The following is a 54,223-nucleotide window of genomic DNA, read 5'->3' as shown; positions in this document are numbered from 1 at the left end:
ACGACGACAGTCCGTTCCGGCAGGGGATCATGGGGCAGCCGGAGAAGATCACCGTTCCCACCTTCGTCTACGGCGGCTGGCACGATATCTTCGCCAACAGCGCGACCACCCTCTACAACGACATTCCGCTGCCGCCGGGCCGTAAGCAGCTCCTCATCGGCGATACCTATCACGCCAACCCCGGCGCGGGCACCGGAACCCCGGGTTCGCCCCCGCGGCTGGACGTCCTGCAGCGGGCGTGGTTCGACCACTGGCTCAAGGACATCGACAACGGCATCACCGGATACGGGCCGGTGATCGTCTGGGAACAGGGCGGCGGCTGGGTCGTGCTGAAGGAATTCCCGCAGCCCGGTATGACCCACCGGCGGGTGTATCTGTCCGCCGACCCCAGCGGTTCGACCGACGCCAGCCTGCACGACGGGTCGCTGGTCCCCGAACCGGGGGCGAAGGACCAACTGACAGTGGCCCCGGGTCTGTCGACGGTGTGCTCGCGCGATACCGCGCAGGGGTCGGCCGGTCTGGCGGCCGTGATCGACGCGTGCGCCAAGGATTCCCGGATCGCCGAACTCGGGGCGCTCACCTTCACCACTGCCCCGGTGGCCGAACGGACGGTGCTGTCCGGTCCGATCAATGTGCATCTGAACACCGTGCACGACGCCTCCGACGGCTACTGGAGTGTCACGGTCAACGATGTGGCGCCCGACGGCGCCTCCAAGGTGCTGAGCACCGGCCAGCTCACCGCGTCGCTGCGGGCCGTCGACGAATCGCGCAGCACTCGCTCGCCGAACGGCGACCTCACCGCCCCGCACAATCCGATCACTCTGGACAGTGTGCTGCCGGTGAGCCCGGGGGAGCCGGTGGCGCTCGATATCGCGGTCATTCCCACCCAGGCGGCCCTCGAACCGGGGCACCGGCTGCGGTTGGACGTCTTCGCCGCCAACGCGCCCAAAGCGCTGGCCTTCCGGCCGATGCTCAACGACACCGAGCTCAAACCGCAGCATCTGGCGCTGGACCCCGCCGCGCCGAGCTTCATCAACCTCCCGACCGACCGCCCGCTGTTCCCCGAGCCGGTCCCCGCGCCCGAGCAGGCGCGGGAACCGCAGCCGACTCCGGGATCGCGGCCCGGCCGGGTGCCGGAGGCGCAGCCCGCACCCGGATCGCAGCCCGCCTCGACCACGCAGCCCGCCTCGACCACGCGACCCGCCCCCGGAGTCGCGGAGCCGTCGGCCACCACAACCGAGCCGACGACCACACCGTCCGCTCCGGTCCCGGATCCTCGGGAGGCGCAGGCCCCCGCGCCCGCGTCGCCGTTCGCCGAAACGCCCGCCCCGGCCTCGCCACCCGCGCACACCACCTCGTCCCCGCGTCCGGAGACACCGAGCCCGCAACCGGCCCAGGCGCCCGCGCCGCGTCCCACCACGCCCCCGGTCGCGCCGCGCGTCACCGTGCGGCCCGTCGAACCGCCCGCCGAGATCCCGGTACCCGATGCGGGCCCGGTCGCGGCGGCACGGTAGCGCGCCCCGGTTGCCGCGCCGGGCATGACGAGGATCACTGCCCGATACGCCGGGGTCGCCCTCCGGGGACCGGACGCGTCGTAAGGTTTCGGCCATGGTGTCGCAGGACAGGTCCGAGCTGGTGCGCGCGGCGGCGGAGGAGCATCTGCTCTCCGGCAGCCGCCGCTACAACCGTCTGGAGGTGGCCGAACTGGCCGGGGTCACCCCGGCGGTGGCGCGGCGGCTGTGGGTCTCGCTGGGCTTCCCGTCCAGCGACAGCGACGACGCCCGCGACTACACCGATGCCGATATCACCGCCATCCACCGGTTCAAGGAGGTCGGGGCCCTGGCGAACGCCGATATCCGGCAGCAGGCCGCGACGGCGCGCACCATCGGCCAGACCCTGGCGCGTCTCGCCGAATGGCAGGTCGATCTGGTCGTGAAGGAGATCGACCGGCGGATCGCCGCCGCGGATCCCGCCGACGATCCCGACGAAGTCGTCCGCGTCGCCACCTCCGAGACGGTGGAACTGATCGAAACGCTGCTCTCCTATGCGTGGCGGCGGCACCTCGACGCGGCGCTCACCCGGCAACTGGGCGAAACCGGCCCCACCCACGATTCGACCAGAACCCTGGCCGTCGGCTTCGCCGATATGGTCGGCTACACCCGCCTCACCCGCCATCTGCACCCCGACGAGCTGTCCACGCTGCTGGAGGCGTTCGAATCCACCACCACCGCCGCGATCGCCGAGAACGGCGGCTGGGTGATCAAGAACGTCGGTGACGAAGTGATGTTCGCCGCCGAATCGCCGGCCGTGGCGGCGCGGATCGCCCTGGAGATCCAGGAGTCCACGATGACCGTGGGCACCACACCGGAACTGCGGGTCGCGCTCGCCTACGGTCCCGTTCTGCAGCGGTTCGGCGATCTGTACGGGTCCACGGTCAACATGGCCTCGCGGCTGACCGGTGTCGCCCGGCCGGGCACGATCCTGGTCGACGACGGCGCCGCGGCCGAGCTCGAGGGTGATGCGGAGTTCAGCATCAAGAACCTGCGCAGCGTGCGCGTCCGGGGATTCAACCGCCTGCGCCCCCACCTGCTGCGCCGCAACGGGAGATTTTGACCGCGGGGCCCACTGCGGGGCGTGGCTACGCTGTGGACGTGACGTCGGTGGGGGCGCTCGCCGTGCCGGCTGTCGCGCACAGGTCCGGAGAGATCGCGGTTCCAAGTTTCAGCATATGAGATTTCCACAACCGTAAACGGCGCTATGGGTATGGTCGTCGGGGAGCCGGCAGCGGCTCATCTGTGTGTGTGAAGGAGACCAGGATGGCCAAGGGCTATGTCATCGTGACCGAGTCGATCAAAGACCCGGCGGGGATGGCCGAGTACGGCAAGGCGGCGGCGAAGGCGATGGCCAAGGGCGTCACCGTGCTGGCGGTCGATACCAAGCCCCAGGTCCTCGAAGGGGAATGGCCGGCCACCCAGACGGTGGTGCTGGAATTCGAATCGCCCGAGGCGGCCCGGGCCTGGTACGAGTCCGAGGAGTACCAGGCGGCGATCCCGCTGCGCCAGGCGGCCGCGGACTGCAACGCAGTGATCGTCAACGGCCTGTAGCCGTCCGCGGTCAGCTCAGCAGCTGCGCCTTGGCGGCGGCGAACTCCTCGTCCGAGAGCGCGCCGGACTGGTGCAGCTGCCCGAGTTTCTCCAGTTTGGCGACCATATCGTCCTCGCCCGGCGCGGGTGCGGCCTGCGGTGGCGGCGCGTACTGCTGCGGTGGCGGCGCCGCGTAGGCCTCCTGCTGCTGGGCGTAGGCCTGTTGTTCGGCATTGCGCCGCTGGGCGCGCCGGTCGAATGCGTTGGTGGTGGCGCGTGCCGTCCCGGCCACGACCGCCGTACGGGCCATCGTGCCGAGCAGACCCGGCCGTCCTACCCGCCCTCCTCGAAAGACCATGAGGCTTCCTCTCTCAGGATGCGGCGAGCGCCGCGTCCACGGCGTCGCGCGGAATCTGCACGTGCAGGGCCAGTTCGCCGCCCGCCTCGGCGATGGTCGCGCCCAGGCGACGGGCCCAGGTCTGCTCGTAGACCACCACGACCGCCGAGGTTCCCGGCTCGATGGTTTCCCGGACGATCTCGAGATCGGCGTCGCTCACCAGGCCGCGGGGGTCGACCGACAGACCTTCGAGCCCGACGTCCTGCAGCGGTTCGTCCACCTCGAGCTGCACGACATCTCCGGCGTCGGTCTTCGAGAGGTAGATCAGGTCGATGATGGTCGCGTCACCGTTGTCCACCACCTCGCGCAGCGCGCCGACCACCGAAGGCGCGACCCGGTTACCGGGAAAGGCCAGCACGGCCAGTTCGACGGGGCCCAAGCGCTCATTCGTCATACCCGCCACCCTCCGCCCGCGACCGCCGCGTCGCATCATCCGATTCGGGTGAAACCGCGGCGGCCCGGTCCGCTCACCCGATCCGGGTGAAGTGCCCGTGACGCGAGCGCACAAGAGTCGTCACCGCGGCCGGTCGGGCGCCGAAGCCGCGTTTGCCCGGGCGCGGCCTGACGAGGAGCCGGTATGAGCGACCTGGCGGTGCGGCTTCTGCCGGAGATAGTGGGTCTGGTCGTGACCCCCGGTGCCATCGCCGGCTGCATTCTGCTGCTGCGGTCGAGCCGCCCGGTCCGCAACCCGCTGGTGTTCGGCAGCGCCTTCGTCTTCGTCTACCTCCTGATCGCGCTGTCGGCGCTGCTCGGCGGTGCCACCGGAGAGGGTTCGACTTCGCACCGGGCCTCGGCGGTGGCAGGTCTGCTGATCGGCCTGCTGTTCCTGGGGGGCGGGATCCTGATCGCTGCCCGGCCCCTCCGCAAGGGCAACGGGCGGCCGGGACTGCTGGACGAACTCCGTGATGCCGGGCCGCGCCGGGTACTGGTGGCCGGGCTCGGTCTCGCGGTCATCAACCCGAATCTGTTCATCATGATGTCGGGTATGAGCGTGATCGCCAGTTCGCATGTCGGGCCGGGCCGGGCGGTGCTGGCCACCGTCGCACTGCTGCTGGCCGCGGCCCTCGACTTCCTGATTCCGATCGGGGTGTACCTGGCACTGGGAGCCCGCGCCCGCAGAGGTCTGGAGCGGGCGGAGAAGTGGATGCTGGCGCGCAGTCGCGCTATCGGTATGGGGGTGCTGTTCGGTTTCGGTGCGCTGTTCACCATCCGGGGGATCATGAATCTGATCTGATCCGTCCGCGTTTCGCGCCGGGAGACAAGTGCCGCGCGGCTAGGGTGGGGTGCCGCTCGTGACGCCGCCCCAGGGATTTCCGATGCCACTGTCTCGCCGTCGTTTCCTCGCCAGCACCGCGCTGACCGCCGCCCTGGCCACCCCGGGTATCGGGTCCGCTCGCGCCGAACCGACCGTCGTCGCCGGTGGCGCCGATTACCGTGTCCTGGCCCTACGGGGATACAACAGGCGTTTCGTGGCCCGGCCGCGGCGTTTTCACGTGCCGGACTCCGCCGAGGCGGTGCGCCGCGCGGTCGCCCGGAGTGTGGACGAGGGTCTGCGGCTCGCGGTCCGTTCCGGCGGACACTGCTTCGAAGGTTTCGTGGACGATCCCGGTAATCAGGTGATCGTCGATCTGACACGCCTACGCGATATCGGCTGGGACGCAGAGCATCGCGCGTTCTCGGTGGGTCCGGGCGCCACCATGGAAGACGTGTACACCGGGCTCGCGCGCTGGAATGTGACCGTGCCGGGCGGTATCTGCAAGGCCGTGGGTGCGGGCGGCCACATCATCGGCGGCGGATACGGGCCGCTGTCACGGCAGCTGGGGCTCATGGCCGACCACCTCTACGGCGTGGAGGTCGCTACTGTGGCGGCCGACGGCGAGGTGCGCTTGACCACGGCCACCGCCGACGGGCCGAATCAGGACCTGTGGTGGGCGCATACCGGTGGGGGCGGCGGGAATTTCGGTGTGGTGACCCGCTTCCTGATGCGTTCGCGGGATTCCGACGGTGCGGCACCGGAATCGGCGTTGCCCCGGCCTCCGGCGACCGTGCTCACCGGCCGGCTGGATCTCCCGCTCACCACCGAGGAGTCGTTCGTTCGCTTCATGCGGAACTATCTCGACTTCTACCACGCCCACCGGGAACCGGGTAACCGCTTCGCCGGGCTGTACGCGCCCGTGCAGTTCCGGCCGCGGCTCACCGGGGCCGGTGAGATGCTCATCCTGGAGAGTTCCGGTGATCCGGACGCGCACAACCGGATCCGTGAGTTCATCGATACCGTCACCGCGGGGGTGCTGCCCGGAGCGGTGGTGCGTCCGGTGGTCGAGGCGAGCTACGCCGATACCGTCGCGAATACCTATTACCCGGGTACAGATCTGCCGCCGCGAGTGAAGACGAAGGCGGCCTACCTCCGGCAGCCGTACACCGAGGAACAGTTGCGGGCCTGCTATCGCAATCTCGCCGCCCCGGAGTTCATCGGCGAATCGGCACTGGAATTCCTGCCGTTCGGCGGTGCGATCAACGCGCAGGCCCCGGACGCCACCGCGATGCCGGCCCGGGATTCGTTCATGAAGATGCTCATCCACGCGGCGTGGCGGCTCCCCGTCGACGACGAGCGGCATATCCGGGTGGCCCGCCGCCTCTACCGCGAGCTCTACGACGGCACCGGCGGTGTCCCGGTACCGGGCGAACGCGACGGCGGCAGCTATATCAACTATCCCGACCCCGATCTGGCCGATCCCGTCCACAACACCTCCGGAACCGCCTGGTCCACTCTGTACTACGGTGCGAACTACCCCCGATTGCAGCAGGTCAAGGCGCAGTGGGACGCCGGTGATGTCTTCCGGCACGCGTTGTCGATCCGTCCGGACTGACCGGCACCGCGGCATCCGGCGCGGGGCGCGACGCCCGGCTCGCCGCCGGACCGGATCCCCGCGGTCCGGGGCGGACGGCCTCTAGGGTTGTGGTGTGATCGCATCCGAACCCACCGCGACCGGTCGTTCGATCGTCCTGGAGTCGGCGGGGGTGCGCGCCGAGTTCGGTACCGTCGCGGCCGTGCTGCGCGGGCTCGTCGTCGGCGGTGTCGCGGTGACCGAACCGCTGGCCGCCGGGGCAGCGCCGCCGATGGCGTCCGGGATCGTGCTGGTGCCGTGGCCCAACCGGGTTCGCGATGCCGTCTGGACGCTCGACGGTAAACCGCAGCTGCTCGATATCACCGAGGTGTCCCGGTCGAACGCGATCCACGGGTTGTTGCGCAACACCGACTACGAGGTGCGGGAGCACTCCGCGACCGCGGTCACTCTCGGCGCGCTCGTGCCGCCACAGCACGGCTGGCCCTTCCTGCTCGACACCTGGGTGCGCTACGAACTGCGCCCGGACGGCCTGGCCGTGACGCACGGGGTGGTGAACCACAGCGGCCGTCGCGCGCCGTACGCGGTGGGGGCGCATCCGTACCTGCGTGTCGGCGACTTCCCGGTGGAGCAACTGGAACTGACCGTGGCCGCGGATACCTACTACGCCCTCGACTCACGGATGAATCCGGTGGCGGCGCATCCGGTCGAGGGCACACCCTACGACCTGCGCGCCGGCGCGGTGGTGCAGGACCTGAACCTCGATACCCCGTTCGGCGGCGTCCGGGCCGGGGTGGCCGCCCGGCTGACCGCACCCGACGGATCCTCGGTGGCGCTCGTCCACGACGAGGGCTGGCACTACCTGCAGGTGTTCACCGCGCCGGATTTCCCCCGTCCGCAGGGGCGCGGGCTCGCCGTCGCACTGGAACCGATGACCGCGCCTCCCGACGCGCTGAACTCGGGGGCGGGCCTGCGTCTGCTCGAGCCCGGCGCGCGCTGGGAGGGCGGCTGGTCGATCCGCTATACGCACGCGGGCAGCACTCGCTGATCGGCCTGCCCGGTGTCGCGGTCCGGCTCGATGAGCTCCGCACCGGTCCGGCTAGGGCTGTCCGGTCTTGAAGGCCAGGACCTGCACGGTGCTGCTGGGGCCGTGGTGGTACTTCCCCTCGGTGATATCGCGGTCGGTCTCCCGGCAGTGTTCGATCCGCAGACCGGACAGGTCGTGGCGGAGTTCGGCGGCGGTCGGCAGCGCATCCGCGGACGGTGGCCCGCCGATACCGGGCCGGGTCAGTTGCCGCGGCGTATACGCCTCGAGGACGAACGCCCCACCCGGGCGTAGCGCCCGTGCGCAGGCCGCGTGCAGGTCCGGACGGAGCGCGGACGGTACATGCGCCCAGATGGAGACGATGCCCGCCCATCGTGATTCGCCGAACTCGTAGGCGGCGAGATCGGCGACCACGGTCTCGAGGATTACCCCGCGGTCGGCGGCCAGGCTCCTGGCGTGGGCCAGACCGACCTCGGAAAGGTCCACCGCGGTGACCGGATGTCCGCGCCCGGCCAGGAAGACCGCGTTGCGGCCCTCGCCCTCGGCCAGGCACAGGACCGGGCCGTCCGGGATCCGGTCCGCGACTTCGCGCAGGTAATCGTTGGGGTCGGTGCCGTACGACTCGAACGCCCGGGTGTAGCGCTCGTTCCACAGGTCGGCTTGTGTGCGTGGTTCCATCTGTCACCTCTCGGGGCTCGGCGCGGGGTTGACGCCGCACCCCACTGTGCAAGTTAATGTGAACATGAAGTCAAGCCCGGACCCGTCGGCCGTTCCGGACGGCGCCACCTTCTCGATCGGTGAGGTAGCCCAGCGATTCGGCCTCGCGCCCCATGTGCTCCGGCACTGGGAGTCCGTCGGCCTGCTCACACCCGCGACCCGCGTCAACGGCCGCCGCCGCTACCACCGGGCGCATCTGGCCCGGGTGGCGATGATCCTGCGGAGCAAGCAGATCGGCCTGAGCCTGGCCCGGACCGGAGAGCTACTCGACGCCTGCGACGGGGGTGGCCGCCGCCGCATCCTGGAGTCGCAGCTGGATGCCCTCGATGCGCAGATCGCCCGGATCCAGACCTCGAAGAACCTGATCTCGCATGTGCTCACCTGCCGCTACGAGGACTTCACGGAGTGCCCCCGTTTCCAGGCCGAAATCATCGTGGCCGTCACCGGAGCGGACGGCTGAGAGCCGTAGTTGCTCCGAACCCCGGCGCCGGCGGCGAGGTCCCGGATGCTCACCCCGGAGTGATGCCGATCCGCATGTCTGCTCTGCTCGGCACTGGCCGCCCGTCGATGTGTAATGGCTACTTACCGGTTATACAACCGGTGCTGGCGGAACTGAGCCAGGAGCCCGGCGCCGCGGGGACCGCGATACCCGCCGCCTACCTCCGCACCGGCCGGACCGGGCATACTGGAGGGAAGTACACCGGGTGTGGCGAAATATTCTGCCCACCCATCCATTCCGGCAACTGCACCGTCGCAGGGCCGGTACAGTCCACCGATTCCGGCGTGATGCCGGGACCTGCGAATGTGTCCGGTCCGAGACGGCGACGATGCGCCCCCGGGCGCGTAGACGTAATCTTGTACCCAGAACTACTCGTGGCTAAACCAGTGTTCCGGGTGGACCGGGGCCCACGGGCAAGTAGGGAGTGTCATTGGACCTCGAGGAAGCGCGCCGGTTCGCGGCAGGGGTATGGAAAAGAGCGGATCTGTCACAGATGGAACGCTTGGCAGCCGTGAAGGCCGACGCGCACGCACGCGGCAAGGAACCGTTCGATCTCGATCGGCTGGAAACCCTCTGCGACACCAGCGATAACGGGCGAAGGGACCCGATATCGTGGCGGCAGCGCCGATTCGAGCTGATCTACTACAGCCACCCGGAAATGATGACGATCGAAGATCTGGCCGAGCACATCGCTATGACCCACGGCTGGAGTCGGTGACGCCCACTCGGCCGCGGGGATGATCGCCGGGTGATGCACGGTGGGGGAGGGGAGGCTCCGCGCCAGCGTGGTACTCGAAAGCCGTTGTGCTGGATACAGTGACAGGGTGGCACTGGAGTGGGTTGCGGTAGTCGGAACACTGGGCGGCGCGTTCCTCGGGGCGGGTTCCACGATGCTGGTCGAGTCGCTGCGGGCGCGACGGGAACGTGCGATACGGGTCGGGGAGACCCGGCGCGAGGTCTACGTGAGATTCCTGGCGGCACTGACCCAGACCGACAACGCGATACAGGCCCTTGCGATCGAGGGTCCCACACCCCTGGCCCGGTCCGAGGCCACCGCCGCATTTCGCTCCCACCAACTGGTGGCGGCGATGTACGAACTCGAACTGATCGCACCGAAGGTCGTCTGCGATCACGCCCGGCCCGCCTACGAGCGGCTCCGGGATATCCGGGAGACGCTGATCGCGCAGGCCGTGGTGGTGGGCCCCGCCGGGGCGGGGTCACCGGAATGGCGGGCGGTTCACGAGCCCTTCCTGAAAGCGCTGGCCCAGTTGAGCGCCGCGATGCGCGCGGAGTCGGGCGAACTCACCCGACTCCGCGACTAGTATCCGCCGGCGCGGATCAGCGGTCCGTATCCGTCCAGGTGACCGGCAATTCGTGGACACCGTAGATGTTCATATCGGTCCGCAGCGGCACCTCATCCGCGGGGACGGCGAGCGCCAGGGTGGGGAAGCGGCGCAGCAGTCCGGCGAAACCCGCCCGCATCTCGATGCGGGCCAGCTGCTGGCCGAGGCACTGGTGCACGCCGTGGCCGAACGACAGGTGGCCGCGGGCCCGGCGATGCACATCGAGGGCGTCGGGGTTGTCGAAGCGCTGGGGGTCGCGGTTGGCGGCCAGTAGCGAGACGACGACCGTGGACCCCTGCGGGATCGTCGCACCGCCGAGTTCGATGTCCTCGGTGGCGTAGCGGTAGAAGATATCGGCGACCGTCAGGTAACGCATGAGCTCCTCGACCGCGTCGGGCATCAGGTCCGGGTCGGCGCGCAGTTCGGCGAGCTGCCCGGGGTTCTCCAGCAGCGCGAAGGTGCCCAGTGACAACATGTTCGCGGTGGTTTCGTGGCCGGCGAGCAGCAGCAGGAAGGCGACGCCGGTGAGTTCCTCGACACTCAGGTCTGCGTCGCGGGCCAGATCGGACAGGATGTCCTCGCCGGGCTCGGCGCGCTTGCGGGTGACCAGTCCGGCCAGGTACATGTTCATGGCGCCGAACGCGGCCATCTTCTCGTCGAGTTCCTGGTCTTTGACCAGGAACTTCTCGGAGTTGGCCTGGAAGGTCTCCCGGTCCTCGTAGGGGACGCCGAGCAGTTCGCAGATCACCAGTGACGGCACCGGGAGCGCGAACTCTTTCACCAGATCCACCGGCGGCGTGAGGCGCGCCATCGCGTCCAGTTGCCGCTCGGTGATTTCGACGATGCGTTCTTCCAGCATTTTCATGCGCCGGACGGTGAAGGCTCCGGTGAGCTTGCGCCGCAATCGAGTGTGGTCCGGCGGGTCCATGGCGATGAACAGGCCCGGGATCTGCGGGGACGGTTCGGTGGCGGCCGGTATGCCGGGAGTCTCGTACGGAACGTGCAGGACACCGATGTCCTGACGGGAGCTGAACCGGGTATCGGCCAGGAGCGCGCGGACCTCGTCGTAGCCGGTGACGAGCCAGCCGTTGTGCCCGTCGGGGAAGAGCAGGGGGGAGACCGGGCGCTCTTCGCGCAGCCGGGTGATCTCGCGGGGCGGGTCGAAGGGGCCCGCATCGCGGTCCATGGGCAGGCCCTGCGGGACGGGAATCGTCCGGGTCATCGGATTTCCTTTCGTGGCGCCGGTGGCGTTGGCGGTGGCGGGGTGGGCCGGGGACCGGCGCGGAGGATGATCGCGCCGGCCGGGCACATCTGGGCGGCCTCGCGGACGGCCGGCTCCTGTTCGGGTGCGGGGGTGGTGGTCGACATCAGCACCAGGCCGTCCGCGTCGTCCTGGTCGAATACATCGGGGGCGGTCAGGACGCACATTCCGGCGCCGATACAGCGCCCCCGATCGGCGCCGATCTCCATCGGCTATCCCCGCGTCCGGGCAAGGGGGGCGACGGCGTGCCGGACGACGACGTTGCCGTAGGCGCTGCGGGCGTGGACCCGGACGGTGTCCGCGGTCGCGGCGTCGACCGGCTGCATCAGGTTCTGCACGGTCCCCAGGGTGGCGTCGACCTCCAGCCACGCCGCGCTGCCGGGACGGATGCCGACCTGCAGTTCGCCGTAGGAGGTTTCCAGCCGCAGCTCGCCACGCACCGCGTCCTCGATACGGATATCGCCCTTGGCGGTTTTCGCGGTCACCGCGCCGCCCGGGCGTTCGACGACGATATCGCCGGCGGCGATATTCAGGTCGGCACGCCGGAGTTCACCGATACTCACCAACCGGCCCACCCCGGCGGTGGCCTTCAGCCGGGAGCCGGTGGGCACCTCGACGCTCACCTCGATCGACGGGTTGCCGCCGAACGGGGTGTAGGTCCGCCAATCCTTCGGGGTGTGCACGGTCAGGACACCGGCGGTGAAATCGGCGCGGGTCTGCTCGGCGGCCCGGATATCGGCCTTGCCGGCCGCGTTCGCCGGCCGGATCCGGACCACGGTGTCGGTGCGGTCCGAGGCGATCACGGTGACATCGCCGGACATCACGTCGACGGTGACGGCAATCGGTTCCGGGGTGGTGAAGGTGGTCATCGGAGTTCTCCTTCGAGTAGGTGGATCGTTGTCTTCGACTCGGCGGCGTTCGCTGTGCCGGTGATGAGAGAAACTTTCGCCCGGTGGGCTGATACCGCCCTGACAGCGATCTGACATCCCCGCTGATATGGCGTTTGCGCTGTTCAACGGGTCTATTCCGGATATTTCCGGCCGTCGTTGCCGGGCTGGACACCGCCCCGCGGCCGGGCACGGCAGAATGGTCCGGTGCAGATCGGATTGCTCGGACCGTTCGATGTCCGGGTGGATGAAGGCGGATCGGTCGAAATACCGGGTGTCCGGCTCCGGGCGTTGTTGATCGCGCTGGCGCTGGAACCCGGACGAGTGGTCCAGAGGGCGACACTGGTCGACTGGATCTGGGGCGAGCAGCCCCCCGCCGACGCGGCGAACGCCCTGCAGGCATTGGTCTCCCGGCTCCGCAGGGTGCTGCCGGACGGGGTGCTCGAGGGGCAGGCGGGTGGTTACCGGCTGATGGTGCGGCCCGGCGATGTCGACGCCGTGCGGTTCGAACAGCTTCTCGACCGGGCCCGCGGCGGCGATGACGCGCGCCGGGCCCCGCTGCTGGGCGAAGCCCTGGAGCTGTGGCGCGGTACGCCGATGCAGGATGTCGAGGTGCGCGACAGCGAGGCCGTCGACGCGGTCATCGCCCGCCTCGAGGGGCTGCACCTGGCCGCGCTCGAGGACCGGTACGAGGCGGAGATCCGGCTCGGCCGGGGCCCGGAGCTGGTGGCCGAGCTGACCGAGCTGGTGGCCCGGTTCCCGGTGCGGGAACGGCTCGTCGCCGCGTTGATGCGGGCGCTCGGCGCCGCGGGCCGGGGCACGGAGGCGCTGACCGTGTACCAGCGTGCGCGGGAGGAACTCGCCGACACTCTCGGCGTGGATCCCTCGCCGGAACTCTCCGGGTTGCATGTCGCGCTGTTACGTGGCGAAGTGGGGGCGCGCGAGACCGAACGCCGAACCAACCTGCGGGCCGAACTGACCGAATTCATCGGCAAATACGCCGATGTCGCGGCTGTCCGCGATCTCATCGCCGGCCATCGTCTCACCACGCTGACCGGGCCGGGTGGCTCGGGCAAGACCAGGCTGGCACTGGAAACCGCGCGCACTCTGCTCGACGATCTGCCGGACGGCGCCTGGGTGGTGGAACTGGCGTCCCTCGGTGCGAGCGGCGATATCGCCCGCTCGGCGCTGGCCGCGTTCGGCCTGCGGGACGCCCTGCTGGGCGGAGCGCCGGACGCGGAACCGATCGACCGGCTCGTCGCGGCCATCCGCGATCGCGAAACCCTGCTGATCCTGGACAACTGCGAGCATGTGATCGAATCCGCGGCGGCGTTCGCGCACCGGGTGCTCGGGGAGTGCCCGCGGCTGCGGATCCTCGCGACGAGCCGGGAACAGCTCGGCATCACCGGTGAGGCGCTGTGGCGGGTTCAGCCCCTGGCACTACCCGGCGCGGACGCCGACTCCGCGGAGATCGAATCCTCCCCGGCCGTCCAGTTGTTCCGCGACCGCGCGCGTGCGGTACACACCGACCCGGCCGTCGACGACCGCGGCTGGGCGACCATGGCGCGGGTGTGCCGGGCCCTCGACGGCATACCGCTGGCGATCGAACTGGCCGCGGCCCGGCTGCGCACCATGTCGCTCGAACAGCTCGCCGACCGCCTCGATGATCGATTCCGCCTGCTCACCGGCGGCAGTCGTACCGCGATACCGCAGCACCGGACGTTGCGCGCGGTGGTCGACTGGAGCTGGGAACTGCTCACCGACGCCGAACGGATGGTCCTGCGCAGACTCGCGGTGTTCTCCGGCGGCGCGAGTCTGGCGGCGGCCGAACGGGTCTGCGCGGACGCGGCCGAGAACCCGGCCATCGAGCCGTGGGAGGTCCTCGACCTGCTGACCTCCCTGACGGAGAAATCGCTGCTGGTCACCTTTACTGCACCGGCACCGGATCCCGGCGCCGGATCCGGCCCCGGCGACAGCGAGCCGCGCTACCGGATGCTCGACACCATCAAGCAGTACGCCCGGGACCGGCTGGTGGAATCGGGGGAGGAGGACGCGGCGCGGCGCGCGCACCTGGCGTATTTCATCGAATTCGCCACCACCGCGGAACCACATCTGCGCCGCGCCGAACAGCTGGAATGGCTTGCCCGGCTCGAGGCCGAGCACGACAATATCGCGGTCGCGATGCGGGGGGCGCTCGCGACCGGTGACGGGACCGGAGCACTGCTGCTCGCCGCGAACGCCGGTTGGTACTGGTGGCTGGGCGGGCACAAGGCCGAAGGCGCGGAGCTGGTCACCGCGGCTGCCGATATGCCCGGCGAGGTCGACGATGAGACCCGGGCCCTGGTGTACGGGCTGGTTGTGCATTTCGGGAGTTCCGGCCGCAATGACGCGGTCCAGGTGGAGGAATGGATCCACAAGGCGTACCGGTTCGGTCGCGGTAGCCGGACCGGCCATCCGGCGCTGGCGTTCACCGGCGCGCTGGAACGTATGCTCGCCGGGCCCGACCAGTTGCTGCCCGCGTTCGAGCCACTCGTCACCCATCACGACCCGTGGGTCCGGGCGCTGGCCCGGCTGCAACTGGGCAAGTTGCGTACCGTGCTCGGCCACGGCGGCCGGGAGGCCGATGAATACCTCGCGGCGGCCCTGGCCGAATTCCGGAACCTCGGTGAGCGCTGGGGAATGTCGTTCGCGTTGAGCGAGCTCGGGGACCGGATCGGCACCCGCGGCGATTTCGCCCGTGCGTGCGAGCTTTACGAGGAGGCGATCGCGGTGGTCAGCGAGGTCGGCGCGGTCGAGGACGCGGTGCGGATGCGGGTGCGGCAGGCCCAGCTGTATCGGATGCTGGGTGACGAGGACGCGGGCGCGGCCGCCATGGACGAGGCGCAGAAATGCGCGGATCGAGCCCGGTGGCCGTCCGCGCTGGCCGAACTCGCCCTGGGGAAGGCGGAATCGGCGCGGCGCACCGGCGATACCGCGGCGGCATACCGGCAGATCGAACTCGCAACCGCCGCGCTGGGCGACGAGGCGGAGCAACCGCATAACGCCGCGGTGATCCACGACCTGCTCGGCTACCTCGCCGAGGGACTCGACGAGGCCCGCGAACATCACACCACCGCGTTCCGCCGCGCCGCCGAATCCGGGCACGCGCCCCTGATCGCCGGGGTCCTCGTCGGAATCGCCGACCTGGCGCTGCGGTCCGGGCAGGACGAACAGGCGGTGCGGCTGCTCGCGGCGAGCACCGCGGTACGCGGGCTGCCCGATCTCTCCCATCCCGATATCGCCCGCATCGAGCGGACAGCACGAGATCGCCTCGGCGAAGCGGGCTTCACCGAGGCGATGGGGGCCGGTGCGCAGGCGAGCTGGCCGGAACTGGCCGAGGCTACGCTCGCTTGTTGAATGTGGACCGCGACCACAGGTATCCGGCGATCGCGAATCCGGCACACCAGCCGAGCGCGGCGGCAGTGTAGCCGCCGGACGGGTTGCCGGCCAGGAATCCGCGCAGGGCTTCGATGATCGGCGTGAACGGCTGATACTGCGCGAACTGCCGCACCCCCTGCCCCATCTTCTCGGCCGGCACGATCGCCGTGCTGAGAAACGGCAGCATGATCAGCGGCACCACGCCCATTCCCGCGGCTTCCGGGGTTTTGGCCGCCATACCCAGCGCGACCGTCAGCCAGGCCGCCGCGAACGAGGTGGCGGCCAGGATGCCGAGCGCGCCGAGCCAGTCGAGCGCGGTCGCCGGCGGCCGGAACCCGAGCGCGAACGCCACGGCGAGAATCGCCACGATCGCCACGGCGTTGGTCAGGATGGTGGCCGCGACATGACCGGTCAGGACGGCACCGCGGGAGACGTCCATGACCTTGAACCGGTTGATGATGCCCTTCGACATATCCGAGCTCACCGCCACGGCGGTGCCCGACAATCCGTAGCTGATGGCCAGGAGCAGCATGCCCGGTGCCGCGTAGTCGATGTAGTTGCCGCCGACGTCGAACGCGCTGCCGAACACGTAGACGAAGATCAGCATCATCACGACCGGCATGAAGGCCGCGTTGAACACCGTCACCGGGGTGCGGGCGATGTGCTTGAAGTTGCGTCGCAGCATGATCGACGAATCGGCCAGCGGTGCGATGAGGGTGCTCATGATGTGGTGACCTCCGTGGTCGCGTGGCCGGTGAGGGAGAGGAAGACGTCGTCGAGGTCGGGGGTGTGCACCGAGATCTCCGCGGCTTCGAGGGACTGTTCGTCGAGCCGGTCCAGGATGCGGCGCAGCGATTTCGACCCGCCGTCGCCCGGTATCCGCAGGGTGAGGGACTCGTCGTCGCGGGTGCCGTCCGGCAGGATCCGCGCCGCGGCATCCAGTTCCGAGATGTGGGTGAACCGGAGTCCGATATAGCTACCGGGCACCTGCCGTTTGAGTTCCTCGGCCGTACCTTCGGCGACTATCCGGCCCTGGTCGAGTACCGCGATCCGGTCCGCCAGCTGATCGGCTTCCTCCAGGTACTGGGTGGTGAGGAAGATCGTCACACCGTCGGAGGTCAGATCCCGCACGATCTCCCACATGGTGCGGCGGCTACGCGGATCCAGGCCGGTGGTGGGTTCGTCCAGGAAAACGATCTGCGGCCGGGTGACCAGCGTCATCGCCAGATCCAGTTTCCGGCGCATACCACCGGAATAGGTCGCCGCCCGTTTACGCGCCGAATCCGCCAGTTCGAATCGATCCAGCAGATCGGTCACCACCCGTTTCCGGTCGCCGCCCTTCAGCCGGTGGATATCTGCCATCAATTCCAGGTTCTCTTGCCCGGTCAGCAGATCGTCCACGGCCGCGAACTGACCGGTTACCCCGATCGCCGCCCGCACTGCTTTGGTCGCGGAGGCGATATCGTGGCCCGCGACCCGCGCCGTGCCGCCGTCGGCTTTCAACAGGGTGGTCAGGACGTTCACCGTGGTCGTCTTCCCCGCCCCGTTGGGGCCGAGCAGGGCGAAGATGGTGCCGGCCCCGATAGTCAGATCGATCCCGTCGAGGACTGTTTTGTCCCCGTAGGCCTTCCGCAGCCCGGAAGCCGCGATTGCTGTGCTGTTCATGGAAACACTGTCGGCGGTGATGCTGACACGGACCTGACGTCTGCCTGATACGCCGCCGACGGCGTGCTACCGCGGGCGCACCGGCGCGGGTGTGCCGGACCCACGCCCTGCCCGGCCTCGGCATTTCCTGCTCAGCGCGCGGCGTCCAGCAGCGGAGCCAGACCGTTCTGGGTCATGAGGGCGCCGCGGTCGGTGACCTCCGCGCCGTCGATGTAGACGGTGGGAGTGCCGCTCACCCCGCCGGCGAGGACCTCCCGGGTCTTCGCTTTCAGGTAGGTGTCATAGGACCGGCCGGTGATGCATTCGGCCACAGCGGAATCGGTGTAGCCGGTCGATTCGGCGATACCGATCAAATCACTGTCGGGCAGGCCGTCGCTGTACTCGGGGGGTTGCCGGACGAACATCTCGGCCAGCCAGGCCTGGTACTCCTGCACTCCGGTGTTCGCGACACAGAACGACGCATTACCTGCCCGCGAGGAGTATTCGGTGGTGCTGGCCCGGTCCAGGAAGGAGATAACGCTGTATTCGACCGCCGCGGTGCCGTCGCGGACCGCGTCCGCCAGCACCGCGCCGTTGAACTCCTCGAACGCCTGGCAGACCGGGCACTGCAGATCCATGACGACCCGCACCGTCACCTTCGCGTCCGGGTCGCCGACCCGGACCGCGCCATCAGCGGTGACATTCGCGGGGGACGCGCCGTCTACCGCGGGAATCGCGAGGCCGGGGATCTCCTCGGCCGTCGCGGTGCGCACCACCAACCCGATACCTATGGCCGCGACGGCGAGCACCAGGACCAGGATGGGAGTCAGGATGACGAGAAGCCTGCGGTTGGTTCCGGTGTGCTGCGGCGGCGGCCACCCGCCCGGATTGGTGCTCAATTCATCTGCTCCCGCTCGCCGGATATTCCGCCGCAAGCCTAGCGGCGCACACCGGGGCATGGTTCAGGCTGTGGGCGTCGATGTTCGGCGCGGCGCTCTCGCCGCGGCAGTTCGTGCTGCGAGGCTGTTCCCATCCATCACGCAGGAGGCCGATGATGTCGAAGCGGGTACTGGTCACCGGCGGTACCGGCCGGCTCGGGCGGGCACTCGTGCCCCGGCTGCTCGCCGCGGGCCACGAGGTGCGGGTCCTGACCCGGTCCGAACGTGCTCCGGAGACCCACGACTGGACAGTGGGAGATCTGCGGACCGGCAGCGGATTGGGTGAGGCGGTCGCCGATATCGAGGTGATCGTCCACCTGGCCACGACCAACGGTCGCGGTGATATCACCGCGACCGGTGCCCTCATCGAGGCCGCGCAGGCCGCCGGCGGGCCGCATCTGGTGTATCCGTCGATCGTCGGCATCGACCACCATGCGCTCGGCTACTACCGCGCCAAAGCGGAATGCGAAGCGCTGATCCAGCATTCGGAGCTGCCGTGGACGATTCTGCGGGCGACGCAGTTCCACGATCTGATCGCCGAGATATTCGATATCCAGCGGTGGGCGCCGGTGCTCGCCGTGCCGGCGAAGGTGTCCTTCCAGCCGGTCGATGTCCTCGAGGTGGCCGACCGCCTGGCCGTCCTCGCGGAGGGTCCCCCGGACCGGCGGGTTCCGGATATGGGCGGCCCGCAGGTCCGTCCCGCCACCGATCTGGCCCACGCGTATCTCCGGGTCGTCGGCCGCCGGCGGCCGGTGCTGCCGGTTCCGCTGCCCGGTAGGGCGATCCGCGATTTCCGCGCCGGTGTGCATCTCACACCGGAGCACGCGGACGGGCGGATCACCTTCGAGGAGTTCCTCGCCGCCCGTGCCGAGGGCCCCGGTTCAGCCCGGGATCAGGGTCTGTGAACGCTGCACCGTCCCGGTGATACCGGCGGCGTCCTGGCCCGCGAGCAGGACCGCGGCCCGGGCGATCGTCTCGGCCGGTTCGACCATTTCCGGCGGAATCTCCCGGCTGCCGCCGGCCGCCTGCCAACCCTCGGTGAGCACCACTCGGCTCGGGCTCAGGCAGTTGACCGCGATATTGTCCCCGCGCAGGTCGGCGGCCAAACCGAGGTACAGCCGTTCGACGGCGGCCTTGGAGACCCAGTAGGCGTTCGCGCCGCGGTCCACCATATCGACGCCGGTCGTGGTGATCGCGATCAATGACCCGCCGCCGCGTGCCCGCAGCTGCGGGATCACCGCCTTGGTCACCGAGAACACCCCGGTGAGGTTCACATCCAGGCACAACTGCCACCGCTTCAGCGGGGTCGTCTCGACCGGTCCGAGCCACAGCACCCCGGCGTTGGCCACCAGGATGTCGATACCGCCCAATTCGGCCACCGTCCGTGCGACCGCATCCTCGACCGATCCCGGGTCGGTGACATCGCAGGGCACCGCCAGCCCGCGGCCACCGGCGGCCGTGATGCGTTCGGCCACCGCGTGGATCGTTCCCGGCACGGTCCCCTCGGACTCCGAGCGGGCCGCTACCGCGACCGCCGCTCCCGCCGCGGCCAGTTGCTCGGCGATGGCCGCCCCGATCCCGCGACTGGCTCCCGCCACGAACGCGACCTTCCCGGTCAACGTGGTCCCGGCGGACTCCGGGGTCGGTTTCGTCTGCATCTGTCGCCTCACGTCGTCCGATGTGGTTGTGCGAAGGCTCACCGGCAGGATCCCGATCTCGGCCGACCGGAGGCCGGTCAACCTTGGCGTTGCAACCCTTCTCCTGCAGTGAGAATATTCTTCTTATGCTCAAGAATGCAATTCTGGAACGCGCCCCGAGGTCCGGCGGACCGGTGGGCGGGAGGCATCGGACATGAGGGCCCGCGACCAGTTCCATGTGGGCATCGTGACCACGGACGTCGAAGCCACCACGGCAGCGCTCTCGGCGACCCTCGGCTACGAATGGGGCCGCCTGATCGACAGCACCGTCGAGGTCTCCGGCCCGCGCGGGCCGGGCGAGTTCGCACTCCGCTGTGTTTTCTCGATCGGGGAACCGCGTCTGGAAGTCGTCCGCGCCATCCCCGGGACGCTGTGGGAACCGGCCCCCGGCGTCGGAATCCACCACATCGGCTACTTCTCCGACGATCTCGCCGGCGACATGGACGGCCTCGTCGAGCACGGATGGCAGGTGGAAGCCACTCGCGAGATGTCCGACGGCAGCCTGTTCTTCGCCTTCCTCGCCAATCCGGCCGGTTTCCGCGTCGAACTCGTCGACCGCCGCGCCGAGCCGGGACTCCGGACCTGCTGGGCGCCTATGACGTAAACCTTCACCGCCGCGGACCTGCGGCCCGCGCGGCCGGGCGGGACATCTCGGTGCGCGGATCGAGCCGCCCTCCGGCATGATTTGTAGTGGGACGTCGACTGCGGCGCGATCGCCGCGCCCGAGTCCGACCGGATCCGGATCCTGTGAGATCGGAGAATCGTGGAGCAGCGGAGGACGGCCGCCGGTATTCCCGGACACGCCGAGTTCACCCTCGAATATCAACCCGATCCCGTGTACGGCCCGGGTGTCGAGTGGCTCGTATCCGGGCTGGAGGAGTCCATCCGGGAAGGTAGCCGCTTCCCGGTCGGCGAGACCGTCGGTATCGGCTGGCTGGACTGCTATGTGACCGACCGCGGCGACGGCACCCTCGGGCTCTGCGAACCCGATTTCGCGCAGATGCCCCCGGCCTTCGTCTCGGGTACCGCACAAGCCCTGGAGCAGCTGTGGTTTCAGCGCGAAGTCGCCGGCAGCCTCGGACTGGAACCCGAGCTGGATTTCCCGAACCACCTGCAATACGCCATGACCTGCGCGGCGTTCGGCGCCACCGATTCCGTTCTGATGCACCGATACCCGCACGGCGATACCGAATCGGGCTGGTTCATCGGCTGCTCCGGCTCGGCCCACCGGCACACCGACGCCACCCTGCGCGCGGCGACCCTGTACGAACTCGCGGTGGCGAAACCCGCGATCATCGGTTACCTCGCGCTGCCGACCGGCTGCTCTGTCGTCCTCACCGAGGGCCACCCCGGCATCGCGCGCGGCGGCAAGCGTCTGTCTCCCCGGCCCGGCTCACTACTCGCAGCCATGTTCCCTTGATCCAGTGAGAACCGCGGGGCCCGCTCGAAGTCGTACGACTGATTGTACGACATCGCGGCTATCGGGAGGTCCGCGCGGCCGTCCCGCCGGCCGGGAAATGCCGTGTCGGTTTCGTCCAAGACATCGGCGCGCGCTGTTCCTAGGCTGACTGCAGGCAGAATCCGATGCCCCACACCCAGGAGGAACTGATGGCACGCGAACTCGTCTACACAGGCTTCATGTCGCTGGACGGCGTCGTGGATTCGCCGGGCGGCGCGGTCGAGGGGCATCGCAGCGGTGGGTGGGTGATGGACACCGAGTTCGTGCCCGAGGCGTTCGCGCTCAAGGGCGAAGAACTCGCCGACACCACCGCGCTCCTGTTCGGCCGCCGCAGCTACGAGGCGTTCGCCCCGGTCTGGCGGGACTCCGAGGACCACGCCGCCTACAAGGACCTGCCGAAGTACGTGGTGTCCTCCGAATTGACCGAGGACGCGTTGATCGAGGGGTGGGGTCCGATCACGATCCTGCGATCGGACGACGATGTCGCGAAGCTGAAGCAGACCGACGGCGGCCCGATCTACATCCACGGCAGCGCCGAGCTGGCCCGGCGCCTCGCGGCCGCCGACTTGATCGACCGCTACAACCTGCTGGTTTTCCCGGTATTGCTGGGTGCGGGCAAGGGCCTGTTCGACCGATCGGACCGCGACAAGCAGACGCTGCGGCTGCGGGAATCGGAGTCCTACTCCAACGGCGTGACCAAGCTCGTCTACGAGGTGGTGCGCTGACCCGGATCGAGGGCGAGCGCGCCCCCGGTCCCGGCACGTAGCTGCTGGGCCGTCCGCCCGACGAATCGCCGCAGCGCCCGCGCGAGGTGGGGTTCGTCGTAATACCCGAGCTTGCCGACCACATCGCCGGGTGTTTCGCCCGAGGCCAGCAGCAGCGCGGCCGTGCGGGCCCGCCCGATCTGCCGGACCCCGCCCTGGGTGAGCCCGGTCGCGGCCCGGAAGCGACGTTCGAGTGTCCGCTCGCCCGCCGCAGGCGGCGAACCCCGCAGTGTCTGCGCCACCACCGGGTCTGCGATCACGACTCCCTCGTGGACGAGCCGGTCGACGAGCGCTTCGACATCGTCCGGGCGCGGTGTCTCCCGGTGGGCGCCGTCGAGGAAGAAGGTCCGGCCCGTCACATCGGGCAGCACGATCCCGCCGTCTACCAGGGCCGACGTCGCAGTCGTACGCAGCGACGTCCCGACCGCGAACTGGATACCGACGAATCCCGCGCCTTCGGGCACGGGTGCCTTCCCGGTGCGGCTCTCCGGGCCGGTGATCGCGGCATGGGCGCGCCCCGCCTGTTCCCAGAACACCAGCCCCCAGGTCTCGGACGCGACCGAGGTCATCTCCTCGACCTCGTCGCTGCGGCATGTCCACACGGACTCGACCCACGGCGAATCCGACGCCCGCGTCCCGAACACCAGTCCCACCCGCGAAATCCTAAGCCGAGCCGCCCCGGGGGCACACTCCCGACTTCGCGAGCTCTCCGGGGTCAGACCGGGAATCCGACCCCGACCAGCTCCTCGGAGACCTCCCAGAGCCTGCGGGCGTCGTCCATGCGGCGCAGCGGCGGCCACGGATCCTGCCGGGCGGGCCGTCCACCGAGGTTGCCGAGCCCCTTCGGGCCGTAGAACTCGCCGCCCTTCGCGTCGGGATCGGCCGCCGCCAGCAGCGCAGGCAGGGCCGCGGACTCGACGGTGCCGGCCAGGATGCCCATCCGGGAGAGCACGCGGATCGCGCGCACCGAGACGGTGTCCCGCTGCCGCCCCATATCGGGCTGTGCGGCGAGCAGGTTCGTCGGCGAGACCCCCGGGTGCGACATATTGCTGGTGATTCCCCAGCCCGCCGCGGTGCTGCGCTCGTCGAGTTCGCGGGCGAACAGGCCGACGGCGATCTTCGACTGGCTGTAGGCCTTGCGGCCGTCGTAGCCGCGCTCCCAATTCGGGTCGTCCCAGTTGATCGTGCCGCTGCGCGCGGCGATGCTCGTCTGATGCGTGACCCGGGCCCGGCCCTGCCGCAGCAGTGGCAACAGTCCCTGGGTGAGGGCGAAGTGCCCGAGGTGGTTGGTACCGAACTGCAGCTCGAAACCGTCCGCGGTGACCTGCCGGTCCGGCGGTGTCATCACGCCGGCGTTGTTGACCAGAATGTCGATCGGGCGGCCCTCGCCGACGAGCCGGTCGGCGAGGGCGGCCACCGAATCGAGCGACGAAAGGTCGAGGGCCCGGGTGGCGACGTTCGCGCCCGGGACGAGCTCGCGGAGGCGATCGGCGGCCTTCTCGCCCTTGGCCGCGTTGCGGACCGGCATGATCACCTCCGCGCCCGCCTCCGCCAGGCGGCGGGCGATGACGGACCCGATCCCGTCGCTGGCGCCGGTGACGACGGCGAGTTTCCCGGACAGGCCGGGGATGGCGATATCCATATCGCGAACCATGATCGGTCTCCTTCGTTCTGTGACGAATGGCGTGTACCCCGAGGTTTGCGCATCGCCGGGAGCGTATCCACGGCCTGCCGATCCCAGGCTCCGCCGGCCACGGTCCGGCACGGTATGGGGGGATCGGCAGTCCGCGGCTACCCGTTCTCGCAGGTGGTAGAAACGCATTCAGCACCGCGAGAGAGGGACGTGCCGATGATCGATCGCGTCGGGCTGGCCGATTTCCTCCGGACCCGCCGGAAGGCGCTGCAGCCGGAAGATGTCGGTCTTGCGCGCGGTTCGCGCCGGCGGACCGACGGGCTCCGCCGCGAAGAGGTCGCGTCACTGTGCAATATGTCGGCCGACTACTACTCCCGGCTCGAACGGGAGCGCGGGCCGCAGCCGTCGAGCCAGATGCTCGCTGCGATCGCGCTGGGGCTGCATCTCTCCCTCGACGAACGCGACCACCTGTTCCGGCTCGCGGGGCAGAACCCGCCCGCCCGCGGCGGGGCCGGCGACCATATCGGCCCCGGCCTGCTCCGTGTTTTCGATCGCCTGAACGACACACCCGCGGAGATCGTCACCGAACTCGGCGAGACCCTGCGGCAGACCCCGATGGGCGTCGCGCTCACCGGCGATCTGACCCGGTACACCGGTCCCGCCCGCAGTATCGGGTACCGGTGGTTCACCGACCCGGCCACGCGGCAGCGATACGCACCCGAGCAGCACCAGTTCCTCACCCGCATGTACGTATCGGGTCTGCGCGAGATCGTCACCCTCCGCGGCCCGGACTCCCGGGCCGCGGAACTCGCCGACCTGCTCCTCGCGCGCAACGAGGAGTTCCGGCAGGTGTGGGAGAAGCACGAGATCGGGATACGCCCGCACGACGTCAAACATTTCATCCACCCGGAAGTCGGCCCCCTGGAACTCACCTGCCAGCGGCTGGTCGATCCGGGCCAGTCCCATTCGCTGCTCGTCTACACGGCGGTCCCGGGTACCGAGAGCTACGAGAAACTACAGCTGCTGTCCGTACTGGGCCCGCAACTCCGGCCTGCAGAAGGGTGATCGCGACCTCCGGCATCGCCTGCCGCGCGCTCTCGGCCGGAAAGGTGACCAGGGTTGCGCAGGGCGGCGACCGCGAGATACGCCGCATAGGAAGCCGGTTCAGCCCGCAGAGGTGGAGAGCGACGTGTCCCGGAGCCCGGACGCGGTGCGGACGAGGGCGGCGATCGCCGGTGCGGTGCTGTTCGGTGGCCACGCGATCACCGTGGTGATACGCGGCGCGTCGACCACCGGCACCGCGACGTGTTCGGGCCACTGCCAGGCACGGCTGGAGGCGGGAATGACCAGCAACGTCCGGCCGAGTGCCACGAGCTGGGCGAGTTGCGACTGGGTGTGTACCTCCGGTCCGGGCCCGTCCGGGTAGGACCCGTCGAGCCGGGGCCAGCGCGCGATCGGCAGGTCCGGCACATTGCCGGCCTCCGCCATCGTGAGCCGATCCCGCGAAGCGAGCGGATGCGCCGCCGGCACGATCGCGACCTGGTCTTCGGTGTGGAGGTCCTCGGTGTCGAATCCGGTGAGGTCGTCGACGGGACGGTGCATGATCGCCACATCGGCGCTCCCGTCGCGCAGTCGCCGCGCCTGTTCGCCGACCTCGCACAGCAGTACTTCGACCGGCGCCGCACCGGGCTCCCGCGCCAGTGCGTCGAGGAGCCGTTGCAGCAGTTCGTGCGACGCCCCGGCTTTCGTCACGAGCACCAGCGGCCGCTGCGGATCCCCGGCCCGCCGGGTCCGCCGCGCCGCGGCCGCAACCGCGTCCAGAGCCGTTCTGGCCTCGCGAAGCAACACCGCGCCGGCGTCGGTGAGCGCCACACCCCGGCGGTCCCGGTCGAGAAGCCGGACGCCGAGTCGCTTTTCGAGTTGGCGGATGGCGCGGGAGAGCGGCGGTTGCGCGATCCCGAGCCGGACCGCCGCGCGCCCGAAATGCAGTTCCTCCGCGACTGCGACGAAGTACCGGAGTTCGCGGGTTTCGAGGTCGCGCACTCGGGCAGCCTACCAAGCTGATACCCGTCGAGTATCACAGCGGATCCAACCGGTCTTGGACAGTCCCGCCTGTCGCGCCGAGCATGGATCGGGTGAACGATACGAAGATCGCGCTGGTCACGGGCGCGAACAAGGGAATCGGTTTCGCCATCGCGCAGGGGCTCGGAGCGCTCGGTTTCACCGTCGCGGTGGGCGCGCGCGACGAGGCGAGGCGTACGGAAGCGGTCGACCGTCTCCGCGCCGCGGGCAGCGACGCGTTCGGCGTCGCCCTCGACGTCACCTCGGACGAGAGCGTGGCCGCCGCGGCGTCGACCGTCGAGCAGACGGTGGGCCGGTTGGACGTGCTCGTCAACAACGCCGGCATCGGCGGCCGGATCGACGGCGGCGCGCAAGACCCGGTAACCCTCGACCTCGACGTCGTCCGCACCGTCCTCGACACCAATGTGTTCGGGGTGGTCCGGGTGACGAACGCGATGCTCCCGCTGCTGCGCCGCGCGGCCGCGCCGCGCATCGTCAACATATCGAGCAATATGGGCTCGCTGACGCTGCGGACCGGCCCGATCCTCGCCGCCTACGCACCGTCGAAGTCGATGCTCAACAGCGTCACGGTCCAGTATGCCCGGGCCCTCGCGGAGACGAACATCCTCGTGAACGCCGCCTGCCCCGGCTATGTGGCAACAGATTTCACCGGTTTCAACGCACCACGAACGCCCGAACAGGGTGCCGCGATCGCGCTCCGGCTCGCCACCCTGCCCGACGACGGACCGCGCGGCGGCTTCTTCGACGACGCGGGGGTTGTCGCCTGGTGAGACCGATTCCCCGGCCTGCTCACCCGACCGGCAGCCGCTTCCGGAGCACCTCGTCCATCGACTCGTCCCGCCGGCGTCGCAGCAGGTTGTGGAAGCCGTATGCGCCGTGCAAGTAGGCGCCCGAACCGCTGCTCCGGCCGCGGAGCCGACTCCACCGCCGCCGCGGACCAGGACCGCTCGGACAGGACCGTCCCTGCCGAGCAGTTCATGCGGTTGACGACGACGCACGAGCAAACGGCGACGACCCTGCTGGAGGGGCCGGTCTTAGACGGCGAGCGGCATTGCCACCCGCGCCGCAGGCGGAGGACACTGGAGTAATGGCTGACAGAGAGCAACGCACACCCCTCTACGGGGTGGTGCTGATTCTCGTTGCGCTCGGTGCGTCGATGGCGGTCAGTTACTACGGGCCGATGTGGTTCCGCGTCACGGTCTACATCCTCACGGCGGTGATCGTGCTGGTCGGCGGTGTGATGACATTCCGGGACTACCCGTACTGACGTAGCGAATGCGGATTCCCGTCTCCCCGGCTCCCGGGGACGACGCGAAGGTACGCGCCGATCGGGGCTCCGGCACGAATAACGCAGATCAGCTCCGGTATGGGGATCCGGTCGTATCGGGCCGGTATGCGGTCAGCAGACCATCGGTCCCGTCGCCGATTCGCGTGCCGAACCGGCGGCTGATATCGCCGAGCGTGGTTCGCAGCCATCGGGTATCGGCGGACCCGGCCCGCTCGAGTTGTACGTGCCGGATACGCAACGGCAGCATCCACACCACCGGGGGACCCCCGGATTCGAGGGTGACGAGGTACAGCAGCCGCAGATCCGGCCGGTAGGAATCATGTCCGCCGATGCCCTCGTAGTCGTCGATCACATCACCGCAGCCGTACAGGATGGGTCGGCCTCGGTAGATCTCGATCGCGCGGGGGTGATGCGCGGAGTGACCGTGCACGATATCGACACCGGAGTCGATCAGCCGGTGGGCGAATTCTTGTTCACCGAGTCCGGTTCCGTAGCCCCAGTTGGGCCCCCAGTGCACCGACACGACGGTGCGGTCACCGCTGCGGAACGCAGTCGAGATCCGGGCCGCCACTTGGTCGGCGTGCCGGACCGACGGCTGATCGATCAACCAGACTCCGGGGCGGCCGCTGTCCGCGGCCCAGCGGGCGGGAACACCGCTGGACAGGGTCGATACCGACGCGATCAGGACCCGGCGCCCGCCCGGGACCGGCACGACCGCAGGTTGTCGCGCGGCATCGAGATCCGCGCCCGCACCGACCGCGCGGATATTCGCGCCGGACAGCGCGTCGAGGGTGTCGGCCAGGCCGCGGACACCGAAATCGAGGCAATGGTTGTTGCTCAGTGCGCACACGTCCGGCCGCAGCGCCGCGAGCGCCGGCAGATTGCCGGGATGCATCCGATAGTGGACCGCCTTGCCGGCTGCGAAATCGCCGTCGGCGGTGACGGCGGTTTCCAGGTTGACCAGCCGCACGTCGGGCGCGACCTCGTCGAGGATATCGAGCACCTCGCCCCAGGGCCGGGTGAAGCCGAACGGCCGGGGGATCGGCCCATTGACCTGCTCGGCCAGCTCCACGTAGCGCCTGGCGTCCCGGACGCACGGCTCCTGCAATTCCGGCCGTCCGGCTCGCGGCAGGAGTTGGTCCACGCCGCGACCGAGCATGACGTCACCGCCCAGCAGAACCGTGACCGTCATGGCGGTGCCGAACCCCGTGACATCGGTTCACCGGGACGTCCGGGTTCAGGCGAGCGTTTCGTCGAGAGTAGCGGCGGTCAGGACCCGCGCCGTCCAGGTCCGCACCTGGTCCTGGCCGGCCGATCGAACCCGGCGGATCGCCGAGGCGGGCAGCGGGCCGAACTTGACCGTCATCTGCTCGAGCAATACTTCGGCGCGGCCTTCCGCGAGACCTTCTGCCCGCCCCTTGGCACGTCCGCGTGCTTCGATGGTTTCGGCTGTGGTCACGATCGCCTCCTTTGCGAGCGGGCCGAGTTGTTCGAATACCGTCGCGATATCGGTTTCGGGGGTGTCTCCGACCGTCATGATGTAGGTGAGAACGGTCAGGTAGTCCCCGAGGGGGTCCGGGCCGGACTCCAATTCGCGCAGGTCTTCGAGCCAGTCCAGCATATCGCGACCCAGCCCCCTGTTCTTGGGCGCGATTTTCTGCAGTACCAGCAGCACCCTGGTGGCGGGGGTGAGGTCACGGGCGCGCAGCGTGGTGGATCGCTCTACTGCCGATGATGGCCCTCGATCTCTCAGAAACAAGAAATACGGTCAGGGCTTTACTCACCAGGGTGGTTACGTAGCCATCCGTTTTGTTCGGCGCATCGCCGGGCGGTGGCGAGGACGCCGGAAATGGCGAGCGAGGGATCGTTCGCCGGCCACAGCACGGAGAGTTCTGCCGGTATCGGCGGATCGACGATGTCGCGAAGAACAATGCCGGTGCCCGGCTTCGCTGCGTGCTCAGCGAACGAGGCAGGGGCCAAGCCGATCTCGCGTCCGCCGGAGAGCCGGGCGAGCATGGCGTTCACCGGCGGCTCCTCGAACGCGTGAATCTCGGGGGAGAAGCCCGCTTCGTGGCATGCAGCGACGATGCCGTCGTAGTACGTGGGGGCGAGTCGGCGCGGGAACAGCAGCAGCGTCTGGTCGCGGAGGGCCGTCACCGGGATCGCCGGTGTGCCGGCGAGGGGGTGGCGCGTGCTGAGGAGTGCGGAAACGGGTTCTCTGCGGAGGATTTCGCCACCCACCCCGTCGATGGGCTGCGGTGCGAGGGCGAGACCGATATCCAGGTCGCCGGCGCACAGCCGTTCGGGAATCTCGGCGCTGAAGACCTCTCTCGGGGCGACCGTGAGGCCGGGGTGGTCTTCGTGGAGGGCATCCAGAAGCGTGGTGAGGGTGTCGAAGCTTGTGACCGGGGTGTAGCCCAGCCGAATCGTCGTCGCGATCCCGGACCCGGCCAGCCGGGTGAGCTGCACGGCTTGTTCCAGCGCGGCCAGCGCTATCGGCGCCTCGCGAATCAGCGTCCGGCCCGCGGCGGTGAGCTGCACCCGGCGGCTCGAACGCACGAACAGCGGGGTTCCGAGGGTTTCCTCGAGCTTGCGGATCTGATGGCTGAGGGACGGCTGGGAGATGTAGAGGCGGGTGGCCGCGCGGCCGAAGTGGAGTTCCTCGGCTACGGCCACGAAGTAGCGGAGGATCCGGGGACTGATATCGATAGACGAATTCTATCGTTGCGCAGCCGAACAAGTCTTGGACGCCCACTGGATAGCCGCCGTACGGTCGTTACCAGGCGACGGAAGACGTTCCGACCTGCCCGTCGAACCTTGTCGGAGCCGGTATCTGTGCGCGGGACCGGCCCCGATCTCGTATCGGCCCCGGAAGGCTGTCACCCACGAACACAACGAAGCGTTGAAGGAATTGCACGCGATGGATGTTTCGCAGCTCGAGTTCGGTATCGACAGCTTCGGCGACCGGCCACGCAACGACCGGGGGGAGATCGTTTCGCATGCGCAGGCGATCCGCGCGGTGGTGGCCGAGGCGGTCCTGGCCGATCAGGTCGGGATCGACGTGGTCGCGCTGGGTGAGCACCACCGGCCGGAGTACGCGATCTCCAGCCCGGAAACGGTGCTGGCCGGGATTGCGACCGCCACGAAGCGCATCCGGCTCGCCTCGGGCGTGACGGTGCTGTCCTCGGACGACCCGGTGCGGGTCTTCCAACGGTTCGCCACCGTGGACGCGCTCTCCGGCGGCCGGGCGCAGGTGATCCTCGGACGCGGTTCGTTCACCGAGTCGTTCCCCCTGTTCGGGTACGACCTGGTGGACTACGACGTGCTGTTCGAGGAGAAGATCGACCTGTTCCACCGGCTCCTGGACGAGACGCCGGTCACCTGGACGGGCACCACCCGTGCCGCCCTCCATGAGGCGGATGTGTATCCGAAGACCGAATCGGGACGTCTCGATACCTGGGTGGGAGTCGGTGGGTCACCGGAGTCCGTGCTCCGCACCGCCCACTACGGGTTCCGGCTCATGCTCGCCGTCATCGGCGGCGCCCCCGGCCGGTTCGCGCCCTTTGTCGACCTGTACCGGCGGGCGAACGAGCAACTCGGCACCACCGCACAGCCGGTCGGTATGCACTCGCCGGGGTTTGTCGCTCCCACCGACGAAGAGGCGAAAGAACTGTTCTACCCCGGTTTCAAGGAGACTCGCGACCGGATCGGGGCCCTGCGCGGCTGGCCCCCGATCCGCCGGGAAGAGTTCGATGCCGAGGTGGAACACGGATCGCTGTACGTCGGCTCGGCCGAGACGGTCGCGAAGAAGATCGCCCAGGCGATCCGGGTGTTGGATGCGGGCCGGTTCGACATGATCTACTCGGCCGCGGGCACCGTCTCCGCTGCCGCACGGCTACGTTCGGTCGAGCTGTACGGCAGCCGGGTCATCCCCCGGGTACGCGAGCTGCTGGCCGAACAGCCCGTGACACGATGACCACCCGTCACCACCGCCGGGATCCCGGGGCCGGGAAATTCGGCACCGTCTCATAAAGGAGGGCCGGATGGCCGAAGGATTGATCGACAACACCGGTGCCTCCGTGACGGTCACGCTCGATATCGCCGACCCGATCAGCTCCTACATCGTGAGCCTCGCCGATGGATCACCCGCCGGCAGGGCCGACTTCGTCGACTCGCCCGGACCGGACGCCGAGCGGATCTTCTTTCACACCGAAGTGGCCGAGGAGTTCGGTGGACGAGGTCTGGCCGGGGTGCTGGTGCGGACGGCGCTGGCAGACAGTATTCGCGAGCACCTCACCGTCGTGCCGGTGTGCCCGCTGTTCGCCCGCCATCTGAAGACGCATGGCGATGAATTCGTCGCGAACGGCGGTGTTTTTCGCCGGCCGACACCTACCGATGTGGCTCTGGTCACGCGCGCCGTCCGGAGCGGGACCTGAGATCCGCTCGCCCTCGACATCGTGATTCGGTGCAGGATACGAGTCGTCGACGCCGTTCGATGGGTACGCCGAGCACCCACCGAAACCCCTGTGTTCACGGACCCGACGCCGGCGTCGAGATAGACATACGCGAGAGCGGAAGACGGATGTGCGCTGTCGCCGCGGAAATGGAGACACGATGCGTCCGTCCTTGGACAAGGTGATGCCCGAGGCGTGGAAGGCCGCGGAAGCGTTCTCGGCGGCGATTCGAGTAGCGGCGTTGTCCCGCGGACTGTCGGTCCAGGAGTCCGAGTTCATCAAGCTGCGCGCCTCGCAGCTCAACGCGTGCGCGTTCTGCGTGGATCTGCATTCGCGCGAGGCGAGACGGGCCGGGATAGCGCAGCAGCAGCTGGACCTGCTGCCGGCGTGGCGGGAGACCGGATTGTTCGACGATCGGCAGCGGGCGGTGCTCGCGGTGGCCGAAGCCGCCACGATGCTCCCCACCACCGACGAGTCGGATGCCGATCTCGCGGGCGCCCGATCCGTTCTCGGCGAGGAGGCATTCGTCGCGGCCGAGTGGGTGGCGGTCACGATCAACGCGTTCAACCGGATCTCGATCCTCAGCCGGCATGCAGTGCGTCCCCGCGATTCCGAAGGGAAGATCATCCGATGACCGATCTCGACCCACGCCCCGATCTGAAGGTCCTGGAGCCCGGGCAGCCGTGCACGGCGACAGAGGTCCTCGAGCCGCGCCTCGTGCCACTCGGCGGCGTGCGGGAGATGACCGTGTACCGGACCCTCCCGCAGCGGCAGCGGTCGCTGGTGGGGGCGTGGTGCTTTCTGGATCACTACGGTCCCGATGACGTCTCGGTAACCGGTGGCATGCAGATGCCGCGCCATCCACACACCGGGCTCGCGACGGTGTCCTGGCTGTTCACCGGCCACGTCGGGCATCTCGACTCCGGCGGCAACGCGGCTTCGGTGGTGCCGGGCGAGCTCAACCTGATGATCGCGGGCCGTGGCATCACCCATCAAGAGATCAGCGACCCCGAGACGAACATCCTGCACGGCGTGCAGCTCTGGTACGCGCTGCCGGACGAGACGCGTTTCAGCGAGAACGCATTCGCGCACTACGCGCCCGAGCCGGTGATACTTCCCGGCGCCAGGGCCCGCGTGTTCATCGGAGCACTCCTCGGATCGGTCTCCCCGGTCGATACGCGGACACCCGGCCTGCTCGGTGCCGAACTGATACTCGAGCCCGGCGCCTCGGTACGGCTCACCGTGCGGGCGGACTTCGAGCACGCGGTCCTCGCCGAGAGTGCCGAGGTCACGGTGAATTCGGCCACCGTCGGGCATCGATCGCTCGCCTACATACCTCCCGGATCCGAGACGTTGGTCCTCACCGCGGGCGATACCGAAGCGCGTGTCATCCTGCTGGGCGGCGTCCCGTTGCGGGAGCGGATCGTGATGTGGTGGAACTTCATCGGACGCGATCACGACGAGATCGTCGAGTACCGCCGCCGATACCAGGCCGAGCTCGGTTTCGAACCTGCCGACACGCGGGATGCCGGCAAGCCTGCCCTGTTCGGCGAGTTCCCTCCCGACCAACCGCCACCGCTACCGCTACCGGCTCCGCCGCTACCGAACTCCAGGCTGCTCCCGCGCGAGTAGCGCGCCCGGCGACCATGCCGAACAGTGCGCGCGACGCCACGTCCTCGGTTGATCAGTGGCCGCCCACTGCTGTGCCGCCCGTCGGGGGTTTGAAGAAGACGCTGCCCGCGTGTTCGGATCCGGGGGGTTGAACAACAGCAGGATGCGACCCTGCGGAAACTCGTTGCGGATTGTGCCCTCGGCCGGACACATAAAACATGGGCACTTGGAAAACGCCTGGTCAATATGGGTTTGTACCGGGTGATCGGTGTGTTGGCAGTGCAGTGACGACGACGGCGCCGAGGGCGAGAATGACGGCAGCGATCGTGAGTGCGAAGGAAAAGCCCGGCGAATCAGCGGAACCGGCCGAGGCGCCACTGTGGCGTTCGGCCACGGTGACCAGAACGGCGACGCCTATTGCGCCACCGATCTGCTGCACAGAGCTGAACAACGCCGAGCCGAGGCCGGCGTTCTCCGCGTTGGTGCCGGTGACCGCGGCCGCCGTCAGGACCGGCAGGCTCAGCCCGCATCCCAGGCTGGTGACGAGCATGCCCGGCAGCACACCCGTAGCGTATGGATCGCCCGCCGCCACACCGGACAGCATCAGCAGCCCGGCGGCGCTGATCAGGAACGACGAGATCAGCGCCCACCGCATCCCGATCCTCGTGATCGCGTACGTGGAAAGGCGCATACCCACGAGAATTCCAGCGCCATAGGGCAGATAGGCCAGGCCGGCCTGCAACGGACCGTATCCGAGGACGGTCTGCAAGTGGATCATCAGCAGGAAGGCCATGGCGAAAAAGGCCACCGAAAACAGCAACATCGCCGCGTTGGCGACCGAACGTGTCCGGTCGGCCAGGAACGCTTTCGGCACCAACGGCTCCGCCACCCTCGACTCCACCACGATGAATGCGGCGGCCGAGAGCGCGGCCAGCAGCAGGGCTGCGATGACGGGGAGGTCTGCCCAGTTCGTTTCCCCGGCTCGGAGCAGGCCGTAGACCAGGGACACCACGGCGCCGGTGCCCAGAACGGCGCCGGGTACATCCAGGCGCACCCGGGAGTGTGCACGACTTTCCGGGATCAAGCGCGGCAACAGCATGAGGGCCACCGCCGCCACCGGCAGGTTGATGAGAAAGATCCAGCGCCAGGATGTGAGGTCGGTCAGTACACCGGAGATCACCAGGCCCGCGGTGCCGCCCAGCGCCGCGATCCCACCCCAGATGGCCAGTGCCCGGGTGCGTTCCGCCGTGCCCGGGAACAGCAGAGTGATCAACGACAGCGCGGCCGGGCTCGCCATGGCCGCGCCGGCGCCCTGAACGAACCGTCCGAGCACGAGTTGCCAGGGCTGTTGGGCGACCCCGCACGCAAGACTCGCCACACCGAACAGCGCCACCCCCAGGAGGAAGACGCGGCGGCGGCCCACCAGGTCGGCCGCGCGCCCGGCCAGCAACAACAATCCACCGAATGCGAGGAAGTAGGCGTTGACCACCCAGGCGAGCCCTGCGCCGCTGAAGCCGAGTTCGTCGCGGAGGCTGGGTAGGGCGACGCTGACCACATTATCGTCGAGGACGAGCATGAACTGCACGAAGCACAGCACCACGAGCGCTCCCCGGCGCCGGCCGGGGGTCACGGAAGCAACCACCGACGTCACGGCAGACGCTCCGGCTTCGAGGGCGTACACCAACCATGATGAGGCACAGGTTTTTTCAGCACTCAACGACGCTATGCGCCCCGCGAAGGTGGCCACAATACGTGATGAGGCCCGATGATATCGCGTTGAGGACATAGGCTGGCGTCATGCTGGAGTCCGCCGATTCGTTCGATCCGTCCGGCGCGGGAGTGATCATCGTCGGCCAATTCCCGTTGACGTCGGGGGAATGGATCCCCGCCCACAGTCACACCCACCATCAGCTGGCATGGGCACGTCGCGGGGTCCTCAGCGTCGCTGTGGCCGACGCGTACTGGGTACTGCCACCGACCCGGGCCCTGTGGTTACCGGCGGGGGTGGTGCACCGGACCGGCGCCACCCGCGAGGCGGTGTTGTGCAGCCTCTACCTCGATCCGGCAGGATGCTCCCCGGACTGGTCCGAGCCCACCGCGGTGGGCGTCGGCGCGCTGCTGGCCCAACTGATCACCTATCTCGCCCGCCAGGATCTCGCCGAAGACGCACGGCGGCGAGCCGAGGCCGTCGTGCTGGACCTGCTGCACCCCGTACCGACCTTGCCGATCGACGTCCCGCACCCCGTGGACGAACGGGTCCGCGCCGTGGCCGACACCCTGCTCGCCGACCCCGCCGACCCCCGCGGCCTCGAAGCGCATGCGCACGATATCGGAGTGAGCCGGCGAACACTGACCAGGCTGTTCGTCCGCGACACCGGTATGAGCTTCGACCGCTGGCGCACCCATATGCGGCTGCGCGCCGCCCTGCCTCTCCTCGCCGAAGGCCGTACCGTATCCCAGGCCGCCCACGCGGTGGGATACACGACTGCGAGCGCCTTCCTCGCGGCGTTCCGCCGGACCGTGGGGACCTCGCCCGGACGCTACCTCCACGCAGAGCCGGGCCCGACCTGTGAATCGGTTTGATCCGCTGAACTGCGGAAATTCGTTGCAGGTTTGTGCCCTCGGCAGGGTTGGAGCGCCAGATCGTCGGGTACGGCCGCAGGGTGCCGGGACTGTAGCGCGTGAGGGTGGCGATGTTGCCGGTTCTGAAAACCCCGAGTCAGCACTGCACCCTTCGCCGGGTGGTAGATGTGGCAGAGGTCAGGCGTCGTCGCGGGGCGTGTAGAGCATGACCCAGTGGTCTCGCTCAGGGTCATGCAGGAGCTCGATGTCGAAGCTGACCCGGCCGTACGTGGCGTGGTGCAGCTGCTTCGTCGCCGACCGCGACGCGATGACCTCGCCGCGCTCCCAGTAGTCGCGGAAGACCGGGCTGGTAGCGGTGAGCTCCGCGAGCATGCTGCGGAGGTAGTCGTCCTCGGGGTATCGGCTCCGCGCGGTGCGCAGCTCAGCGGCTGCGACGCGCAGGAATTGCTCAGCGCTGTTACCGAGCAGGTCGGTGAGGGCGGTGGTAGCGAAAGCCTGGTAGGCGAGGTTGCGCGCGAAGGGGCCGGTCCCGTCGGCGGGCGGCAGCAGTTCAGCTGCGCGCTTGTTGCGGGCCAGGAGGTCGAGCCGACCGTCGTGGACGGTGACCGGCATCGTCTCGTCCAGTCCCTCGAGCATCCGCAGCAGGCCCGGGCGGACGACCGAGCCGGGGGTGGGTAGTTCGGGCGGGGACTCGCCTCCCAGCCGGAACAGGTGGGCGCGCTCCGGCCCTGTCAGAGCGAAGCCTTGCGCCAGAGCCGTGAGGATCTCACGTGACGGTCGAGGAGCTTTGCCCTGTTCCAGACGCGTGTAGTACTCCACGGAGATCCCGGTCAGGTCGGCCATCTCTTGCCTGCGAAGCCCCGACACCCGCCGACGGGAGCTTCTCGGTCGACCGTGCAGGTCCGGCGGCGTCATCGCCGCCCTGCGCTGTCTCAGGTAGTGCGCCAGATCGCTCCGATCATTGCTCACCATGGGCTCATTCTTCCGCAGCACAGACGCCTCCCTCGCGTGTGGTGACACTGGCAGTACTAGTTTCAGCGCGGCATTCCTCCCTGTCGCGGGGCCTTGCATCCTAGATGGCGTGCCGCCTCAGCGGCATCAGAGCCATCGGAGGAGATATGACCAGTACAGCGTGGACGTTCCCACTTCCAGCAGATCGAGTGGAGGAGGGCATCGACCTGGCTACGTTCTCCGAACGGCTCCTTGCGTACGAGTCGGACTTCACCCGGTGGTGGACGCCGCGCTTCGCGTCCTTCGGCATGCCACCGGCGTTCGGTGAACCGCTCTTGTCCTGGGACGCCACGACCGCCGTCCTGGACGCGAAGGAGGAGCTGTCATGACCGGCCCTCGTTCCACGACCCGCTCGGCGCTGGAGACTGCGAAGGAGTTCATCCGGGCTGTCGAGGCGAAGGACATCGGCGCCGTCGAGGACACCCTCGGGGACGACGCGGAGCAGCTCTTCATGCACTCGAACGCGGTGACCACTGACCAGGGTGTCGCGGACATCATCGCCGGTCGTCGCAGAGGTCTCTGCGTCGCGGACGTGCGCGGCCGGGAGGAGGTGCTCGGGTACACCAGGGGCATCTTCGACAAGTTCGACCCGCTGGTCTGGCGCAACCACCGGTGGACCGTCGGCCCCGACGGCCGCGAGGTCTTCTTCCTCGGCACCGGTGACATGGTCGTCGCCCGGACCGGCACGCCCTATCGCAACACCTACCTCACTCGGTTCGACGTCACCGCCGGCAAGATCGTGCGCATGGCCGAGTACGGCAACGTGATGATGTATGCCCGGCTGGGTGTCCGCCCCAACCGTGCCGAGTTCCGGTCACTTCTCCGAGCCGTCGGACGCATGCTCTCGCCGACGCGGTCCTCTCGATCCGGTCGATAGCAGGGGGAGCTGATGCTGCTGGACCGATTTATCGGCACAGACCATCTCATCGACACCTAGCACGCGCGAGTCATGGTCGCCGGGACTGCGGCGCTACCACGACCTCACCGAACCCACCGGGCTGATGCGAGCCGGGCTTCGCCTCCTCCACCCGGCAGTTACTCAACGGCCGACAGTGGTTGGGATATCGCCCAGAACGCGGCGTAGCGGCCGCCGTGGCCCACCAGATCGTCGTGGCTTCCCTGTTCCACGATTCGGCCGCCGTCGAGGAAGACGACGTGATCGGCGCGGCGGACGGTGCGCATTCGATGCGCCACCATCACCACGGTTCGGCCGGCCATGAGGCGTTCGATCCCGGCGTGGACCGCCGCCTCGTTCACCGGGTCCAGGGCGGAAGTCACCTCGTCCAGGAGCACGATGGGCGCATCCTTCAACAGCGCCCGAGCGATGGAAACCCGTTGGCGCTCACCGCCCGACAGTAGCGCGCCGCCCTCGCCGACCACCGTGTTCCAGCCGTCGGGGAGACGCTCGATCACCTCGTCCAGGCCCGCCGCGGTGGCGGCGGCCCGCATCTGCGCGTCGGTCGCGCCGGGGCGGCCGAGACGCACGTTCTCCTCGATGGTGCCGTCGAAGAGCCGGACGTCCTGGAAGACGATGGCGAACTGGGCCATCAACTCCTCGGAGCTCATCGCGCGTACGTCCACACCGCCGATTCGTACCGCGCCGGAGTCCACGTCGTAGAACCGGGCGAGTAGTTGCAGCATGGTGCTCTTCCCCGCACCCGATGGGCCGATGACGGCCAACCGCGTGCCCGACGGCACCGCCAGCGACACGTTGTCGAACACCTGCCGGTCGCCGTGGCGGAAGGAGACGGACTCGAACTTTAGGTCATGGCGGTGTGGCCGGACGGGATCGGCGGCCTCCGGCAACGGTTCGGCGCGCAGCAGCGTATCGAGCCCGGCCAGCACGGCGCGCGCGCCGCGGAGCTTGCCGCCGAGATCCGACAGCGACAGCAGCGGATCGGCGCAGCGGGCGGCCAACACCATGATCGCCAAGAACTCTGCCACTCCGATTTCGCCGCCGAGGGCGAGATAGGTGCCCAGGACGAGTAGGGCTGTGAACATCGCCTGCACCGTGAGCGTGAGGCCGATGACGCCGGGTAGTGCGGACACCGTCGACCGGCGCGATGCGCGCTGTAGTTCGTGGAGCGAGTCGTCGAGCAGCGCGAAACGCTCAGTGGTTCGGCCGCCCGTCCGCAGCACCGGCTGTGCCTGGAGATACTCGATGACCCGTTCGGCGGCTGCGGCCTCGCGTTCGGAGCGCTCGGCATCGGCGGCGGCGGTTGCGTGGGCCGTCCGGCCACTGATCGCCGCCACGATCGGCGCGGCGAGGAGCGCGGCCACGCCCAGCTGCCAGTTGTATGACAGCAGGACGAAGACGATCGTCAGGGGGGTCACCGCGGCGGAGAGGAACGGCGCCAGCAGATGTGCGATAACGCTCATGGCCTCCAGGACGCCGCGACTGGCCAGCACCGACACCTCGCCGACGCGGCCGCCGCTGTACCAGCCGAGGGGTAGACGGCCCAGATGCGCACCGATCCGGGTGTAGATTCCCCGCAGCAGAGTGGTTCCGACTCGGAAACCGGACAGATCACTGAGATAACGCAGGACCGCGTAGACCGCGACCGCCATCCCGAAGGCCACCAGCCAGGGCCGGGCCTGCGCGGGAGTATCCCCGAACAGGGCGCGCAGAATGGGAACCAGCAGGCCGTAGGACAATCCTTCGACAATGGCGGTCGCTGTCATGAGGGCAACCGTGCGGCGCACCGGCGGGGCGTATTCGGGTCCGAGTACGCGCAGCAGCATTCGAATCATCGGTATTCGTCTCCCTGTGGGGTTTCGGACCTGTCCGCGATCGCTGATCGATGGACCTGCCAGAAAGCGGCGAACCTGCCGCCGCGGGCCAGCAGTTCGGCCGGCCGGCCGCGCTCGGCGATCGCCCCGTTCTCCAGCACCACGACGGTGTCGGCGTCGGCGACTGTCTCCAGGCGATGGGCGATGACCAGGATGGTGCGCTTTCCTGCCAGTGTGGACAGTGCTCGGCGCACCGCCTGTTCGGTCTGCGGGTCGGCGAAGGCCGTCGCCTCGTCGAGTACCAGGATGGGCGCGTCGGAGAGTAGTGCGCGGGCGAGTGCGATGCGCTGGGCCTCACCGCCGGAGAGCCGGGCCTGCGTGCCGAGCACGGTCTCGTAGCCGTGGGGCAGTTCGAGGATGCGATCGTGAATATTCGCCAGCTGGGCGGCGCCCACCACATCGGCGCGGTCGGCACGTGGTACCGCCAGCGCGATATTGTCGGCGACCGATGCGCGTAGCAGGCGAACATCCTGGAAGACGAAGGCGACGTTCCGGTACAGGGCATCGCCGGCGATGTCCCGCAGATCGATCCCGCCCAGCATGACCGACCCGTGCGTCGGATCGAAGAAGCGTGGCAGTAGCTGCACCAGGGTGGATTTGCCGCTTCCGGACGGTCCGACGAGCGCGGTGACCGTCCCCGGTTCGAGTACCAGGTCGATTCCGCGCAGCACCTCACGCTCGGCGTCGTAGCCGAATCGAACGTCGCGCAGCTCAACCCGGTGCCCCCGGGGTGCGACCGGATTCGCGGGTTCCGGCAGCGGCGTGACGGCGAGTACTTCCCGAATCCGGCCGACCGCGCGCCGCGCGGCCTGTATCTCGTCGAAGCCGTGGCCGAGGGCGGCCACCGGGGCGGTCAGGCCCAGTCCCAGCAGCAGGAACGGCAGCAGATCGGCCGGTGCGAGCGAACCGGTCGTCACCAGCACCGCACCGCCGGTCAGCACGACCAGCAGGACGAACGGCGGTGACAGCACGAGCTGCATTCCCGCGGCGATCGGGGCGAGACCGCCCACCCAGCGGGAGAAGGTCCCGACGAAATCATCCACGGCCGTCCGGAATGCGCGGTGGGCCTGCCCGGAACCGCCGAATGCCTTGACCACCGCGATGCCCTGCACGTATTCGACGACGGAGTCCGCGACGCGCCCCATGGCCGCATCGAACTCTTCCTGTTCGCGCAGCCGAGCCGGAGTCATCATCGCCGGTACCAGCGCCACCGCCAGGACGACCGGGACGAGCGTGATGAGCGTCAGCCGCCAGTCGACGGTGCACAGATAGATCAGCGAAACCAGTGGTACCACGAAGGCGGAGACGAGCTCGCCGGGGGTGTGCGCGATGAACGGGTGGACGGCGCTCACATCGCCGCCGACCACCTGCGCCAGCTCGCCGGTCCGGCGGCGGGAGAACCAGCCGATCGGCACCCGTCCCAGCCCGGCGGCCAGTTGCCGGCGCAGCGACAGCTGTACCCGCCCGTCGAGTAGATGTCCGATGCCCGCCGATGCGGCCGTGAACAGCAGCCGGACCAGCAGGCCGGCCGCGCCCGCGAGCACGACGATCCAGACGTGACCATGGTCGATCGGCGTGGGGGAGAGCAGGGTCCGGCCCAATTCGACGACGGCAAGCAGCGGTGCCAGCCCGGCGACAGCGCCGATGACCTGAAAGATCAGTACGGCGGCGAACCCGGTGGCGAATGGGCGTAATGATCCGGTCGGATGCCGGTCCGGCTCGGGATCGTCCGGGGGTGGAGACTTCTCTTTCGTCTCGGCCGTATCGCTGCGCATCAGGTGTCTCCGTGCTTCCGGTCATGCTTCTCGCCTCCGACGCTCTCGGTGGCCTGGCGATACCCTGACAGGCGTGGACACTGATCCGCTTTCGGAAATCTGCGGTCCGGCGCGGACGCCGGTCGCCTGGGTGCGGGCCGGCCATGTCGGCTACGTCGGGCCGGATCTCGGCGTCGAACCGCATTCCCCGTCGGTCGCCATGCTCGGCGTCGGATTGCACGGCCCGCTCCTTGTGCATACCGGCGCGCACGGCCCGATCCGCACCGGCAGCTTCTTCGCCCCCGCCCGCACGACACAGCGTCTGGTCGCCACCGAGGGCTGGATTCTGGCACTGTTCGTCGAACCCGCGGGCGCGCCCGCCACCGCCATTGCCGACGAGATGACCTCTTCCGCAGGACGTTTCGGACTCGGACATCGCCGGGAACGGGAACTGGTCGAGTTGTGCTCAGCCGAGAGCGTGGACCCGGATCGCATCTACGCCCGCGCCGTCGCCGGGCCCGCGCCGGTAACCGATCCGCGCATCGAAGAGGTCGCCACCACCATCCGCGACCATCCGGACCGGACCTTCCGCGCCGATCAGATCGCCGCGAAGATGGGCCTGTCCACCACACATTTCCTGCGACTGTTCACCCAGCAGTACGGCACTACCTTCCGCGGCTATCAACGGTGGAGCCGCATCATCCGCACCGTTCGCAACGCCGTGGCCGGCCACGACCTCACTCGCGCCGCCATCGACGCCGGTTTCGCCACCCCGTCGCATTTCAGCGAGACCTTTCGCGACATGATCGGACTATCGGCCACGGATATGCTGCGCGCGGGTATCCGCTTCGATCTCGGAACAGCTCCCGCCCCGTGATATTTCGACCGCCGCGGTGCCGTGCCCGGCTCGGACCACGGCATGTCCTCGATTCTTCCGGCGCACCTCATGTTCCGATCTACCTGCCGCAGCCGTCCGCCGTTCCAGGGGTGCGAGTATTGAGCGATGGATGACTACACCACTCACAAGCAGCGCGCCGAGGCGCTGCTCAGTGGGCTCACCGACGGCGACGCGGTCAGCGGCGCGGATCGGCGGAACGTGATCGCTCAGGCCCAGGCACATGCCGCCCTCGCGCAGGCGGAAGCCCAGTGGGCGACCGCGGAGGCCATACGCGCTCGGCGGTGAGATGGTCTCATGTGCCCGTCGGGCAGGCGGTGGTTGTCCGGTCGGCTGCGGGATCAGCCCGCCGGCCACGCGGTTTCATCGATCGCGAGCCACGGTGCGCTCGCGACGAGGGGCGGGGTCATATCGGTGATCGCCTTGGTGCGACGGTGGAGATGGGATTGGTCGGCATAGCCTGCCTCGACCGCGGCATCCGCGGGCGAGCGGCCTGCCGCCAGAAGATGGGCGGCATGGTCGAAGCGGACGAGTTCGGACGCACGCTTGGGTGAGACTCCGATCCGGGTCCGGAAGTGGGACCAGAGTCGCTGGCGGGTCCAGCCGGTCTCGGTGGCGATCGTCTCGATTCGGAGCTGCCCCCTGGTCCGGACGGTCTGGTTCCAGGCGTACACGAATTCGGGTGCTACAGCGACTCTGCCGGGTACCCGGCTTCGAAGGAAGGCGCCCGCGAGGGCGAACCGGTCGTCCCATGACGGTGTCGAACGGAGCCGCTCGGTCAAGATGGCAGCGCTGCCGCCCCACAGCTGCGGCAACGGCGTCACGGTACCGCCGATCATCTCGGTGTCTCGGATAATCGCTGCGGCGGCGACGGGGGACAGGCGGATCTGCAACACTTCGCCGACCCCCACGCTGGTGATGCGCAAGGTGCCTGCACGGAGGCCGATGATCGCGTTCCCCGCGACCGGGCCTCCGGGACCGCGGTAGGCGACTCCGCGCTCGGTGAGATCGAGCAGGATCGTGACCGAGGGATGCGGGATCATCGTGAGGTCCACGGGGCCGATGTCGTAGTAGCGGAAACCCGCCATCCGGACTCCCGGAGCCGGGGGACCGGCCGGGCCGGCGACCTCGACCCGGCTCCAGTCCAGTAGGCCGGTAGCGGTCATACATCCCAGGCTAGCCTGATCGCGGTAACGTGACATTCGTACAAGACGGTGCGACGAGCCCCCGGCGAAGCTGTCGGTATGAGCGAATCGATCCCCGGCCGGACACGTATCGACACGACAGTCCGCGGGTTGCACGTTGTCATCGACGGGGACCCGGCAGCACCGCCCTTGTTGCTCATCCACGGTTCAGGCGCAACCGGTTCGACGTGGGAACCGGTGCTGCCGTCGCTCGCCACCACGTATCGGGTGATCACGATCGACCTGCCGGGCTGCGGCCGATCCGAGCCGGAGTCCACGTACGCCGTTCCCCAGCAGGCGGACCGGACAGCGGCAGTGTTGGACGAGCTCGGGTTCCGGAATCTGAAGGTGGTCGGTCACTCGAGCGGGGGATATGTCGCTTCCGCCCTCGTGGAGCGTCGCCCGGACCTGGTCGGCGAGCTGGTCCTGGTCGGTACCGGGCCGAGCCTCGCCGCGCTATTGCCCGAGCCGGCCCTCATCAAGGCGCTCGCCGCACCGCCCTTCGGTCCACTCGTGTGGGCGATTCGTACCGACTCGATGATCCGCCGTGGACTGGCAGCGACCGCGGCGGCGCCGATCACGGTGTCCGACAAAGCTGTAGCCGACTTACGGAGGACGACCTACCGCACCTTCCGCGCGATTCTCTCCGCCAACATGGACTACATCGCCGCGAGTACTGTGCCCGAGCGCCTCATCTCCGCCGGGAAGCCTCTCCTCGTGATCTTCGGGGACTCCGACCCTCGATGGGATCCGGCCGCCGCGCACCAGTACGAGGCGGTGCCGGGCGCCGAGCTCCGATACCTTCGCGGAGTCGGGCATATGGCGATGCTCGAGGACCGCGATGCCCTCCTCCGCGCGATACTCGACTACACCCTCTAGAAAGGGGTGCAAGCGAGCGGCCTTACGGGGCTGAATCCGATAACCGGTCCAGGAATGCGGCGATGAGTGGGGCGATCTCGCCCAGATGGGTTTCCAGGGCGAAGTGGCCGGTGTCGAACAGGTGTAGTTCGGCGTCGGGGAGGTCGGCCAGGTAGGCGTGGGCGCCGGGCGCGGGGAAGAAGGGATCGTTGGCGCCCCAGGCGATCAACGTCGGCGGGGTGTGCTCGCGCAGCCAGCCTTGCCAGGCCGGGTAGCGTGCGATGTTGGATTTGTAGTCGAAGGCCAGCGCCACCTGCGCCTGCTTGCGGCCGGGCAGATCCAGGTAATGCTGGTCCAGCAGCCATGATTCGGGGGACAGCACGGCAGTGTCGACGACGCCGGTTTCGTATTGGCTGCGGGTGCCCGCGAGCGTCAGTAGCTCGCGGATCGCTTCTTCGGCGCCGGGCCGCTCGGGGCGCAGCGCGGTGAACTCCCGCGCCCCATCGGAAAGCCCCGCTTCGTAGGCGTTTCCGTTCTGCACGACAAGCCCTGTGATCCGTTCGGGGTGGCGTTCGGCGAGGCGGAAGCCGACCGGAGCGCCGAAGTCGAAGACATACATGGCGAAGCGGGTCAGTCCCAGTCGTTGCACGAAGCCCTCGGTGATATCGGCCAGGCGGTCGAAGGTGTATTCGAAATCAGCCGGCGCGGTGGTATTCCCGAAGCCCGGATAGTCCGGCGCGATCAGCCTGTAGCGGTCGCCCAGCACCTCGATGAGCCGCCGGAACTGATGAGAGGCCGACGGGAAGCCGTGCAGCAACAACAGTGTCGGAGTATCGGTGCGGCCGGGCACGGACTCCCGGTAGAAGACCTCCACGCCGTCGACATCGATACGGCGGTGGTGGATCAGCGGCAGGCCCATGGCGTTCACATGCTTTCTTTCGGGAATTATGCATTAGATCTAACCTATCGCTAACTAATGCGTCAAGGTCGCCATGTAGCATTAGTGACATGAGCGAGGCGTCCTTCCTGATCGGTGAGCCGTTGACGTTGGATCTGATCAACACCCATCCGGCCGACGCCGACCTGCTGACCACGCCCGACCAGCTGGCCGATTGGCTGCGGCAGGAGGCCGATCGGCTACCCGAACCCCCGCCCGGGCAGCCGAGCGCGGAAGATTTGAAACAGGTGCGGCAGGTCCGCGAGCACATCGCCGCGGTCGTCGCGGCGTTGCTGCACGGCCGTCGGCCACCGTCGGCCGCATTGCGCGGATTGGAGAATGCGCAATCCGCCGCCCCCGCCGTCCGGCAGCTGCAATGGGACGGCACCGCGCTCACCACCACCGTGCGCCGCACGGGTCCCGCCGGTGCCCGGCTGGCCGCTGCCCTCGCCGAATCCGCCGTCGAGCTACTGGGAAGCCCGGCTATCGCCCGCCTGAAACAGTGCGAGGCCGATGACTGCGTCCTGCTGTTCCTGCCCGCTCATCCTCGCCGTCGCTGGTGCTCACCACAACGCTGCGGCAACCGGATACGGGTGGCACGCTATTACGGTCGCCACAGCACCGCCCAGCGCACCGAGGACGGCAGTATCACATCAACGGCCGCCACGAAAAGGTGAGCGGAAGAACTAAGTTCGGAAACCGGACGGTACACGCCGAGCGGGGCCGCGCCGCCGCGGCTCACCCGCCTAACGCCATCGGGCTGCATGGATTCGGCACCTGGCGCCCGGACCGTGGACCAGCCCGGGAAAGTTCTGAATCTTCTGCCACCGGTCTCCTTCGAACGGTGTGTCCACAAAGGCGACGTGGTCGGCGACGTCGGCCCAAGCGGAGCAGTTCAAGACGCTCGCGTCGCGGACATGCAGGAACTGCCCGAGTAGTCCAGGAATAGGCAGCTGACGCGACGTCAGGGCCGCACTCATCAGGTCGGTCCACTGACGGCCGTCTTCGGAGGACCGGAAATCGAAGGTGCTCACCACTACGCAGCCGATCGGCCGGACGTCGTCGAAAACGAGGCTGTGCCGCAGCCTGTAGGTATCGGCTCCGGGCGGCCATGAAACGCCCTGTGGCGATTCGGCTTCGGCAGTACTCCACTGCCGGTAGGCGATCACTGAATCATCGCGGATGTTCGCCAGGCACATCAGCGAAAGCAGCCCGTCCGGTCGGTCGCGCCATGACGTCATCACCTGCTGCGCGGTCGTGGTGATCTGTTCCGGGCTGTCCACGTGATGACGATCGATGGTCACCATCACGTCGGAGCGCGCCAGATCCTGGAGTGAGTATTTCGTCTGGTTCACGACTTCTCCTTCGGCCTTGTATCAGTGCTGTTGGGTGAGTGGCGTCTCACGGAGGAATGCGGCGAGGCAGACGATGACCGCGGAACAGAGGCCCGCGACGAGAAAGATATCGGCGACTCCCGTGGCGACGGCCGCGCGTGTTGCTTCCTGCATCTGCCCGGGCAGGACTGCGCCATCGTTGTGCGCGGCCGCTTCGCCGAACGACGCTCCAGTTGATCGCGCCTCGCCGAGGGGCCGGGTCAGCTGCCAGGTGTATACCGCGCCGAGCAGTGAAACCCCCAGTGAATTGCCCAGGTTCCTGGCGAGCGTGGCTGTCGCGCTCGCTGCGCCGATATCTCTGACCGCCACGCTGTTCTGGGCGATCACCACGGTCAGCTGCATGAAACACCCCATGCCGACACCCACGGCGATCATCCCGGTGACAACGAGGAGTTGGGAGGTGTCCACGCCGATCCCGGCAAGCAGCATCGCGCCCGCCGTCATCACCACGCCCCCGCCGATCGGGTAGGAACGGAATCTCCCGGTTCGTGACACCAGGACACCGACCAGCGGTGCGGTTACCAGCATCCCGCCCAGCAGTGGTAGGAGCAGTAGGCCGCTGCTGGTAGCCGACGCTCCCTGGACGACTTGCTGATACAACGGCAGAAACGTCACCGCACCGAACATCACCACGCCGCTGAGGAAGCCGAGTAGCGCGGCGAGACTGTAGTTTCGGCTCCTGAAGAAGGTGAGTGGCACTACCGGTTCGGCCGCGCGTCGCTCCCAGGTGAAGAAGACGGCGCCGGAGAGACATACGGCGACTGCCGAGGCGATCACCACCGAGGAAACCCCGTCACGGACGGCTGTCGTCAGCACGGTGAGTGCGATGATCCCGACCGCGAGCACCAGCATGCCGACCACGTCGACATGTCGGCGATCCGGTGATCGTGGTGGCAGTTTCAGTTGTGTCACCAGCAGGGCCAGCGCTACTGCGCCCAGCGGTAGATTCAGGTAAAAGGCCCAACGCCATCCGATTCGGTCGGCGCACAGGCCACCGATCACCGGCCCGGCGAGGATGGCCAACGGCATGATCGTCGCCATCAGGCCCTGATACTTCGCCCGCTGCCGGGGTGCTACCAACTCGCCGACGATCGCGATGCCGCCGACCAGCAGGCCACCCGCGCCGAGCCCCTGTACGGCACGGAATGCGATCAGCTGGGCCAGGGTTTGCGCGGCGCCGCACAACGCCGATCCGGCGAGGAACAGCGAGAATGACGCCAGGAAGAGCTTTTTTCGGTCGAACAGATCCCCCAGCTTTCCCCAGATCGGTGTCGTTACGGCCGTGGCCACCGCGAACGCCGTCACCACCAGCGAAAGATCGGCGAAACCGCCGAGCTCCTGCGCGATGGCCGGAAGTGTGGTGGCGACGATGGTGAAGTCGAGGTTCGCCACCAAGAACGCGATGACGAGGCCGCTCAACGCCGCATAGATCCCGCGCCGTGACGACGGTTCCTGTGCGGTAGGGGGCTCTGCACGCGGTTCGACAGACATGTCCAACTCCGATGTACGATGTATTCCTGTTCGTACAATGTATCTCGAGGGATACGTTGTACGAAACAATGTTAGGATCGGCCGGGCATCAACCGAGAGGGCAGTCCGTGGCAGGTGTGAGTGACAAATCCGCGAGCAAGCACATCAGTGGCGGCACCGTCTGGGAACGGCTCGGCGAGCAGCCGGCGGCCTCGCCGCGTGTGCCCCTGAGCCATGATCGGATCGCGCTGACAGCAATCGAGCTCGCCGACAGTGCGGGCTTGGCGGGAGTGTCCATGCGTCAGCTGGCCGAACAGCTCGGAGTGCCGACGATGGCCCCCTACCGCTATATCTCGAGCAAGGACGACCTGTTCGAGCTGATGATCGATATGGTGCACGCCGACCTCGCGCTGCCGTCACCATCGACGGGATGGGAAGAGGTGCTGCGCGCCTACGCAAGGCAGGTCCGCGAGGTCACCCTTTGCCATCCCTGGCTGGTTCAGATATATGCCCGGTTACCAGGAGTCCTGACTCCGCGTATGGCCGACATCGCAGAGCAGGCACTCGCGGCGATGAAGACCCTGAGCGTCGACGTCGATACGAAGATGGCAATCCTCACGACGGTCACAGCTTTCACTCATGGCGCGGCCGCGGCCGAGGTGGCGCAGCGGCAGTTGATGGACCGGCGTGGCTGGGACTCCGATGACGATGTTCGCAGCGCATATCACCCGTATATGGCCGAGCTCACCAGCTCCGGACGCTATCCGGCGCTGTCGGACTATCTGGTCAACGGATCCAACGACGATGGCGCGGCATGGCAATTCGAATTCGGGTTGACCTGCGTGCTCGATGGAATCGAATCCAACCTGTCATGACAACGACATCCCCTCGCCAGACGGCGGGAATCATCGCGGACGCCTGCTTCAAGGTGTTGCTCGCGGTCGTTTACACCGTCGGCGCCGCACAACTCGGTCATCGGCTCGGCGTTGCAGTCTGGCTGATGGTTGCCTGCGCCGCTGCCCTGCTGATCTGTGGCGGAATCGAGATCGGGTACGTGCGCAGCCGTCCGGTGCGCACCTATACGCGACTCATGGTTGCCTACGACACCGGTTGGGTGCTGGCGACAATCGCCGGCCTGCTTCTCGCATGGCAGGGCAGCAATGCCGCCGGTGAAGTCTGGATCGGATACCAGGCGGTAGGTTCCGTTGCGCTTGCCGCACTGCTGGTGGTCGCGCGCCCTCCCGGTTCGGCGTTCGGCGGTACCGCGAGTCCATGACCTCCGAGGTCATCGCCTGACCGCATCGCCTCGATCAGGGTCGACACCGGTAGTGATGGGACAGCGATCGGAGCGATGAACACCGGCGGTCGATCACGGTGTGTGCTCGTCGAGCCAGAGGCCGGCGCGCCCTGCACTGCTGAGGTGGCAGCCAACACGTGTCGCATCGGGCAGTGAGTCGCATATCTGTACGGGGGGTGCGGCACGTTTGTGCATGCGCTACAACGGGCGCGCAAAGATATGGTCTCTCGGTACGTTTCATACCGAATTTTCCACACTTAGTATCGTGTATCCCTGCAGTGAGAAAAGGTGATCGGGATCATGCGTTGTTTCGCTGAGGTCGGTGGCGGCAAGTGTGGTCGCAGCACATTACTGTCTCGCATTTCGTTCGGGGATCTCGTCAGTCGCGGAATCATTTTCTGCCGCTCGAGATTCGGCATGAGAGGCAGCATGTTGATTCTCGGATGATCCTGCGCGGTAACGCTATCTACTTACCTGGTATGTCGCTGGACGCCGCGAATCCGGCGCACTATCTTGCGGCGGCTGTGCGCAGACGCGTATGAAGCAGGCGTGAATTCGGTGGCGGCGCTGTGCCGTCGAAGTCTTTCTCAGGCACATGAAAATTCATGCGCGTCTCCGATCGCGCAATCAGTCGGATACTCCACGTGCGTTCGGATTCTCTCGTGTACTACTGCACTCGGATCGCCGACCTGGCCGGAGTATGCCCCTTGCAATGGAGCACTACATGATCATTCGTCGGTCTCAGGGCCCCGCCACGCGCCCCGCGCCGCGATACAACCTGCCGCGCAGCGGTGTGCCCGACTCACTACTGGTAATCGCGGCGATGATCGCCATGCACCTCGGCTCTGTAATGGCAAAGCAGCTTTTTTCGGTCGCATCGCCCGCGACAGTCGCAGGCTTCCGAATCGTGCTGGCCGGTGCCCTCGCGATGCTGCTATGGCGCCCGGCGCTGCAGGTGGAGAGCAAGGCGCTGGTCCCGATCGCCGGACTCGGTGTGGCGTTGACAGGCATGAACCTGTGCTTCTACGCGGCGCTGGAACGCATTTCGCTGGGCATGGCGGTGACCATCGACTGCCTTGGTCCGCTCGCGCTGGCCCTGATCGCATCCCGGCGCTGGCTGGACGCGCTATGGGTAGCACTCGCGGGCGGGGGAGTCCTGATGCTCGTCGACAGCGAGGGACCGGTGTCGTGGAGCGGCGTGCTGTTTGCCGCCGCGTCCGGGGCGGGCTGGGCCGCCTACATCGTATGCAGCGCTGCGGTCGGCAGGCACACCGCGGGCAACGACGGGCTCGCCTTGGCAATGGGTTTCAGTGCGCTCCTCGCGCTCCCCGTGGTACTCGACAATGATGCCGCGTTGCTGGCGAATCCGATCTTCCTCGCAGGAGCCGCAGTCCTCGCGATGCTGTCGTCGCTGGTGCCGCATGCGATCGAGTTGGAGGCACTTCGCCGGATCACGCCCGCGGTGTTCGGTGTGATGATGAGTTTGGAGCCCGCCATAGCCGCGGCCATCGGACTATTGCTGCTGGGCGAGGAAATGCGGGCTGCCCAGTGGTTGGGTATCGGCCTGGTGGTTGTGGCAAGCGCCGGAGCTGCCCGCGGTCTCGCCGCTGCCAAGGAATGAATCGGGAGTCGGGGCCACGGTGCAAACCCCAGGTGCGAGGGGCCGGAAAGATCTCGGACAGCGAGGGTTTTCTTTCCGCTGCGCCGCGGACGCAAAATCTCCACCGCCTGCATCCGGGCGAGGCCCTGCTTGCGTGTGGCGTGACCGGACGGCCGTGTCTCATGCGTAGGGTCGGAGAATGAGCATCGAGTGTTCGGCTGTCGTCGCGGCGCCTCGCTCCGAGGTGTTCGAGTGGTTCGCCCGTCCGGGGGCATTCGCGCGGCTCGCACCGCCGTGGCAGCCGGTGTCGTTGCTCGACGAAGCCGATTCGCTCGCCGACGGGCGCGCGGTGCTCGGGTTGCCGGCGCGGCTGCGCTGGGTGGCACAGCACGAGGCCGGCGAATACGACCCGCCGCAGCGGTTTGTCGACCGGATCACCACCGACGGTCTGGCTTCTGCGCCGGTTGCTGCTGTGCTGTCGTGGCGGCATACCCATGAGTTCGAGGAGGTGGACCCGGCGCACACCCGGATCGTGGACCGAGTGCGGACGTGGGTGCCTGCCGCGATGCTGCGCCCGATGTTCACCTATCGGTACCGGCAACTCGAAGCAGATCTGGCCGCACATGCGCGCGCGGCCGATCACGGGCTCGGCGCGATCACCGTCGCGGTGACAGGTGCCTCCGGCCTGGTCGGGTCGGCGTTGACTGCCTTTCTCACTTCGGGTGGGCATACGGTGATCCGCTTGGTGCGTCGCGAGCCACATGAGCCCGGGGAGCGGCGCTGGGATCCCGCCGATCCCGCCGCTGATCTGCTCGACGGCGTGGACGCGGTCATCCACCTGGCAGGGGTGCCGATCGCCGGCCGGTTCACCGACGAGCACAAGAAGGCGGTCGCCGAGAGCCGGATCACGCCGACACGCAAATTGGCCGAGCTCAGCGCGCGAGCCGGCGTAGCGGTGTTTGTCAGTGCCTCGGCCATCGGCTACTACGGATACGACCGTGGCGATGAAACCCTCACAGAGCAGGCATCGCGCGGTACCGGTTTTCTCGCCGATGTGGTCGCCGACTGGGAGGATGCGGCCGCAGCCGCTGCTTGCGCCACCACTCGCGCGGTGTCGGTCCGCACCGGGATCGTGCAATCGCCGCGAGGCGGGACACTACGGTTGCTGCGTCCACTGTTCGGCGCCGGACTCGGTGGCCGCATCGGTTCCGGGCGCCAGTGGATGTCCTGGATCGGGATCGACGATCTCGTCGATATCTACCACCGCACACTGTGGGACGTTCGGTTACAGGGCCCGATCAACGCGGTGACACCGCATCCGGTGCGCAACACCGAGTACACGGACACGTTGGGGCGCGTCATGGGTCGCCCCACGGTCCTCGTCGTGCCGAAATTCGGTCCCGCTGTGCTGCTCGGTCGTTCGGGTGCCCGCGAACTCGCCACCGCCAGTCAACGAGTGGTGCCGGATCGGCTCGGCGCGGCCGGCCACGAATTCCGCGACCCCGATCTGGATTCGGCGCTGCGCCATGTCCTCGGCCGAACCGCTGAATCCGCGGCCGACGGCTGATCGATGCACGGGGCCGCCGAGGCGGTGCGCTAGCCGGTGGGCGGCGTCAGGACGCCGTCGATCAGGTAGACGGTGGCATTCGCGGTTTCGACACCGCCGCAGAGCACTGTCGCTTCGTTGACGGTGATCTGGTCGCCGGTTCCTGTCACTGTGACCTCAGAGCCCTCGACTGTCTGGTGTGTGCCGGCCACCGCTTCGGCGGACATGCGTCCCGGTACGACGTGGTAGGTGAGAATGCTGGTCAGCATGTCCGAGTCCGTTTTCAGCGTTTCGAGCGTAGCGGGATCGAGCGCGGCGAAAGCGTCGTCCACCGGTGCGAAAACGGTGAACTCGCCGCTGTTGAGCGTGTCGACGAGATTCACCTGCGGGTTGAGCTGACCGGATACCGCGGAGGTGAGTGTGGTCAACAGCGGATTGTTCGAGGCTGCCGTCGCCACGGGTTCCTGCGCCATCGAATCGATCGAGCCGGGCCCACTCGGCACCTGCTCGGCGTAATCTGCGCACCCGGCGCCGACCAGCCCGGCCATGGCACTGTCCGCCGGCGCCGACATCGTGGCCGAGGACGTGGTCATTGCGGGTGAGGACTCGGCATTGCCCGATTCGTCGGTGTCGGTACACGCCGATCCGGCGATAGCCATCGCCGACAGTATCGCGATCAGCGCCGCGGAGTGCTTTCGGATCATCATGTCGTGCCTTCCTGTCGAGAGCGGAGCCCGTACGGGCCGACGGCTCATGGTCTGGTGGGTGTGCGGGAACGCGGCCAGAACTCGCGACTGCCTTCCGTGATGGATCTCGAAACGAATTTTTTCGTGATGCATCGAGTCTGCATCATTTAGCGCGTAGTGTGAACACTCACAGGCGGATATTCAGGAGGCCCGACAACACTCCAGGAGTGGGGCACGGCCATGGGCAAGCTCGGACAACGGAGGAGATCGTGGCCCCAATCGGATCGGACGGCGGCAGTGGAACCGGCTCCCGCCGGAACCTGATCACCGAGATCGGCCGGCCGGCGCGGACCGGTGAGCAGCTCCCCGGCCTGATAGTGAACGATGCATAAACGATGCAATTTCCGCGGAAAAGTGCCACAATCGGTGTGGTGAACGCACAACAGGCGACGCCCCTGTTCCACACGTCGGACCGTGACGGTTCCGCATGGTTCGGGTCGTGGACTGCGCAAGTTCGGGCCGCGGTGCGCACCCACGTCGAGGACTTCGTACGCGCGCGGTGCGCGGAAGAGTTGCAAGCGAACGGGTTCGAATATCCGAGCCGGGTATTGCTCGATTTCGTCTCGGGTGGCAAGTCTGTGCGACCGACGTTTGTGTACCTCGGCTGGTTGTGCGGTGCCGGCGAATCGGAGGCTGCACTCCGAGCCGCGGCCAGTATCGAATTGCTGCACGGGTTCGCCTTGCTGCAGGACGATGTGATGGACGAATCCGGTACCCGCCGGGGACGCCCGGCCGCGCATGTGCGGCTTGCCCGCTGGCACGAAGAGCAGGGGTTGTCCGGATCGCCGGCGCGTTTCGGTGAATCCGCGGCGGTGCTGCTGGGTGATCTGTGCCTGGTGTGGTCTGAACGCATGCTGCGCGAAAGTGAGGTCGAGGCAGCGGCGCTCGGCCGGGTGTGGCCGCGCTACGACGCGATGCGCGCCGAACTGGCGGTGGGGCAGCTCGCCGATCTGGTCAACGATGCCGCGCGGGTGCCGACGCTGGAACAGGTTCTCGATATCGCGCGGCGCAAGTCCGGTAACTACACGGTGCGCAGGCCGCTGGAGCTGGGCGCCGCGATGGCGGGCTGCCCGGAACCGGTCATGGGAGTGCT

Annotated in this window: 58 protein-coding genes (2 of these 58 only partly in view); 33 read left to right on the top strand and 25 right to left on the bottom strand. The window is 68.2% G+C overall.

Annotation, left to right across the window (positions count from 1 at the left end; genetic code table 11):
- The 3 genes from AB0F41_RS11755 to AB0F41_RS11745 all read left to right on the top strand — a co-directional run.
- Positions 1 to 1,514, top strand: partial view of a CocE/NonD family hydrolase gene (locus tag AB0F41_RS11755; RefSeq protein WP_357422760.1) — the 3' portion only. It extends 997 nt beyond the left edge of the window; only the last 1,514 of its 2,511 coding nucleotides appear in the window; the start codon falls outside the window, past its left edge; the stop codon is at positions 1,512 to 1,514.
- Positions 1,515 to 1,608: 94 nt separating this feature from the next.
- A complete protein-coding gene (locus AB0F41_RS11750; RefSeq protein WP_357422759.1) occupies positions 1,609 to 2,613 on the top strand; it encodes an adenylate/guanylate cyclase domain-containing protein in 1,005 nt (334 codons plus the stop codon).
- A 203-nt stretch (positions 2,614 to 2,816) separates the two neighbouring features.
- The gene (locus AB0F41_RS11745; protein ID WP_357422791.1) at positions 2,817 to 3,104 is read left to right on the top strand and encodes a DUF1330 domain-containing protein; all 288 of its coding nucleotides are present in this window, start codon (positions 2,817 to 2,819) and stop codon (positions 3,102 to 3,104) included.
- Between the two features lie 10 nt (positions 3,105 to 3,114).
- Here the strand turns inward: AB0F41_RS11745 and AB0F41_RS11740 are convergent, their stop codons facing one another.
- Both AB0F41_RS11740 and AB0F41_RS11735 read right to left on the bottom strand, forming a co-directional pair.
- Positions 3,115 to 3,441, bottom strand: coding sequence for an SHOCT domain-containing protein (locus AB0F41_RS11740; RefSeq protein WP_357422758.1), 327 nt, complete (start codon positions 3,439 to 3,441; stop codon positions 3,115 to 3,117).
- 13 nt (positions 3,442 to 3,454) lie between these two features.
- Positions 3,455 to 3,874 (bottom strand): DUF6325 family protein, encoded by a 420-nt coding sequence (locus AB0F41_RS11735; protein ID WP_357422757.1) that lies wholly within the window; start codon positions 3,872 to 3,874, stop codon positions 3,455 to 3,457.
- Positions 3,875 to 4,057: 183 nt separating this feature from the next.
- Here AB0F41_RS11735 and AB0F41_RS11730 point away from each other — a divergent pair, with 183 nt between their 5' ends.
- The 3 genes from AB0F41_RS11730 (at position 4,058) to AB0F41_RS11720 (ending at position 7,374) form a co-directional block, all read left to right on the top strand.
- The gene (locus AB0F41_RS11730; protein ID WP_357422756.1) at positions 4,058 to 4,714 is read left to right on the top strand and encodes a GAP family protein; all 657 of its coding nucleotides are present in this window, start codon (positions 4,058 to 4,060) and stop codon (positions 4,712 to 4,714) included.
- Positions 4,715 to 4,796: 82 nt separating this feature from the next.
- Positions 4,797 to 6,350, top strand: a complete 1,554-nt coding sequence (locus AB0F41_RS11725) for an FAD-binding protein (RefSeq protein ID WP_357422755.1) — start codon at positions 4,797 to 4,799, stop codon at positions 6,348 to 6,350.
- 94 nt (positions 6,351 to 6,444) lie between these two features.
- Positions 6,445 to 7,374 carry an aldose 1-epimerase family protein gene (locus AB0F41_RS11720; RefSeq protein WP_357422754.1) on the top strand — a complete coding sequence of 310 codons (930 nt, stop codon included), beginning with the start codon at positions 6,445 to 6,447 and terminating at the stop codon, positions 7,372 to 7,374.
- A gap of 51 nt (positions 7,375 to 7,425) precedes the next feature.
- Here the strand turns inward: AB0F41_RS11720 and AB0F41_RS11715 are convergent, their stop codons facing one another.
- Positions 7,426 to 8,049 carry a class I SAM-dependent methyltransferase gene (locus tag AB0F41_RS11715; protein WP_357422753.1) on the bottom strand — a complete coding sequence of 208 codons (624 nt, stop codon included), beginning with the start codon at positions 8,047 to 8,049 and terminating at the stop codon, positions 7,426 to 7,428.
- A 64-nt stretch (positions 8,050 to 8,113) separates the two neighbouring features.
- Between AB0F41_RS11715 and AB0F41_RS11710 the strand changes: the two genes are divergently transcribed.
- The 3 genes from AB0F41_RS11710 (at position 8,114) to AB0F41_RS11700 (ending at position 9,909) form a co-directional block, all read left to right on the top strand.
- Positions 8,114 to 8,548, top strand: coding sequence for a MerR family transcriptional regulator (locus AB0F41_RS11710; protein WP_357422752.1), 435 nt, complete (start codon positions 8,114 to 8,116; stop codon positions 8,546 to 8,548).
- Between the two features lie 532 nt (positions 8,549 to 9,080).
- Positions 9,081 to 9,305 carry a hypothetical protein gene (locus AB0F41_RS11705; protein ID WP_357422751.1) on the top strand — a complete coding sequence of 75 codons (225 nt, stop codon included), beginning with the start codon at positions 9,081 to 9,083 and terminating at the stop codon, positions 9,303 to 9,305.
- A 106-nt stretch (positions 9,306 to 9,411) separates the two neighbouring features.
- Positions 9,412 to 9,909 carry a hypothetical protein gene (locus AB0F41_RS11700; RefSeq protein ID WP_357422750.1) on the top strand — a complete coding sequence of 166 codons (498 nt, stop codon included), beginning with the start codon at positions 9,412 to 9,414 and terminating at the stop codon, positions 9,907 to 9,909.
- Positions 9,910 to 9,925: 16 nt separating this feature from the next.
- Here AB0F41_RS11700 and AB0F41_RS11695 read toward each other — a convergent pair whose 3' ends face one another.
- The 3 genes from AB0F41_RS11695 to AB0F41_RS11685 are packed head-to-tail and all read right to left on the bottom strand — an operon-like array spanning position 9,926 to position 12,060.
- Positions 9,926 to 11,152, bottom strand: coding sequence for a cytochrome P450 (locus AB0F41_RS11695; protein WP_357422749.1), 1,227 nt, complete (start codon positions 11,150 to 11,152; stop codon positions 9,926 to 9,928).
- Complete coding sequence (locus tag AB0F41_RS11690; protein ID WP_357422748.1) at positions 11,149 to 11,400, bottom strand: ferredoxin; 252 nt, start codon at positions 11,398 to 11,400, stop codon at positions 11,149 to 11,151. The genes AB0F41_RS11695 and AB0F41_RS11690 overlap by 4 nt, the downstream gene beginning before the upstream one ends.
- 3 nt (positions 11,401 to 11,403) lie before the next feature.
- A complete protein-coding gene (locus tag AB0F41_RS11685) occupies positions 11,404 to 12,060 on the bottom strand; it encodes a DUF4097 family beta strand repeat-containing protein (protein ID WP_357422747.1) in 657 nt (218 codons plus the stop codon).
- Between the two features lie 225 nt (positions 12,061 to 12,285).
- Here AB0F41_RS11685 and AB0F41_RS11680 point away from each other — a divergent pair, with 225 nt between their 5' ends.
- Positions 12,286 to 15,474, top strand: coding sequence for a BTAD domain-containing putative transcriptional regulator (locus AB0F41_RS11680; protein WP_357422746.1), 3,189 nt, complete (start codon positions 12,286 to 12,288; stop codon positions 15,472 to 15,474).
- On the opposite strand, the gene AB0F41_RS11675 is transcribed toward AB0F41_RS11680, so the two are convergent.
- The 3 genes from AB0F41_RS11675 to AB0F41_RS11665 form a co-directional block, all read right to left on the bottom strand.
- On the bottom strand, positions 15,458 to 16,219 hold the full coding sequence (locus AB0F41_RS11675) for an ABC transporter permease (RefSeq protein WP_357422745.1): 762 nt from the start codon (positions 16,217 to 16,219) through the stop codon (positions 15,458 to 15,460). The two genes, AB0F41_RS11680 and AB0F41_RS11675, sit on opposite strands and share 17 nt — an antisense overlap.
- Positions 16,216 to 17,160, bottom strand: a complete 945-nt coding sequence (locus AB0F41_RS11670; protein ID WP_357422744.1) for an ATP-binding cassette domain-containing protein — start codon at positions 17,158 to 17,160, stop codon at positions 16,216 to 16,218. Before AB0F41_RS11670 ends, AB0F41_RS11675 begins: the two co-directional genes overlap by 4 nt.
- Before the next feature lie 131 nt (positions 17,161 to 17,291).
- Positions 17,292 to 18,038 (bottom strand): DsbA family protein, encoded by a 747-nt coding sequence (locus tag AB0F41_RS11665; protein ID WP_357422743.1) that lies wholly within the window; start codon positions 18,036 to 18,038, stop codon positions 17,292 to 17,294.
- Between the two features lie 155 nt (positions 18,039 to 18,193).
- Here AB0F41_RS11665 and AB0F41_RS11660 point away from each other — a divergent pair, with 155 nt between their 5' ends.
- A complete protein-coding gene (locus AB0F41_RS11660) occupies positions 18,194 to 18,982 on the top strand; it encodes an NAD(P)H-binding protein (RefSeq protein WP_357422742.1) in 789 nt (262 codons plus the stop codon).
- Here the strand turns inward: AB0F41_RS11660 and AB0F41_RS11655 are convergent.
- Positions 18,959 to 19,735 (bottom strand): SDR family NAD(P)-dependent oxidoreductase, encoded by a 777-nt coding sequence (locus tag AB0F41_RS11655; RefSeq protein ID WP_357422741.1) that lies wholly within the window; start codon positions 19,733 to 19,735, stop codon positions 18,959 to 18,961. The genes AB0F41_RS11660 and AB0F41_RS11655 overlap by 24 nt on opposite strands.
- A 193-nt stretch (positions 19,736 to 19,928) precedes the next feature.
- Here AB0F41_RS11655 and AB0F41_RS11650 point away from each other — a divergent pair, with 193 nt between their 5' ends.
- From AB0F41_RS11650 to AB0F41_RS11640, 3 genes are all read left to right on the top strand, one after another.
- Complete coding sequence (locus tag AB0F41_RS11650) at positions 19,929 to 20,378, top strand: VOC family protein (RefSeq protein WP_357422740.1); 450 nt, start codon at positions 19,929 to 19,931, stop codon at positions 20,376 to 20,378.
- Positions 20,379 to 20,537: 159 nt separating this feature from the next.
- Positions 20,538 to 21,194 carry a hypothetical protein gene (locus tag AB0F41_RS11645; protein WP_357422739.1) on the top strand — a complete coding sequence of 219 codons (657 nt, stop codon included), beginning with the start codon at positions 20,538 to 20,540 and terminating at the stop codon, positions 21,192 to 21,194.
- A gap of 188 nt (positions 21,195 to 21,382) precedes the next feature.
- The gene (locus AB0F41_RS11640) at positions 21,383 to 21,958 is read left to right on the top strand and encodes a dihydrofolate reductase family protein (RefSeq protein ID WP_357422790.1); all 576 of its coding nucleotides are present in this window, start codon (positions 21,383 to 21,385) and stop codon (positions 21,956 to 21,958) included.
- Here the strand turns inward: AB0F41_RS11640 and AB0F41_RS11635 are convergent.
- A complete protein-coding gene (locus AB0F41_RS11635; RefSeq protein WP_357422738.1) occupies positions 21,940 to 22,650 on the bottom strand; it encodes an AraC family transcriptional regulator in 711 nt (236 codons plus the stop codon). The two genes, AB0F41_RS11640 and AB0F41_RS11635, sit on opposite strands and share 19 nt — an antisense overlap.
- A gap of 62 nt (positions 22,651 to 22,712) precedes the next feature.
- The gene (locus AB0F41_RS11630; protein WP_357422737.1) at positions 22,713 to 23,651 is read right to left on the bottom strand and encodes an SDR family oxidoreductase; all 939 of its coding nucleotides are present in this window, start codon (positions 23,649 to 23,651) and stop codon (positions 22,713 to 22,715) included.
- Between the two features lie 195 nt (positions 23,652 to 23,846).
- Here AB0F41_RS11630 and AB0F41_RS11625 point away from each other — a divergent pair, with 195 nt between their 5' ends.
- Entirely contained in the window at positions 23,847 to 24,695 is an 849-nt protein-coding gene (locus AB0F41_RS11625; protein ID WP_357422736.1) for a helix-turn-helix transcriptional regulator, read from the top strand.
- Between the two features lie 99 nt (positions 24,696 to 24,794).
- Here AB0F41_RS11625 and AB0F41_RS11620 read toward each other — a convergent pair whose 3' ends face one another.
- Entirely contained in the window at positions 24,795 to 25,673 is an 879-nt protein-coding gene (locus tag AB0F41_RS11620; RefSeq protein WP_357422735.1) for a LysR family transcriptional regulator, read from the bottom strand.
- Between the two features lie 83 nt (positions 25,674 to 25,756).
- Between AB0F41_RS11620 and AB0F41_RS11615 the strand changes: the two genes are divergently transcribed.
- Together AB0F41_RS11615 and AB0F41_RS11610 are read left to right on the top strand one after the other, a co-directional pair.
- Complete coding sequence (locus AB0F41_RS11615; RefSeq protein ID WP_357422734.1) at positions 25,757 to 26,482, top strand: SDR family oxidoreductase; 726 nt, start codon at positions 25,757 to 25,759, stop codon at positions 26,480 to 26,482.
- Positions 26,483 to 26,799: 317 nt separating this feature from the next.
- A complete protein-coding gene (locus tag AB0F41_RS11610) occupies positions 26,800 to 26,979 on the top strand; it encodes a hypothetical protein (protein ID WP_357422733.1) in 180 nt (59 codons plus the stop codon).
- Between the two features lie 88 nt (positions 26,980 to 27,067).
- On the opposite strand, the gene AB0F41_RS11605 is transcribed toward AB0F41_RS11610, so the two are convergent.
- From AB0F41_RS11605 to AB0F41_RS11595, 3 genes are read right to left on the bottom strand one after another with little or no spacing between them, the layout of a single operon-like run.
- The gene (locus AB0F41_RS11605; RefSeq protein ID WP_357422732.1) at positions 27,068 to 28,192 is read right to left on the bottom strand and encodes a CapA family protein; all 1,125 of its coding nucleotides are present in this window, start codon (positions 28,190 to 28,192) and stop codon (positions 27,068 to 27,070) included.
- Positions 28,193 to 28,237: 45 nt separating this feature from the next.
- Complete coding sequence (locus tag AB0F41_RS11600) at positions 28,238 to 28,759, bottom strand: hypothetical protein (protein ID WP_357422731.1); 522 nt, start codon at positions 28,757 to 28,759, stop codon at positions 28,238 to 28,240.
- A 17-nt stretch (positions 28,760 to 28,776) separates the two neighbouring features.
- Positions 28,777 to 29,691, bottom strand: coding sequence for a LysR substrate-binding domain-containing protein (locus tag AB0F41_RS11595; protein ID WP_357422789.1), 915 nt, complete (start codon positions 29,689 to 29,691; stop codon positions 28,777 to 28,779).
- A gap of 229 nt (positions 29,692 to 29,920) precedes the next feature.
- Here AB0F41_RS11595 and AB0F41_RS11590 point away from each other — a divergent pair, with 229 nt between their 5' ends.
- The 4 genes from AB0F41_RS11590 to AB0F41_RS11575 all read left to right on the top strand — a co-directional run bounded on the left by AB0F41_RS11590 (position 29,921) and on the right by AB0F41_RS11575 (position 33,086).
- Complete coding sequence (locus AB0F41_RS11590; RefSeq protein ID WP_357422730.1) at positions 29,921 to 30,976, top strand: LLM class flavin-dependent oxidoreductase; 1,056 nt, start codon at positions 29,921 to 29,923, stop codon at positions 30,974 to 30,976.
- 67 nt (positions 30,977 to 31,043) lie between these two features.
- Complete coding sequence (locus AB0F41_RS11585) at positions 31,044 to 31,436, top strand: GNAT family N-acetyltransferase (RefSeq protein WP_357422729.1); 393 nt, start codon at positions 31,044 to 31,046, stop codon at positions 31,434 to 31,436.
- Between the two features lie 178 nt (positions 31,437 to 31,614).
- Complete coding sequence (locus AB0F41_RS11580) at positions 31,615 to 32,088, top strand: carboxymuconolactone decarboxylase family protein (RefSeq protein WP_357422728.1); 474 nt, start codon at positions 31,615 to 31,617, stop codon at positions 32,086 to 32,088.
- Entirely contained in the window at positions 32,085 to 33,086 is a 1,002-nt protein-coding gene (locus AB0F41_RS11575; protein WP_357422727.1) for a pirin family protein, read from the top strand. Before AB0F41_RS11580 ends, AB0F41_RS11575 begins: the two co-directional genes overlap by 4 nt.
- Positions 33,087 to 33,306: 220 nt before the next feature.
- On the opposite strand, the gene AB0F41_RS11570 is transcribed toward AB0F41_RS11575, so the two are convergent.
- Positions 33,307 to 34,707: an MFS transporter gene (locus AB0F41_RS11570; RefSeq protein WP_357422726.1), complete on the bottom strand. Its 1,401-nt coding sequence runs from the start codon at positions 34,705 to 34,707 to the stop codon at positions 33,307 to 33,309.
- Positions 34,708 to 34,862: 155 nt separating this feature from the next.
- Between AB0F41_RS11570 and AB0F41_RS11565 the strand changes: the two genes are divergently transcribed.
- Complete coding sequence (locus AB0F41_RS11565) at positions 34,863 to 35,648, top strand: helix-turn-helix transcriptional regulator (protein ID WP_357422725.1); 786 nt, start codon at positions 34,863 to 34,865, stop codon at positions 35,646 to 35,648.
- Between the two features lie 177 nt (positions 35,649 to 35,825).
- Here the strand turns inward: AB0F41_RS11565 and AB0F41_RS11560 are convergent, their stop codons facing one another.
- The gene (locus AB0F41_RS11560) at positions 35,826 to 36,620 is read right to left on the bottom strand and encodes a helix-turn-helix transcriptional regulator (RefSeq protein ID WP_357422724.1); all 795 of its coding nucleotides are present in this window, start codon (positions 36,618 to 36,620) and stop codon (positions 35,826 to 35,828) included.
- Between the two features lie 146 nt (positions 36,621 to 36,766).
- Here AB0F41_RS11560 and AB0F41_RS11555 point away from each other — a divergent pair, with 146 nt between their 5' ends.
- Together AB0F41_RS11555 and AB0F41_RS11550 are read left to right on the top strand one after the other, a co-directional pair.
- Entirely contained in the window at positions 36,767 to 36,988 is a 222-nt protein-coding gene (locus AB0F41_RS11555) for a hypothetical protein (protein WP_357422723.1), read from the top strand.
- Complete coding sequence (locus AB0F41_RS11550; protein WP_357422722.1) at positions 36,985 to 37,536, top strand: nuclear transport factor 2 family protein; 552 nt, start codon at positions 36,985 to 36,987, stop codon at positions 37,534 to 37,536. Before AB0F41_RS11555 ends, AB0F41_RS11550 begins: the two co-directional genes overlap by 4 nt.
- A gap of 158 nt (positions 37,537 to 37,694) precedes the next feature.
- Here the strand turns inward: AB0F41_RS11550 and AB0F41_RS11545 are convergent, their stop codons facing one another.
- Both AB0F41_RS11545 and AB0F41_RS11540 read right to left on the bottom strand, forming a co-directional pair.
- The gene (locus tag AB0F41_RS11545; protein ID WP_357422721.1) at positions 37,695 to 39,410 is read right to left on the bottom strand and encodes an ABC transporter ATP-binding protein; all 1,716 of its coding nucleotides are present in this window, start codon (positions 39,408 to 39,410) and stop codon (positions 37,695 to 37,697) included.
- Positions 39,407 to 41,224, bottom strand: a complete 1,818-nt coding sequence (locus AB0F41_RS11540) for an ABC transporter ATP-binding protein (protein ID WP_357422720.1) — start codon at positions 41,222 to 41,224, stop codon at positions 39,407 to 39,409. Before AB0F41_RS11540 ends, AB0F41_RS11545 begins: the two co-directional genes overlap by 4 nt.
- A 73-nt stretch (positions 41,225 to 41,297) precedes the next feature.
- Here AB0F41_RS11540 and AB0F41_RS11535 point away from each other — a divergent pair, with 73 nt between their 5' ends.
- Positions 41,298 to 42,080 (top strand): AraC family transcriptional regulator, encoded by a 783-nt coding sequence (locus tag AB0F41_RS11535; RefSeq protein WP_357422719.1) that lies wholly within the window; start codon positions 41,298 to 41,300, stop codon positions 42,078 to 42,080.
- A 126-nt stretch (positions 42,081 to 42,206) separates the two neighbouring features.
- A complete protein-coding gene (locus AB0F41_RS11530) occupies positions 42,207 to 42,386 on the top strand; it encodes a hypothetical protein (protein ID WP_357422718.1) in 180 nt (59 codons plus the stop codon).
- A gap of 53 nt (positions 42,387 to 42,439) precedes the next feature.
- Here AB0F41_RS11530 and AB0F41_RS11525 read toward each other — a convergent pair whose 3' ends face one another.
- Entirely contained in the window at positions 42,440 to 43,264 is an 825-nt protein-coding gene (locus AB0F41_RS11525; protein ID WP_357422717.1) for a helix-turn-helix domain-containing protein, read from the bottom strand.
- Between the two features lie 78 nt (positions 43,265 to 43,342).
- On the opposite strand from AB0F41_RS11525, the gene AB0F41_RS11520 reads away from it, so the two are divergent.
- Positions 43,343 to 44,161: an alpha/beta hydrolase gene (locus AB0F41_RS11520; RefSeq protein ID WP_357422716.1), complete on the top strand. Its 819-nt coding sequence runs from the start codon at positions 43,343 to 43,345 to the stop codon at positions 44,159 to 44,161.
- Positions 44,162 to 44,183: 22 nt separating this feature from the next.
- On the opposite strand, the gene AB0F41_RS11515 is transcribed toward AB0F41_RS11520, so the two are convergent.
- A complete protein-coding gene (locus AB0F41_RS11515; protein ID WP_357422788.1) occupies positions 44,184 to 45,059 on the bottom strand; it encodes an alpha/beta hydrolase in 876 nt (291 codons plus the stop codon).
- A gap of 89 nt (positions 45,060 to 45,148) precedes the next feature.
- Here AB0F41_RS11515 and AB0F41_RS11510 point away from each other — a divergent pair, with 89 nt between their 5' ends.
- Complete coding sequence (locus AB0F41_RS11510) at positions 45,149 to 45,754, top strand: CGNR zinc finger domain-containing protein (protein ID WP_357422715.1); 606 nt, start codon at positions 45,149 to 45,151, stop codon at positions 45,752 to 45,754.
- 69 nt (positions 45,755 to 45,823) lie between these two features.
- Here the strand turns inward: AB0F41_RS11510 and AB0F41_RS11505 are convergent, their stop codons facing one another.
- Complete coding sequence (locus AB0F41_RS11505) at positions 45,824 to 46,432, bottom strand: hypothetical protein (protein WP_357422714.1); 609 nt, start codon at positions 46,430 to 46,432, stop codon at positions 45,824 to 45,826.
- 21 nt (positions 46,433 to 46,453) lie between these two features.
- Positions 46,454 to 47,962, bottom strand: a complete 1,509-nt coding sequence (locus tag AB0F41_RS11500) for an MDR family MFS transporter (protein WP_357422713.1) — start codon at positions 47,960 to 47,962, stop codon at positions 46,454 to 46,456.
- A 116-nt stretch (positions 47,963 to 48,078) separates the two neighbouring features.
- Here AB0F41_RS11500 and AB0F41_RS11495 point away from each other — a divergent pair, with 116 nt between their 5' ends.
- From AB0F41_RS11495 to AB0F41_RS11480, 4 genes are all read left to right on the top strand, one after another.
- A complete protein-coding gene (locus tag AB0F41_RS11495) occupies positions 48,079 to 48,816 on the top strand; it encodes a TetR/AcrR family transcriptional regulator (RefSeq protein WP_357422712.1) in 738 nt (245 codons plus the stop codon).
- Positions 48,813 to 49,217 (top strand): hypothetical protein, encoded by a 405-nt coding sequence (locus tag AB0F41_RS11490; RefSeq protein WP_357422711.1) that lies wholly within the window; start codon positions 48,813 to 48,815, stop codon positions 49,215 to 49,217. Before AB0F41_RS11495 ends, AB0F41_RS11490 begins: the two co-directional genes overlap by 4 nt.
- Positions 49,218 to 49,950: 733 nt before the next feature.
- Complete coding sequence (locus AB0F41_RS11485; protein ID WP_357422710.1) at positions 49,951 to 50,859, top strand: EamA family transporter; 909 nt, start codon at positions 49,951 to 49,953, stop codon at positions 50,857 to 50,859.
- 178 nt (positions 50,860 to 51,037) lie between these two features.
- Complete coding sequence (locus tag AB0F41_RS11480; protein WP_357422709.1) at positions 51,038 to 52,405, top strand: TIGR01777 family oxidoreductase; 1,368 nt, start codon at positions 51,038 to 51,040, stop codon at positions 52,403 to 52,405.
- A 29-nt stretch (positions 52,406 to 52,434) separates the two neighbouring features.
- Here AB0F41_RS11480 and AB0F41_RS11475 read toward each other — a convergent pair whose 3' ends face one another.
- A complete protein-coding gene (locus AB0F41_RS11475; RefSeq protein WP_357422708.1) occupies positions 52,435 to 53,091 on the bottom strand; it encodes a fasciclin domain-containing protein in 657 nt (218 codons plus the stop codon).
- A 503-nt stretch (positions 53,092 to 53,594) separates the two neighbouring features.
- Here AB0F41_RS11475 and AB0F41_RS11470 point away from each other — a divergent pair.
- Positions 53,595 to 54,223 carry the 5' portion of a polyprenyl synthetase family protein gene (locus AB0F41_RS11470; protein ID WP_357422787.1) on the top strand. 391 nt of this gene lie beyond the right edge of the window, so the window shows 629 of its 1,020 coding nt (coding positions 1-629); the start codon lies at positions 53,595 to 53,597; the stop codon falls past the right edge of the window.

Origin of the sequence: Nocardia sp. NPDC024068, assembly GCF_040638875.1 — a bacterium.
Classification (GTDB): domain Bacteria; phylum Actinomycetota; class Actinomycetes; order Mycobacteriales; family Mycobacteriaceae; genus Nocardia.
Note: the sequence above shows the minus strand (reverse complement) of the source record. Positions and strands in the feature narration are given on the sequence as shown.

What these genes read in the sequence shown, in the direction of transcription:
- AB0F41_RS11640 (WP_357422790.1), top strand. Translation starts at nt 21,383, where the DNA reads ATGGCACGCGAACTCGTCTACACAGGCTTCATGTCGCTGGACGGCGTC.
- AB0F41_RS11735 (WP_357422757.1), bottom strand. Translation starts at nt 3,874, where the DNA reads ATGACGAATGAGCGCTTGGGCCCCGTCGAACTGGCCGTGCTGGCCTTT.
- AB0F41_RS11740 (WP_357422758.1), bottom strand. Translation starts at nt 3,441, where the DNA reads ATGGTCTTTCGAGGAGGGCGGGTAGGACGGCCGGGTCTGCTCGGCACG.
- AB0F41_RS11670 (WP_357422744.1), bottom strand. Translation starts at nt 17,160, where the DNA reads ATGAACAGCACAGCAATCGCGGCTTCCGGGCTGCGGAAGGCCTACGGG.
- AB0F41_RS11745 (WP_357422791.1), top strand. Translation starts at nt 2,817, where the DNA reads ATGGCCAAGGGCTATGTCATCGTGACCGAGTCGATCAAAGACCCGGCG.
- AB0F41_RS11565 (WP_357422725.1), top strand. Translation starts at nt 34,863, where the DNA reads ATGCTGGAGTCCGCCGATTCGTTCGATCCGTCCGGCGCGGGAGTGATC.
- AB0F41_RS11650 (WP_357422740.1), top strand. Translation starts at nt 19,929, where the DNA reads ATGAGGGCCCGCGACCAGTTCCATGTGGGCATCGTGACCACGGACGTC.
- AB0F41_RS11660 (WP_357422742.1), top strand. Translation starts at nt 18,194, where the DNA reads ATGTCGAAGCGGGTACTGGTCACCGGCGGTACCGGCCGGCTCGGGCGG.
- AB0F41_RS11555 (WP_357422723.1), top strand. Translation starts at nt 36,767, where the DNA reads ATGACCAGTACAGCGTGGACGTTCCCACTTCCAGCAGATCGAGTGGAG.
- AB0F41_RS11550 (WP_357422722.1), top strand. Translation starts at nt 36,985, where the DNA reads ATGACCGGCCCTCGTTCCACGACCCGCTCGGCGCTGGAGACTGCGAAG.
- AB0F41_RS11500 (WP_357422713.1), bottom strand. Translation starts at nt 47,962, where the DNA reads ATGTCTGTCGAACCGCGTGCAGAGCCCCCTACCGCACAGGAACCGTCG.
- AB0F41_RS11530 (WP_357422718.1), top strand. Translation starts at nt 42,207, where the DNA reads ATGGATGACTACACCACTCACAAGCAGCGCGCCGAGGCGCTGCTCAGT.
- AB0F41_RS11540 (WP_357422720.1), bottom strand. Translation starts at nt 41,224, where the DNA reads ATGCGCAGCGATACGGCCGAGACGAAAGAGAAGTCTCCACCCCCGGAC.
- AB0F41_RS11560 (WP_357422724.1), bottom strand. Translation starts at nt 36,620, where the DNA reads ATGGTGAGCAATGATCGGAGCGATCTGGCGCACTACCTGAGACAGCGC.
- AB0F41_RS11515 (WP_357422788.1), bottom strand. Translation starts at nt 45,059, where the DNA reads ATGGGCCTGCCGCTGATCCACCACCGCCGTATCGATGTCGACGGCGTG.
- AB0F41_RS11615 (WP_357422734.1), top strand. Translation starts at nt 25,757, where the DNA reads ATGGATCGGGTGAACGATACGAAGATCGCGCTGGTCACGGGCGCGAAC.
- AB0F41_RS11610 (WP_357422733.1), top strand. Translation starts at nt 26,800, where the DNA reads ATGGCTGACAGAGAGCAACGCACACCCCTCTACGGGGTGGTGCTGATT.
- AB0F41_RS11485 (WP_357422710.1), top strand. Translation starts at nt 49,951, where the DNA reads ATGGAGCACTACATGATCATTCGTCGGTCTCAGGGCCCCGCCACGCGC.
- AB0F41_RS11585 (WP_357422729.1), top strand. Translation starts at nt 31,044, where the DNA reads ATGGCCGAAGGATTGATCGACAACACCGGTGCCTCCGTGACGGTCACG.
- AB0F41_RS11510 (WP_357422715.1), top strand. Translation starts at nt 45,149, where the DNA reads ATGAGCGAGGCGTCCTTCCTGATCGGTGAGCCGTTGACGTTGGATCTG.
- AB0F41_RS11605 (WP_357422732.1), bottom strand. Translation starts at nt 28,192, where the DNA reads ATGACGGTCACGGTTCTGCTGGGCGGTGACGTCATGCTCGGTCGCGGC.
- AB0F41_RS11715 (WP_357422753.1), bottom strand. Translation starts at nt 8,049, where the DNA reads ATGGAACCACGCACACAAGCCGACCTGTGGAACGAGCGCTACACCCGG.
- AB0F41_RS11685 (WP_357422747.1), bottom strand. Translation starts at nt 12,060, where the DNA reads ATGACCACCTTCACCACCCCGGAACCGATTGCCGTCACCGTCGACGTG.
- AB0F41_RS11705 (WP_357422751.1), top strand. Translation starts at nt 9,081, where the DNA reads ATGGAACGCTTGGCAGCCGTGAAGGCCGACGCGCACGCACGCGGCAAG.
- AB0F41_RS11750 (WP_357422759.1), top strand. Translation starts at nt 1,609, where the DNA reads ATGGTGTCGCAGGACAGGTCCGAGCTGGTGCGCGCGGCGGCGGAGGAG.
- AB0F41_RS11655 (WP_357422741.1), bottom strand. Translation starts at nt 19,735, where the DNA reads ATGCAGACGAAACCGACCCCGGAGTCCGCCGGGACCACGTTGACCGGG.
- AB0F41_RS11490 (WP_357422711.1), top strand. Translation starts at nt 48,813, where the DNA reads ATGACAACGACATCCCCTCGCCAGACGGCGGGAATCATCGCGGACGCC.
- AB0F41_RS11710 (WP_357422752.1), top strand. Translation starts at nt 8,114, where the DNA reads ATGAAGTCAAGCCCGGACCCGTCGGCCGTTCCGGACGGCGCCACCTTC.
- AB0F41_RS11575 (WP_357422727.1), top strand. Translation starts at nt 32,085, where the DNA reads ATGACCGATCTCGACCCACGCCCCGATCTGAAGGTCCTGGAGCCCGGG.
- AB0F41_RS11525 (WP_357422717.1), bottom strand. Translation starts at nt 43,264, where the DNA reads ATGACCGCTACCGGCCTACTGGACTGGAGCCGGGTCGAGGTCGCCGGC.
- AB0F41_RS11480 (WP_357422709.1), top strand. Translation starts at nt 51,038, where the DNA reads ATGAGCATCGAGTGTTCGGCTGTCGTCGCGGCGCCTCGCTCCGAGGTG.
- AB0F41_RS11690 (WP_357422748.1), bottom strand. Translation starts at nt 11,400, where the DNA reads ATGGAGATCGGCGCCGATCGGGGGCGCTGTATCGGCGCCGGAATGTGC.
- AB0F41_RS11520 (WP_357422716.1), top strand. Translation starts at nt 43,343, where the DNA reads ATGAGCGAATCGATCCCCGGCCGGACACGTATCGACACGACAGTCCGC.
- AB0F41_RS11545 (WP_357422721.1), bottom strand. Translation starts at nt 39,410, where the DNA reads ATGATTCGAATGCTGCTGCGCGTACTCGGACCCGAATACGCCCCGCCG.
- AB0F41_RS11590 (WP_357422730.1), top strand. Translation starts at nt 29,921, where the DNA reads ATGGATGTTTCGCAGCTCGAGTTCGGTATCGACAGCTTCGGCGACCGG.
- AB0F41_RS11625 (WP_357422736.1), top strand. Translation starts at nt 23,847, where the DNA reads ATGATCGATCGCGTCGGGCTGGCCGATTTCCTCCGGACCCGCCGGAAG.
- AB0F41_RS11580 (WP_357422728.1), top strand. Translation starts at nt 31,615, where the DNA reads ATGCGTCCGTCCTTGGACAAGGTGATGCCCGAGGCGTGGAAGGCCGCG.
- AB0F41_RS11725 (WP_357422755.1), top strand. Translation starts at nt 4,797, where the DNA reads ATGCCACTGTCTCGCCGTCGTTTCCTCGCCAGCACCGCGCTGACCGCC.
- AB0F41_RS11730 (WP_357422756.1), top strand. Translation starts at nt 4,058, where the DNA reads ATGAGCGACCTGGCGGTGCGGCTTCTGCCGGAGATAGTGGGTCTGGTC.
- AB0F41_RS11630 (WP_357422737.1), bottom strand. Translation starts at nt 23,651, where the DNA reads ATGGTTCGCGATATGGATATCGCCATCCCCGGCCTGTCCGGGAAACTC.
- AB0F41_RS11695 (WP_357422749.1), bottom strand. Translation starts at nt 11,152, where the DNA reads ATGACCCGGACGATTCCCGTCCCGCAGGGCCTGCCCATGGACCGCGAT.
- AB0F41_RS11475 (WP_357422708.1), bottom strand. Translation starts at nt 53,091, where the DNA reads ATGATGATCCGAAAGCACTCCGCGGCGCTGATCGCGATACTGTCGGCG.
- AB0F41_RS11675 (WP_357422745.1), bottom strand. Translation starts at nt 16,219, where the DNA reads ATGAGCACCCTCATCGCACCGCTGGCCGATTCGTCGATCATGCTGCGA.